General features: G+C 31.5%; 47 protein-coding genes (1 of these 47 only partly in view). 13 read left to right on the top strand and 34 right to left on the bottom strand.

Going from position 1 to position 57,671, the window contains the following annotated elements; genetic code table 11:
• Window positions 1-120: 120 nt before the first annotated feature.
• From D1815_RS05290 to D1815_RS05275, 4 genes are all read right to left on the bottom strand, one after another.
• Window positions 121-2,277, bottom strand: coding sequence for a T9SS type A sorting domain-containing protein (locus D1815_RS05290; protein ID WP_118386218.1), 2,157 nt, complete (start codon window positions 2,275-2,277; stop codon window positions 121-123).
• Window positions 2,278-2,686: 409 nt separating this feature from the next.
• Complete coding sequence (locus D1815_RS05285; RefSeq protein ID WP_118386217.1) at window positions 2,687-3,256, bottom strand: DUF427 domain-containing protein; 570 nt, start codon at window positions 3,254-3,256, stop codon at window positions 2,687-2,689.
• A gap of 100 nt (window positions 3,257-3,356) precedes the next feature.
• Window positions 3,357-5,849 (bottom strand): ABC transporter permease, encoded by a 2,493-nt coding sequence (locus D1815_RS05280; protein ID WP_118389883.1) that lies wholly within the window; start codon window positions 5,847-5,849, stop codon window positions 3,357-3,359.
• Window positions 5,850-5,896: 47 nt separating this feature from the next.
• Window positions 5,897-6,586 carry an ABC transporter ATP-binding protein gene (locus D1815_RS05275; protein WP_118386216.1) on the bottom strand — a complete coding sequence of 230 codons (690 nt, stop codon included), beginning with the start codon at window positions 6,584-6,586 and terminating at the stop codon, window positions 5,897-5,899.
• 28 nt (window positions 6,587-6,614) lie between these two features.
• Between D1815_RS05275 and D1815_RS05270 the strand changes: the two genes are divergently transcribed.
• The gene (locus D1815_RS05270; protein ID WP_118386215.1) at window positions 6,615-7,358 is read left to right on the top strand and encodes an arylesterase; all 744 of its coding nucleotides are present in this window, start codon (window positions 6,615-6,617) and stop codon (window positions 7,356-7,358) included.
• A gap of 11 nt (window positions 7,359-7,369) precedes the next feature.
• On the opposite strand, the gene D1815_RS05265 is transcribed toward D1815_RS05270, so the two are convergent.
• Both D1815_RS05265 and D1815_RS05260 read right to left on the bottom strand, forming a co-directional pair.
• Window positions 7,370-8,479, bottom strand: a complete 1,110-nt coding sequence (locus D1815_RS05265) for a serine hydrolase (protein ID WP_118386214.1) — start codon at window positions 8,477-8,479, stop codon at window positions 7,370-7,372.
• A gap of 94 nt (window positions 8,480-8,573) precedes the next feature.
• Window positions 8,574-10,439, bottom strand: a complete 1,866-nt coding sequence (locus D1815_RS05260) for a S41 family peptidase (RefSeq protein WP_158594520.1) — start codon at window positions 10,437-10,439, stop codon at window positions 8,574-8,576.
• 164 nt (window positions 10,440-10,603) lie between these two features.
• On the opposite strand from D1815_RS05260, the gene D1815_RS05255 reads away from it, so the two are divergent.
• Both D1815_RS05255 and D1815_RS05250 read left to right on the top strand, forming a co-directional pair.
• Window positions 10,604-11,611, top strand: coding sequence for a sensor histidine kinase (locus tag D1815_RS05255; RefSeq protein ID WP_118386212.1), 1,008 nt, complete (start codon window positions 10,604-10,606; stop codon window positions 11,609-11,611).
• Entirely contained in the window at window positions 11,611-12,318 is a 708-nt protein-coding gene (locus D1815_RS05250; RefSeq protein WP_118386211.1) for a LytTR family DNA-binding domain-containing protein, read from the top strand. Before D1815_RS05255 ends, D1815_RS05250 begins: the two co-directional genes overlap by 1 nt.
• Window positions 12,319-12,385: 67 nt before the next feature.
• Here the strand turns inward: D1815_RS05250 and D1815_RS05245 are convergent, their stop codons facing one another.
• Window positions 12,386-13,240, bottom strand: a complete 855-nt coding sequence (locus tag D1815_RS05245) for a LamG-like jellyroll fold domain-containing protein (protein WP_118386210.1) — start codon at window positions 13,238-13,240, stop codon at window positions 12,386-12,388.
• A gap of 77 nt (window positions 13,241-13,317) precedes the next feature.
• On the bottom strand, window positions 13,318-14,013 hold the full coding sequence (locus tag D1815_RS05240; protein ID WP_118386209.1) for an aspartate/glutamate racemase family protein: 696 nt from the start codon (window positions 14,011-14,013) through the stop codon (window positions 13,318-13,320).
• Between the two features lie 145 nt (window positions 14,014-14,158).
• On the opposite strand from D1815_RS05240, the gene D1815_RS05235 reads away from it, so the two are divergent.
• Window positions 14,159-15,049 (top strand): LysR family transcriptional regulator, encoded by an 891-nt coding sequence (locus D1815_RS05235; protein WP_118386208.1) that lies wholly within the window; start codon window positions 14,159-14,161, stop codon window positions 15,047-15,049.
• Between the two features lie 57 nt (window positions 15,050-15,106).
• Here D1815_RS05235 and dsrP read toward each other — a convergent pair whose 3' ends face one another.
• The 9 genes from dsrP to D1815_RS05190 all read right to left on the bottom strand — a co-directional run bounded on the left by dsrP (window position 15,107) and on the right by D1815_RS05190 (window position 24,008).
• Window positions 15,107-16,324, bottom strand: coding sequence for a sulfate reduction electron transfer complex DsrMKJOP subunit DsrP (gene dsrP, locus D1815_RS05230; RefSeq protein ID WP_118386207.1), 1,218 nt, complete (start codon window positions 16,322-16,324; stop codon window positions 15,107-15,109).
• 78 nt (window positions 16,325-16,402) lie between these two features.
• Window positions 16,403-17,521 (bottom strand): 4Fe-4S dicluster domain-containing protein, encoded by a 1,119-nt coding sequence (locus D1815_RS05225; RefSeq protein WP_118386206.1) that lies wholly within the window; start codon window positions 17,519-17,521, stop codon window positions 16,403-16,405.
• A 43-nt stretch (window positions 17,522-17,564) separates the two neighbouring features.
• Window positions 17,565-18,185 carry a cytochrome c3 family protein gene (locus D1815_RS05220; protein ID WP_118386205.1) on the bottom strand — a complete coding sequence of 207 codons (621 nt, stop codon included), beginning with the start codon at window positions 18,183-18,185 and terminating at the stop codon, window positions 17,565-17,567.
• Window positions 18,178-18,879, bottom strand: coding sequence for a multiheme c-type cytochrome (locus tag D1815_RS05215; RefSeq protein WP_118386204.1), 702 nt, complete (start codon window positions 18,877-18,879; stop codon window positions 18,178-18,180). The genes D1815_RS05220 and D1815_RS05215 overlap by 8 nt, the downstream gene beginning before the upstream one ends.
• Before the next feature lie 3 nt (window positions 18,880-18,882).
• Window positions 18,883-21,213, bottom strand: coding sequence for a molybdopterin-dependent oxidoreductase (locus D1815_RS05210; protein ID WP_118386203.1), 2,331 nt, complete (start codon window positions 21,211-21,213; stop codon window positions 18,883-18,885).
• Between the two features lie 3 nt (window positions 21,214-21,216).
• Window positions 21,217-21,453, bottom strand: coding sequence for a hypothetical protein (locus D1815_RS05205; RefSeq protein WP_118386202.1), 237 nt, complete (start codon window positions 21,451-21,453; stop codon window positions 21,217-21,219).
• Window positions 21,454-21,855: 402 nt separating this feature from the next.
• Entirely contained in the window at window positions 21,856-22,617 is a 762-nt protein-coding gene (locus tag D1815_RS05200; RefSeq protein ID WP_118386201.1) for a LytTR family DNA-binding domain-containing protein, read from the bottom strand.
• Complete coding sequence (locus tag D1815_RS05195; RefSeq protein ID WP_118386200.1) at window positions 22,614-23,729, bottom strand: sensor histidine kinase; 1,116 nt, start codon at window positions 23,727-23,729, stop codon at window positions 22,614-22,616. Before D1815_RS05195 ends, D1815_RS05200 begins: the two co-directional genes overlap by 4 nt.
• Window positions 23,730-23,735: 6 nt before the next feature.
• Window positions 23,736-24,008: a hypothetical protein gene (locus D1815_RS05190; protein ID WP_118386199.1), complete on the bottom strand. Its 273-nt coding sequence runs from the start codon at window positions 24,006-24,008 to the stop codon at window positions 23,736-23,738.
• A 188-nt stretch (window positions 24,009-24,196) separates the two neighbouring features.
• On the opposite strand from D1815_RS05190, the gene D1815_RS05185 reads away from it, so the two are divergent.
• Window positions 24,197-25,192 (top strand): DUF6588 family protein, encoded by a 996-nt coding sequence (locus D1815_RS05185; protein ID WP_118386198.1) that lies wholly within the window; start codon window positions 24,197-24,199, stop codon window positions 25,190-25,192.
• A 61-nt stretch (window positions 25,193-25,253) separates the two neighbouring features.
• Here D1815_RS05185 and D1815_RS05180 read toward each other — a convergent pair whose 3' ends face one another.
• From D1815_RS05180 to D1815_RS05120, 13 genes are all read right to left on the bottom strand, one after another.
• A complete protein-coding gene (locus tag D1815_RS05180; RefSeq protein WP_120650654.1) occupies window positions 25,254-25,907 on the bottom strand; it encodes a hypothetical protein in 654 nt (217 codons plus the stop codon).
• Window positions 25,908-26,066: 159 nt separating this feature from the next.
• Window positions 26,067-26,255: a hypothetical protein gene (locus D1815_RS05175; protein ID WP_118386196.1), complete on the bottom strand. Its 189-nt coding sequence runs from the start codon at window positions 26,253-26,255 to the stop codon at window positions 26,067-26,069.
• Window positions 26,256-26,525: 270 nt separating this feature from the next.
• Window positions 26,526-27,266 carry a hypothetical protein gene (locus D1815_RS05170; protein WP_118386195.1) on the bottom strand — a complete coding sequence of 247 codons (741 nt, stop codon included), beginning with the start codon at window positions 27,264-27,266 and terminating at the stop codon, window positions 26,526-26,528.
• 14 nt (window positions 27,267-27,280) lie between these two features.
• Window positions 27,281-27,928: a DUF6515 family protein gene (locus tag D1815_RS05165; RefSeq protein ID WP_118386194.1), complete on the bottom strand. Its 648-nt coding sequence runs from the start codon at window positions 27,926-27,928 to the stop codon at window positions 27,281-27,283.
• A 151-nt stretch (window positions 27,929-28,079) separates the two neighbouring features.
• Complete coding sequence (locus tag D1815_RS05160) at window positions 28,080-29,141, bottom strand: S1C family serine protease (protein ID WP_118386193.1); 1,062 nt, start codon at window positions 29,139-29,141, stop codon at window positions 28,080-28,082.
• A 96-nt stretch (window positions 29,142-29,237) separates the two neighbouring features.
• Window positions 29,238-29,915: an ion channel gene (locus D1815_RS05155; RefSeq protein ID WP_118386192.1), complete on the bottom strand. Its 678-nt coding sequence runs from the start codon at window positions 29,913-29,915 to the stop codon at window positions 29,238-29,240.
• A 2-nt stretch (window positions 29,916-29,917) separates the two neighbouring features.
• Complete coding sequence (locus D1815_RS05150; RefSeq protein ID WP_118386191.1) at window positions 29,918-31,147, bottom strand: DUF2235 domain-containing protein; 1,230 nt, start codon at window positions 31,145-31,147, stop codon at window positions 29,918-29,920.
• Window positions 31,147-31,794 (bottom strand): hypothetical protein, encoded by a 648-nt coding sequence (locus D1815_RS05145; protein ID WP_120650583.1) that lies wholly within the window; start codon window positions 31,792-31,794, stop codon window positions 31,147-31,149. The genes D1815_RS05150 and D1815_RS05145 overlap by 1 nt, the downstream gene beginning before the upstream one ends.
• 21 nt (window positions 31,795-31,815) lie before the next feature.
• Complete coding sequence (locus tag D1815_RS05140) at window positions 31,816-34,926, bottom strand: efflux RND transporter permease subunit (RefSeq protein ID WP_118386189.1); 3,111 nt, start codon at window positions 34,924-34,926, stop codon at window positions 31,816-31,818.
• Window positions 34,927-34,947: 21 nt separating this feature from the next.
• Window positions 34,948-36,039, bottom strand: coding sequence for an efflux RND transporter periplasmic adaptor subunit (locus D1815_RS05135; RefSeq protein WP_233557634.1), 1,092 nt, complete (start codon window positions 36,037-36,039; stop codon window positions 34,948-34,950).
• A gap of 9 nt (window positions 36,040-36,048) precedes the next feature.
• Entirely contained in the window at window positions 36,049-38,391 is a 2,343-nt protein-coding gene (locus D1815_RS05130; protein WP_118386187.1) for a TolC family protein, read from the bottom strand.
• Between the two features lie 30 nt (window positions 38,392-38,421).
• Entirely contained in the window at window positions 38,422-38,835 is a 414-nt protein-coding gene (locus tag D1815_RS05125) for a hypothetical protein (protein WP_147404314.1), read from the bottom strand.
• A 4-nt stretch (window positions 38,836-38,839) separates the two neighbouring features.
• On the bottom strand, window positions 38,840-39,256 hold the full coding sequence (locus D1815_RS05120) for a hypothetical protein (RefSeq protein ID WP_118386185.1): 417 nt from the start codon (window positions 39,254-39,256) through the stop codon (window positions 38,840-38,842).
• A gap of 165 nt (window positions 39,257-39,421) precedes the next feature.
• Between D1815_RS05120 and D1815_RS05115 the strand changes: the two genes are divergently transcribed.
• The 3 genes from D1815_RS05115 to D1815_RS05105 all read left to right on the top strand — a co-directional run bounded on the left by D1815_RS05115 (window position 39,422) and on the right by D1815_RS05105 (window position 41,699).
• On the top strand, window positions 39,422-40,075 hold the full coding sequence (locus D1815_RS05115) for a DUF4386 family protein (RefSeq protein WP_118386184.1): 654 nt from the start codon (window positions 39,422-39,424) through the stop codon (window positions 40,073-40,075).
• Between the two features lie 126 nt (window positions 40,076-40,201).
• A complete protein-coding gene (locus D1815_RS05110; RefSeq protein ID WP_118386183.1) occupies window positions 40,202-40,714 on the top strand; it encodes a hypothetical protein in 513 nt (170 codons plus the stop codon).
• A 91-nt stretch (window positions 40,715-40,805) separates the two neighbouring features.
• A complete protein-coding gene (locus tag D1815_RS05105) occupies window positions 40,806-41,699 on the top strand; it encodes an alpha/beta hydrolase fold domain-containing protein (protein ID WP_118386182.1) in 894 nt (297 codons plus the stop codon).
• Between the two features lie 142 nt (window positions 41,700-41,841).
• Here D1815_RS05105 and D1815_RS05100 read toward each other — a convergent pair whose 3' ends face one another.
• The 3 genes from D1815_RS05100 to D1815_RS05090 are packed head-to-tail and all read right to left on the bottom strand — an operon-like array spanning window position 41,842 to window position 49,664.
• Window positions 41,842-44,583, bottom strand: a complete 2,742-nt coding sequence (locus D1815_RS05100) for a ThuA domain-containing protein (protein ID WP_118386181.1) — start codon at window positions 44,581-44,583, stop codon at window positions 41,842-41,844.
• A gap of 18 nt (window positions 44,584-44,601) precedes the next feature.
• A complete protein-coding gene (locus D1815_RS05095) occupies window positions 44,602-47,127 on the bottom strand; it encodes a T9SS type A sorting domain-containing protein (protein WP_118386180.1) in 2,526 nt (841 codons plus the stop codon).
• Window positions 47,128-47,156: 29 nt separating this feature from the next.
• Window positions 47,157-49,664, bottom strand: coding sequence for an RICIN domain-containing protein (locus tag D1815_RS05090; protein ID WP_158594470.1), 2,508 nt, complete (start codon window positions 49,662-49,664; stop codon window positions 47,157-47,159).
• Between the two features lie 796 nt (window positions 49,665-50,460).
• Here D1815_RS05090 and D1815_RS05085 point away from each other — a divergent pair.
• From D1815_RS05085 to D1815_RS05065, 5 genes are all read left to right on the top strand, one after another.
• Window positions 50,461-51,597 carry a cytochrome-c peroxidase gene (locus D1815_RS05085; protein WP_118386178.1) on the top strand — a complete coding sequence of 379 codons (1,137 nt, stop codon included), beginning with the start codon at window positions 50,461-50,463 and terminating at the stop codon, window positions 51,595-51,597.
• 94 nt (window positions 51,598-51,691) lie between these two features.
• Window positions 51,692-52,213 carry an RNA polymerase sigma factor gene (locus tag D1815_RS05080; protein WP_233557667.1) on the top strand — a complete coding sequence of 174 codons (522 nt, stop codon included), beginning with the start codon at window positions 51,692-51,694 and terminating at the stop codon, window positions 52,211-52,213.
• Between the two features lie 63 nt (window positions 52,214-52,276).
• Window positions 52,277-53,200, top strand: a complete 924-nt coding sequence (locus tag D1815_RS05075; protein WP_118386176.1) for a FecR family protein — start codon at window positions 52,277-52,279, stop codon at window positions 53,198-53,200.
• A 120-nt stretch (window positions 53,201-53,320) separates the two neighbouring features.
• On the top strand, window positions 53,321-55,666 hold the full coding sequence (locus D1815_RS05070) for a TonB-dependent siderophore receptor (RefSeq protein WP_162897344.1): 2,346 nt from the start codon (window positions 53,321-53,323) through the stop codon (window positions 55,664-55,666).
• 191 nt (window positions 55,667-55,857) lie between these two features.
• Complete coding sequence (locus D1815_RS05065; RefSeq protein ID WP_118386174.1) at window positions 55,858-57,255, top strand: vanadium-dependent haloperoxidase; 1,398 nt, start codon at window positions 55,858-55,860, stop codon at window positions 57,253-57,255.
• Window positions 57,256-57,331: 76 nt separating this feature from the next.
• On the opposite strand, the gene D1815_RS05060 is transcribed toward D1815_RS05065, so the two are convergent.
• Window positions 57,332-57,671: the final stretch of a LytTR family DNA-binding domain-containing protein gene (locus tag D1815_RS05060; protein ID WP_027391516.1), read on the bottom strand. Its footprint extends 350 nt past the window's final position; the window shows 340 of its 690 coding nt (coding positions 351-690); its start codon lies off the right edge, out of view; it ends in the stop codon at window positions 57,332-57,334.

Here is a 57,671-nt window from a genome sequence, read left to right as displayed (position 1 = left end):
TCCATTCTGTATGATCATTGGTATGTTTGCTTATAGAAATTATTCTGTAATAAATGATTTTATTTGCTATATAAATTAAAGGGGACAATTGTGCCCCCTTTATTATGATTTAATGATATGTTATTCAATTATTATTTGATGGGTTTCGTCTTTGCCATTTCCTGTTATCTTTAAAAAATAGTTACCTCCTTTTAAATTGCTGACATCTAATTGAATTTTATTAGCTTTATAGTCCATTTTTATATGTTTAACAGTTGCTCCTGTAAAATCATGTAATGTAATAATTGTAGATTCTACGACTATATTATTTTCAAAACTGAAATTTTTAGTGGTACTCATCCGTTCAATTGTTAATTGATCAGATGTTGGATTTGGATATGCTCTCATTGAATAAATTCCGATTCCAGAACAGCCTGGAATAGATTGAGAACCATAAGCAGAATCTCCACAGGAATTTGTAGCCTGTACTTGAAGATAACCTCCGCCACAGCCTACATAATAATTCAGATAAGAACTAGAGGTGGTTACTTGAGTCGAACCATTAATACCGTAAATTATCCAGTTATAAGGAGCAGAGCCACCAAAAGCTTGTGCATTAACCCAACCATTATTATTTCCATATATAGAAAGCGACATGTTCGTACTTGCACCATTAGCAGTTGCTGTTCTTTGCATAGTATAGGTATTACCACAACCATTAGGAGGTGTCACAACAGCTCTTACCCAAGCGCTTCCTGTTCCATTGGCTTTGAAGGTACTCGGATTTGTTCCTTGTGTAGATGTTCTAGTTAAATTACTACTGCTACTCCAATTAATTGTTGAACCTGCCGGTAAATTGTAAACGGTAACTTTTCTTTCTGTACATCCGATAGTTCCTGGATTACTTGTATAAGCTCCATTAAGTGTATTGGTAGTTTGCGCTCCTGTTCCACAAGGATCCAGCCAGTTGCTTAATCGAGTACTATTTGTACCTCCGCCATTCCATGATAAATTAAATCTTCCGTATTCTCCTCTATTCTGATTACAATACGTATTGAAGGGGTTATAGTTTTGATTCCCATGTAGTTGTCCTACTACTCTTTGATTCTGATTAAAAATTGGACTACCTGAAGAACCATGTTGAACTACGCCATCATCAAAATTGACAAGCCAACGATTATTGGTTCCATTCCAACTTGATACTTGGAAATTATTGTTTTCAATAGAAATTTTCCTTAAATCACCTGCGGGATGATGTATAGATGCACCACTGGTTGGAGTATTTGTTCTTCTATCCCAGCCTGCATAGGTATGGGTACCATTATATTTCAAGCTCTCAATTTCTAAGAGAAGAAAATCGGTATTAAACCACCCAGCTCTAAATATGGCTCCGTTAGAATTAACAAAATTAAAATGACTACTTGTTGTGCTACATGAGACTCTTCTAAAACCAAACTTGAACAACCAATCTTCAGCATTATTTCTTTCACTTGTACTTAACGTTCCATTATTATTGGAATCGGCACAATGAAAAGCAGAAAGAAAATAAGGTCTTAAACTGTTATCAGTGCTATTTAAAAGACAACCGCTACAATGTTCTGCTCCACTAGATAATAAAACTAAAGCTACAGAATTACCAGTTTGCACCCAAGCATTAAAGCAAGCTAGATCATTATTACAGGCTTCAGATGCACCAGGTGTTCCCCAAGTTCTCTCGCTGTTAAGTCCACGATACGCATGTACTACACGTTTTATAGTAAAACTACTTCTATTCTCTGAATTTTTTGGTTCTTTCACATACATAATAACACGATCACCAAATATTAAATCTGTCAAAAAAACACCCTTTTTTTTATTGCTTTCACTTGTTACGGGCCCATAAATCATAGTTCCACTATCGTTATATAAGTAAAGCTCTGCACCATCTGCAAGTTTTAGGTTTTTAAGAACAAAATTAATAGAAAGAGCACCTTTGGAATAAAATTCTGATGACCAGACTCTACCATCCTCAGTATCTGTACCGTCCTTTCCAACGTCTACCCTAATATTGGTATCAAAACTTTTTCCAAATCGATAAGGTCTTGCTTTTTCTGACTTTTCTGTTCTTTTATCTTCTTCAATCAATGTGTTTACATTGAAATCAGGCATTGTGATTAATCTTTGGGTTTTTTGATTAATGTTTAATTCTGTAATCTTTTCTAAAGCATTACCTTCTGGATAATAGTTCGATTCAACCTGTGAAAAAGTGACCTGAATAGTAAGAAAAAACAGCGCATAAATAAAGTGTTTCGTTTGCATAATTGATTATTTATTGGTTAATATTTAATTTTATCTCATATAACTAACATTAATAATCTCACTACTGTTTTTAATGATAAAAACTTCTATTAAAAGCATCTATTCTTTTGATAGCAAAGTTTACTACAATAACGATAAATTATGAATGAACACGACCTGATGTCATGTGATTTAGGGATAGTTTTTAAATTTACAAAAAAAACAATATAAAATATTGACTGTTAAGCACTAAGTATTAAATTTTTAGGGAATTTAACATATGTTTTTTTATTAAATCAATTGAAGATTTTAGAATAAGTTCAGATAGCGTTTAACACCTATTTAATCAAAAAAAAAATAGTATTTGTTATCTGGTGTTATACTAGCGAAAACTTCCCGGGTATAGCTCTCCTGATATTAAAAAATATCATTACCAATGTCCTGTTCCAGGTTCTCCCTTAAAAGGTCCAACCAAATCAGAAGTAATCCATCCTGCATAAAATTGACTAGATTGTGCTCTTACTTGTTCTCCATCAACATAACAATCAAGATGTTGCGGATAAAAAGCGATATGATCTTTTAATGCTTCAAACTCTAAAAATGGATTAGGATATGACCACGCCACAGGAATATTACTCATTTCCTTTAATGTCCAATACACTGCATTTCCTTTCCATTCGCACATTGAACTCTTATTAGGCATCGTAACAAGCGTATTCATATCAATATCATTTTTAGGGATATAATATGTTGGTGGGCTTGCAGTCTCTAATACTGCAAGTGCATTACGAGAATCTACAATCCTAATATCCTTATGATTCACAATTACTGGCTTACTAACTTTTTCAATGATCGGGGGACGAGGAAAATCCCAAACTGATCGCTGATTCTCTTTAGGTTCAATTGCAAATGGAGGTCTTTCTACACCCTTATAATTCCAGTGTTCTCGAGCTTTTCGTAACCAGTCTATCTTTGTCTTAGCTTTCTTATTAGATCCCATAATTGTAGTTTATACAGTATATTTAATTATCACAGCTAAAATAGCAGAAGATCAAATTCATTACGTAAACCCATCCTGATATATAAAATTAATCCTACGACTACCCCACTTTCCTCAAAATATTTAAAGGCGGACTTTGTAACACACTTTTAATATTACTTAATCCAATGAGCAATACTAAAATTACTATACTAGGCAGAAACAGTAAGAATGGAATGCCAGAAGGCACAAAAGGTTCTTCGAATAATAGTGTTGCTAATAATTGACTACTGATTAAAGATAATAGGATTCCAGCCAAACTGCCAAGTATTCCTAAAAATAAATACTCTAGCGCCGTAATACTAAGAATTTGTTTGCTTTTTGCACCCAATGTACGTAATAACACACTCTCTTTAATACGTTGGTATTTACTATTTCGAACCGAACCTATTAATACAATAACACCTGTAAGAATACTAAAGAATGCCATAAAATTAATCACCCAGGAGATTTTTCCTAGAATGTCTTCAATAACAGTATAGATCTGTCTAAGATCAAAGACAGTAACATTTGGAAATTTACTTACTAGTTCTCGTTGCAGTGCAGCAGATTGATTATTATCAGGTACATATGTAGTAAGTACATGAAATTGTGGCGCTTGTTCTAATACGCCTTTTGGAAATACTACCATAAAATTTAACTGTAAGCGTGTCCAATCTACTTTTCTGATGCTTCCAACAATGGTTTCCATCAATACACCTTGTATATTAAAAATAACAGGATCCCCAACTCCTAACTTTGCATTTTCTGCAAGACTTTCTGATATTGAGATGGGAACTTTTTCTCCAGATTTAACTTCTTTTACCCAGCTACCATCAATTATAGATTCTGAAGCAATAAGCGAATCCCTAAAAGTCGTCCTAAATTCATGATTAAGTACCCAATCATTCACTGCAGTAGTTGTATCTTTTCTAATCTCATTACTTAATTTCCCATTAATACTATGCATCCGCATAGTAACAATGGATAGATTATCGATAACTTCTAATCCAGACGGGGTCATGCTCGCAATTACGGCATCACGCTGCTCTGGTTGCACATCTACTAAAATAATATTCGCATTGTCTGAACCGTTATCCAATGCTGTTTTTGTTAATAGTATGTCTTTGGTAAAATATAAAGTACTAATCAAAAAAGTACCAAGACCTATAGCAAATATAAGTACCGTAGTCTGGTTATTAGGTCTAAAGAGATTCAACAAACTCGTTCTAGCTGTAAATCCCCAAGCGGTTGGAAAATATTTTTTAATTACCTTAATAAATAAGGTAGAGATCCCTGCTAAAATAGCAAAGGTGGCAAAAATACCTGCTACAAAAGCAAAAGCAAATAGTATATCTCTAAAGATCCATAGGGAGAATAAAAGAATAAAAAGCAAAATTGCGCCAAAGGTAAATACTCGAATCTTTTTAGATCCTCTAGCTTGTTTTTCTGACACCCGTAACACTTCTAATGGTGATACATACCAAGTAGAAAGTAAAGGTTGTAATGCAAATAATACCGACATCAAAACACCTAATAGTAATCCCATAAAAATTGGCTGTAGACTTATAGAAACTTCTACATCAAATGGTAAAAATCCATCCAAAAGAAATGGAAGTAATTGTTGAAGTCCTATACCCGCTACTGTCCCTAAAATTCCACCAATAAGTCCCATCACAGCAATTTGTATTAGGTAAATCAAAAAAGCCTGTTTTCTACTCGCTCCTAAACATTTTAAAACCGCAACATCTGTTAATTTCTCTTTGATATAGATATGTACTGAACTAGCTATGCCAATGCAGCCTAGTAGTAAGGCTATAAACGCCGCCAAGTTCAGAAATTTACCTAGATTTCCATAACCACGTCCTATTCGTTGACTAGTACTGGTATGCGTATCGAGGTCAGCATTTTCTGCATCCAAGATAGGATCTAAAGTCTTATCTAATTTAATTAGATCTACTTCTGGTGATTCAAAAAAATATTGATATCTCTTTCTGCTGCCCAATTGCAACAATTCGGTCTGTTCTATAAATCGATATGGGATTAGTACTGTGGGAGCTACTGTTGATGAGATTCCAGAACTACCCGGCATTGAATTAATAGCTCCTAGAATAGGAAAGGTAACCAATCCTAACTTGATAGAGTCACCTGGTTTTATATCATATTGCAACATGAGCGTTGCATCCACTAAGGCTCCTCCCCTTTTTTGATACTCCGTAGCTGCAGTAATAGGTTCCGTTTCCAAAGTTCCATAAAAAGGAAAATTGCCTTCCATACCTCGTACTTGTACTAATTTAGCAGCTCCATTTCTTGGAAACGCCGCCATGGATGGGAAATTAACTTCGTAAGCGTCTGCTCCCAATGAATCGATGATAGTCTGAACTTTTTCATTAGGAAGTTGTCTACTATCTATTATAAAATCAGCCCCCATCAATACTTTGGATTGATCCTGTATATTTTGTTTTACATTTTCACTGAATAATTGTATCGAAACTACAGCGGCAATACCAAGAATGATAGATGCCATAAATAATAGTAATCTGGAAATGCTAGATCGTCCATCACGCCACGCCATCTTTAGTAACCAAGCAATATCTATTTTTGAATATGAATCCATTTTCATTATTGTACTAATGTTTTCTCATTGCTTATAATTTTCCCTCCTTTTAATCTAAGTATCTGTTGGGTTCGATTTGCCAAATCAAGATCGTGAGAGATAATAACCAAAGTCGTTCCAGCTTCTTTATTTAATTCAAAGAGGAGCTGTATGACCTTTTCTCCAGTCTCTTCATCTAAATTCCCTGTTGGTTCATCGGCAAATAAAATTGTTGGCTTGTTTGAAAAGGCACGGGCTAATGCGACACGTTGTTGCTCTCCTCCTGATAATTGTGAGGGATAGTGATGAAAACGATGTGATAATCCAACCTTTTCTAGTAACTCCTTGCCTTTTGTAACGGCATTTTTAACTCCTTGTAATTCCAAAGGTACAATCACATTCTCTAATGCTGTTAAAGTGGGAAGCAATTGAAAATTCTGAAATATAAATCCTACTTCTTTATTTCTTAATTGTGCACGTTCATCTTCATTCAATTCCTGAATATTTTGGCCACATAACTCTACAATACCTGAGTCCTGGTTGTCTAATCCAGCACATAGTCCAAGTAAAGTGGTTTTACCACTTCCAGAAGGTCCTACAATAGAAAAGGTAGCTCCTTTTTCGACTTCAAACGAGATATTGTCTAAGACCTTAAGTTTTTTTGAACCACTGCTATAAGTCTTCTCCAGTTCATGAATCTTTAATATCTTTGGCATATTGATTTTCAATTAATTCAATTAGATAATGCAAAAGAGGAAAAATAAGCAAATGGTTTCGTATTTATATACTCGTTATAAGTTGATTTCCTTAAAGTTTTGTTATTTTTTATTCATTAGTTTGCTATTATCCTGTGGAGAAAACACTGCTAAAAAAGAAGAAACTAATATAGACAGTTCTATTGAAAATAGCAGTGACTCAGCTAAAAGCACTCTTACTAAAACCATTCTTTGTTTTGGAGATAGCTTAACTGCTGGCTATGGATTAGATGATATTAATGATGCGTATCCTGCTGTACTTCAGAACAGACTGGATTCTTTAGGTTTAGGGTATACTGTTATCAACTCGGGATTAAGCGGAGAGACGACAGCTGGCGGAAATAGCCGTATCTCTTGGGTACTTAATCAGAAAGTTGATGTCTTTATTCTAGAACTAGGTGCTAATGATGGATTGCGGGGAGTTCCTTTAACAGAAACCCGAAATAATCTTCAATCCATTATCGATGCTGTACGAAAAAAAAACTCAGAAACTACAATCATATTAGCTGGTATGCAGTTACCACCAAATATGGGGCCCGAGTATATTACGGAGTTTAGAAATATTTTTCCTGATCTTGCGCAGAAAAATGAGCTAGCACTGATCCCTTTTCTTTTAAAAGATGTTGGAGGTATTCCAGAACTAAATCAAGCGGATGGTATACACCCGACTATAGAAGGACAAAAAATTCTAGCGAATAATGTTTGGGAGGTGCTAAAAACAGTTTTAAAGTAGCGTTATAATCCTTATTTAACAAAACTCAACAGTTGACTAATAAATTTATAAGAGTTAAAGTTTGGCGTCGCTTGACTAATACTATATGAAAGTGTTGATTTTGTTTTAGGACAATATCCTACGAAAGTATCATAAAACCCAAAATGCCCATAATAAACATCGTCATTTATAATAAATTCATATATACCTAAACCATATCTACTTTCATTTTTTTTAGTGAACGCAACATTAATCATTTTATTCAATGATTTTTTATTGATCAGATTATAACTAAATAATGCTTTTATGAATAGTGCTAAATCAGCATTTGTAGATACAAGTCCTCCTCCGGCCCAATCGAATGATGTGTTTATATCAGAAAAATTTATGTTACCTATATACTGGCTTATTTGACTAGTGTTTTTATTGAACTCTTCATAATATTCAAAATATGTATACTCCATTCCTAATGGTTCCAATATTCGATTTCTAATGGATTGAGATAGCGTAGTTTGATCTAACTGTTCTATAAGTAACCCAAGTAATACGTAATTGATATCCGAATAATACCATCCTTCATTAGGAATAAAGTGAGGCTCATTGTTAAGGTTTTGTTGATAATATAATTCTATAATTGATTTTGGATTATATTGTTTGCTAGGGTTCTGAGCTACCATTCCAAAAAATGTATCTTCTCTATCCTTAAAAATATCAGCAAATCCTGATCGATGTGATAATAGTTGTTTGATAGTGATACGTTCCGAATATTTTATAGTATCCAAAATATGTAAATTTTCAAAATCGAGGTATTCTATATCTTTCAAATACCTGAATACCTTATTATTTATATCTAGTTTACCTTCTTCTTCAAGCTGAAGTATAATCGTTGATATAAAAAGTTTAGTGCTGCTTGCAATTTTAAATGAACTATTTTTTGTTACTGGATTTCCATTTTCTGTAGTTAATCCAAACCCCTCATTATAGTGAAATTTTTGACTTTCATTTTCTAAATACACTAAGATACTATGTACAGGGTTTTCTGAACTATGATTAATTTGATTATTAATTCTAGTACTAATTGAGTCTATTTGTGCAAGTACAAAGTTTGACAAAAAGAATAAAACATATAATTGTGGTTTCATGTTTTTTTAGTCTTTAGTTTCCTCTATTTTACTCCAATTATATATTCAGATTGATTTGATAAAATATAATCAATATTCATGAATTTTCTAAATATTAATTCTCATCATTAATAATGGTAACTAATTTTTCTAATTGCGTATCCTTTCCTTTAAATATTTGTTCTTTATCTACTGATATATTGATATCAGGAACTGTTCCATTGCCATCTAAGGTTTTTCCATTGCGTTGAAACGATAACATTGTTGATACCTTTACTCTAATATTAGAATTGGTTAAATACATTTCTTTTGAGTTTCCACTAGATCCATCAGTAGTTACTCCTACTATTTTTACATTAGGTAAACCCTTATAAGCAGCTGTAAAAACAGTAGCTGCACTAAAACTACTTTCATTTACTAATATATAAACTGGCTGTTTGTAAAAGGTTTTTTTATGCTTCAATACCATATAAAAAGGGGCACTAAACTTAGAATGATCAAATTCTTGCTTAATTTTGTATGTTTTATTGAATTCATCGATTGCGAACCTATCTGAATTTGAGAATTCATCGGAATTATAAGAATACAAATAACGACTGCTCATTGAATGTTCATCAGTATCTATTATTTTATTTGTTCGTAAATATCCAACATTGGCTACCCACGGTGACTGTCCTTGTGGTATCATATAATTTGCAAAAGTTTGTAATATATCTCTGGTTCCTCCTGGGTTATTTCTGATATCTATTATTAAGGCTTTGGTGTTAGAAAGTTCTTTCATCGTAGTTTCTACGAAATGTTCTAAACTATCAACCTTTTTATAATTAAACATCATCGGAATTTTTATATAACCGATATTATCAGTTAATAACCTTTTTAAGCTATCAAACTGTCCAGTATTAGTTGTGTTTTTTATAGCATTGTAATTGGCAATACGAAGTGTAGAAACATATCCTTTGCTATCTAGCGTTAGTTTATGTATATCTTTTTTCTCATTCTTTCCATCTGTAAACACCACTTCTACCCTTTTTAAATTTCTTTTGTTGTTATTAAATAAGAGTGATCCATATTGCTCAATTGCGTTGGCTCCTCTTGTAATTTTTGCTTCTTTTGGTGCTTTTTTATCTCTATAATTATAATTGGTAATTAATGTGTCGATGTGTATTCCGTTAATACTTTTAATATACGGATAGTTCTTATAGTAGTATTGGTACGAATTATTTCCGAATCTTCTTTTGACTGCTATAACTTGTTTATCTAGAACGGTAATCCCAAAAGGTAGTTTTTGCTCATATGATTCATGACTTTTTTTATCAAATGATTCATTTTTTATTGATGCATGTCTATCACCAATCTCTGCCATAACTTTACTCATTTCATATACAAGTTCATCTACCTGAATACTATCTTCTCTTTTTAATATTAAAGCTATAATTTCATCAATCGCTGTATGATAATCAAAATTAGAGAGTTGTGAATAGGATGATCTGTTATTTAGAATTTTTTTGAATTGTTTTATATCTTCAATGGCTTCTGTTTTACCGATACTCTTCTTAGTTTTTTCTTTACTAATAGTGTTCTTTTTACTAGGTTTGGATACGTTATTGTAGTGTAGGCAACGTTGTCTATTTTCAAAAGTGAATGTACCAGTATATGTCTTAGCAACTCCATTTCTAGACAAAACCAAATAAACATCTTTATTTGGTATATAATTTAAACTTCTAAGCACTTCTACAAGGTCTTCTGAAAAACGTTTTTTCCATTTTGTATTATATTCTTTTTTACAAAAACGTATTAGTTCATCTTTATCAAAATAATCTAGCTTTTCGAAATGATACCATTCATTATTGAATTCGACTACTGGCTGATCATTATCCCATGTCACCGCTGTGAAAGGAGATGCTTTTTCTAGCTCAAGTTTTTGTCCAAAACCAATAGTTGTCAATAAACTAATTATTAAAGTGATGATAGTAGTTTTCATTTTTATATGTTTTAAAAGTGAATTCTTTTCAAACATATTTTTATTTATCTACTCATAAAAAAGAAATAGAGTAACCTAGTTTACTAATCGACAAACGTGGTATTATTATCGATTTATCCGAATTATGTTTTAATATATTTACAACAGTCTATCACAATACACATATGTTTCAATTATCAGATAAACAAATACAAGTACTAAACACCCTATTTAATGTGGTTTTTATAACGATTATAGTCTTCCAAGTCATAAGAAAGGCTCTATATACGCTTCCTGATAAATGGCTTTTCTTTTTAACTAGTGATGCTGTAGAGTATTTTATCTTTTCTGTGATTGCCTATTTATTATATTATTATGTATTAAGGCGTAATCAATTGTGGTATAAGATTGGTTTTATACTTCTGTTTATTGTGCTTATCGTATTAGTAGCTTTACTAAAGTCATATAGAATACATAACGAAGTATTATTAGATAGATCATTTGATTTTTCTACAGAATTTATTGGAAAAACTTTCCTGTTTTATTTTCTTATTTACTTTATAAATAGATTAGATTTTTTTAATAGATATAAAAATTTAGAAAACGAATTAAACCAAGCAAAAGGACAGCTGTTAAGAAATCAATTACACCCACATTTCTTATTTAATGCTTTTAATTCACTTTATAGTATGTCTCTAAAAAACAGCCCAGATACACCAAACACTATATTGAAACTCTCTGGGATGATGCGTTATTTAACGGATGATTCTACCAACAAACGGGTAAAACTAACACAAGAATTAAAATTTATTGAAGAGTATATTGCTATAGAAAAAATAAGATTTGGAGATCAAGCAACTATTAAGTTAAGTATTAATGGAATTGCCGAAGGTAAAAATATTGAACCCTTGTTATTAATTACTTTGGTAGAGAATGCTTTTAAACATGGGTTTTACATCAATCATCAAGATGCATTTGTTAGCATTAATATAACATGTAAGAATCATATTATTTTGTTTAAGGTAGAAAACAGTATACTAGACAAGCAGCATTTTAATATAACTAATCGAAAAGGAAAAGGTATAGAGAGTCTAAAAAAGAGATTAGCACTTTCTTATCCTAAGAAACATAATTTAGTTCTACAGCATAACAACAATATATATTCTGCTAATTTAGAAATCAATCTAGGGTAATGAAAAAGCAAACTACCATAATTATTGATGATGAACCATTAGCAATCGATGTTCTGGTTAACTATATAAATAGATTTCCAGAATTTGAAATTTTAAAAACTTTTACAAGTTCTATAGCTGCTTTTAAGTATCTTAATGATAATCCAGTAGATCTGGTTTTTACAGATATTGCTATGCCACAAATTTCTGGTACAGAATTGGTAAAGCTAGCTAAAACTAAGACACAATTTGTAATGGTGACCTCCTATACAGATTATGCAATAGAAAGTTTTGAATTAAATGTCATCGATTACCTTCTAAAACCAGTATCCTTTGAGCGTTTTATAACCACCATAGAGCGTTTTAAACAAAATATTCTAATTCCTGATTCTAAGAAAGATTTGACCTTAAATCCATCTTTTTATATTAAAGAAGGAGATGAATTTATAAAAGTTTTGGTAGATGACATTGACTATATTGAAGGTATGAGAGATTATGCTAAAATTGTATGTGGTAAAAATTATTATCTAGCACTTAAAACATTGAAATCGATAGAAGAGAAATTAAACAGTTTTAATTTTATCAGAATACACAAGTCATATATAATTCCGTTAAAAAAAGTTTCTCAATATAATAATGGCTGCGTGTTAATTAATTCCTTTGAGATTCCTGTAGGCAGTAGTTATAGAAACAATTTAAAAAAGTATCTGGAAGACAATAAACTATAAACAACCCATTCGTACTACTGCTCTGTGTTTTCTGAAATAACATTTTTTAGATGCTTTTATAAAACCACTATTTTAATAATGTTTTTATACCTTCTTTAAGCTCAAAAATAGATTTTACTTCATTAACTTCTAATGTTTTATTAAAAATAACAAGTTCATCCATCAACCCAATATATCCTAATCCTAACATAATTTTTCCGTCTTTAGGTTCCCAAGTAAAAGGATCATTTATATCTTTTATGACTCCTTGAAATGTTCCATTTACATATAGCTTAAATGTAGGGTTTGCTGTATTTACTTTGGAAAAAGTCATAACCACATGGGTCCACTTTCCTTTCTTAAAAGGAGGTCTGCTAATAGTTACTGTTCGTTTTTCCCACTTTGTCACATCATTTTTATTTTCTGGGTTCCAAATATTTAGATCACCCATAGCTCCTAATCTAAATTTTCTTGGATTATGATCAGTAAAATCAACCCATAAGGCAGCATCATTATATCTAGTATCTGTAATGCATATAGGATCACAATACCCTGGCGCTAAGTCTTTATTGGGATCTAATTGTAACCAAAACGATACAGAACCACTCCATGATTTGTTATTATAACCAACATTTTTATAAGCTTTATAAAAAATAACAGTAGTGTTTTTGTCAATGAAATGAAGTGCATCACCAATCATCCCTTTATTTTTAGCTAGGACAACATTAGGGTTATGTAATCCAGGTTTAGCATTATTTAATTTTTTATAGCTTTCTGCAGTATATATCATTCCGTCTCCCTTGGATACATCAGCAGATAATTTTTCATCAAATGAACTGTAAAATAATATATGATTTCTTAATTTATTCTTTTGTGAAAACAGAGTACTCGTAATAAGAAAAATGAATACTCTAAATAAAGATAAAGATGTGATTTTTTTCATTGTATATTATTAAAGTTTTAATTTATATAATTTCATCTATTTTACATTATATCATATTAATAGGTGTAAAATTTTTGTTAGTTTTTTATACTCCACTCTATTGCCGCATGTGAGTGGATTTTTCCTGTGTCAAATATTGGAATTTCTATATCTGATTCTGAGATTAGTATAGGTAATTCGGTGCAACCCAAAATAACACCTTGCGCTCCTTGACTTTGTAGTTCTTCTATAATCTCAATAATTATTTGTTTTGAAGTGTTTGTAAATTGTCCTTTTACTAATTCATTATAGATAATATCATGAACAATTTGTCTATTACTTTTCTTCGGAGTTAAAATTTCTAATCCAAAATCATTTGTTAATGTCTTGGTATAAAAATCTTTTTCCATTGTAAATTTTGTACCTAGTAAGGCTATTTTTTCTAGTCCCAATTTTTTAATAGATTCTCCTGTAGTTGTAGCTATATGAAGGAAAGGAATAGTTATATGTTCAGAAATATAATCACTAACTAAGTGTATGGTATTGGTGCATAGTAATATTATATCCGCTCCTGCCCTTTCTAATTGTTGTGCTGCTTGTTTCATAAGTTCTCCTATAGCATTCCAATCATCGTTAAAAGTTAATCGTTCAATCTCAGCAAAATCTACTGAAATCAAGATACATTTTGCAGAATGAGAGCCACCCAAAAAATCTTTCGTCTTGATATTTAAAAATTCATAATATAATTTTGATGATTCCCAACTCATTCCTCCTATCAATCCAATGGTTTTCATATAAAAGCTCTAATTAATTGATGTTATTTATCCCAAAACTACAAGGAAGATTAAAGTTTATATAATTTTGAAATTGAGATAAATAAAACTATAACTGAAATAATTTCAGCTATGACATATAGGTAAGCAACTTATCTTTGTGTTTATGGAACTCAAATATTTCAGGTTAATTAAAACTATAGCAGAAGAAGGTAGTATTGCTAATTCTACAGAACTACTCTTTTTAACGCAATCGGCCTTAAGTCATCAATTACGTGAGTTAGAAGAACGACTAGGATTTAAAGTCTTTTATAGAACTAGAAATAAATGGGAGTTAACCCAAGAAGGTTCTGAACTATATAAGTTGGCCAATAAGTTATTTAGCTCTATTGATGAAGGTTTTACTGCCATAAGACACATAAAGGAAGGGGCTAAAGGTACTATTAAACTAAGTGCAGAATGTCAATCATTTTTTCATTCTATCCCGGCATTCATTCAAAAAATGGGGATCTTATATCCAGAAATAGATATTGATATAAGTCTTGGAGCAACACATCAAACCATATCACAAGTATTATCCGATGATATAGATATTGCCATTGTGACTACAAGACCAAATTCTGATGAACTTTCTAGTATTCCTGTATTTAGAGATGAGATTTTTGCTATTATGCATCAAGAACATCCATTGAATAATTTAACGTACCTAGATGCTAGTCATTTCGCAAATGTACATTTGTTAATCAATTCATTTCCTATAGAAGGTGTAGCTGTTTATGAACATTTTTTAAGGCCTAATAAAATAAATCCAATTAAAATCTCTGCCATTCCGTTTACAGAAATTACGCTATCAATGATACAAGCTAATATGGGAATTATGTGTGCCCCAAAATGGCAATTAAACTCTTTTAAATTGTCAAAAGATCTAGTATTTAAGGGTATTGGGAAAAATGGTTTAAAAAGAAAACATTATCTAGTAGTAAAAAAGAAACATCGTAATAGAAAATATATACACGATTTTATCTCTAATTTTGAAGAAGATTTTTTAGAAGCGTAATTCATTCATAACACTTGTTATCATTTCATTTTTTTATTACTTATATAATGAATTGTATTAGTTTTTAAATCTTAATTTTCCTGTTTCTATACCTATAGCAGTTTTAGCAAGAATTGTAAAAACAAAAGCTCCCAACGCCCATATACCCAGCGTTACTCCTATTTCAATACCGGAAGGTGTATACTCGGCTATTTTACCATAAGGACCAGGAATAAAGCCTGGTACAATTAAACCAAAACCTTTTTCAATCCAAATAGCAAGAAATAAAATAAAACAACAGAAATAAAGTACTTTAAAGTTATTACGTAATTTCCCAAAAGTTAAGAGTACTGTTGCGAGAACATTTAGAGGAATAGCTGTCCAGATCCAAGGTAATAAAGCTGTTTTACCTTCTAAACCAAAGAATAGATAAACCGCACTTTCACTATGATGTGTAGGAGAATAAAATTCTTTAAACAATTCAGAAACCAACATGATTAAGTTAATCTGAGCTGCAACAGTAACAATTTTTGCTATTTTTTTTATTGTTTTATCTTCTATTTTAAATTCTGTGAAATTTCTAATCATTGCAAGTACCAGAATGATTAAAGCTGGACCTGCAGCAAAAGCTGAAGCCAAAAATCGAGGCCCTAATAGTGCGTTATTCCAAAAAGGACGTGCTTGCAACCCCTGATATAAAAAAGCTGTTATTAAATGGATTCCTACTGCCCAAAATACAGATAAAATGGCACCAGGTACATATACTTTAGGATTCGCATCTTTTCCTTGATAATGTTTAAATAAAATATAAAAAGGAATAGTGATATTTATAAACAAATATCCATTAAGAACAATCACATCCCAAGTAAGCATCGAAGCTGGGAAATTGAAAACTCCAATACCAGGGATCATATGCCATAAAACCGAAGGGCCACCCATATCCGCCACTACAAAAGCTAGACACATAATCAACGCTGCTACAGCTAGACCCTCTCCTATTAAAACCGCTTGTTTAAAATCGATATCATGTAATACATAAGTAGGCATAACGAGCATCACAGCAGCAGCAGCCACACCAACCAAAAAAGTGAAATTAGATATATATAACCCCCAACTTACTCGATCATTCATTCCGGTAACTACAAGTCCTTCTTCTAATTGAATAGAATAACAATACATCCCTACTAACATAACGAATGTTAGAAATCCCATCCAAATAAGGTATTTAATAGAGCCTCTGGTAATAATATCCAAGCTATCCTTAATTAAACTTCCTAAAACTTTTAGTGTACCCATATCAATATTAATGAGGATTTTAATCCATTCATTTTATAATATTTTATATCTGAAATTTGTCAAACTTTATTACCAGTATTAATCCATAAAATACCAAAACTTAGGTTCCGTCCCTAAATCTTCTTTAAGCCTGAACACTTTTTTATTTTCTAAAACCCACCGTATTGTACTATTAGGGTCTAGTAAATTTCCAAAAATCCTAGCACCAGTGGGACAAGCTTCTACACAAGCTGGATCTTTTCCTGATCTGGAACGTTGTACACAAAAAGTGCATTTTTCCATTACACCTTTTTTCCTCATTCTATTCCCTAAATAATGTTGATTTTTATTAATTTCTTCCTCGGGAACTTCAGGTGAACTCCAATTAAATCGACGACCATCATATGGACAAGCTGCCATACAATATCTGCAACCTACACACCAATCATAATCAATTACAACCAAACCATCATCTTCTCTCCAAGTGGCTTGTACGGGGCAGACATCTACACAAGGTGGATTATCACAATGAAAACATTGAGTTCCCATATAAAAATGCCCCTCAGCGGGTACTTCATGATAATAATTATCATCAGCTTCATTAAACTTAAATCCTTCTCCGTCTTTCATTTCATGGATTCGGATATATTGCATTTCAGAATTACGATCCTGATTGTTTTCTTTCACACAGGCATTTACACAATCCATATATCCCTGACATTTAGATATATTGAATGCATACCCAAAAAGCACATCCTTAGAAGCATTCGTAGAGGTCATTTTTATATTTTCCCCTTTTCGTAGTTGATACGAACGCACTAAACGATCCACGGTACCTTTCTTCTCATCATCCGTCATTAGTTTATAGTTTCCTTTAAACTGTTCTTCCCAATCGATTTGCGCTTTTTCTTTACTATCATCTCCAGTAGTTACACTACAAGAGGTACTAGCAGCTCCCGCTCCAATCAATAAACTCGCGGTTAATTTCCTGAATGCAGTACGACGATCCATTTTAACTTCAAAAACTTGATCAAAACCATCTTTTCTCCTTTCGTCACCAATAGCTGCATCCACTGCTGTATCAAAATCTTCATCACTCATTTGATTACTATTATGAGACCCACAATTTCCTGATGAACTACCGCAACCACAAGATCCAGAAGTTTGTTTAGTAGTACTATTCATATTTAGTTTGAAATATTTCTCAATTCCATTCATAGCTTTATATTTTTTTGAAAAATCATACTAAAATGTTATTATATTACTCTCGTTCTTTAACTTTTTGTGTATTAAACCTAGAAGGCCATCTGGATAATATTTTAGGCTTGTGAGGATTGTGACAATTCACACATGTCATTGCTGCTCTGGGCTTAGCCCATCCTCCAATATTTTTACCATGAGCTCCACCTTTCCAATCTTCAAATTGACTACTATGACACTGAGCACATAATTGATAACTTCTATTAAAATCAATAGTTTTACCAGTAAGGCTTTGTAAATTATCCATATCATTACCATTATGGCAAGTATTACAATTCATTATTTCTTGATTAGCATGTTCCAAAACAACATCCCAATGTGCTTTTTTTAACGCTACTCCTTTTAATTCTTCTACTGGTTTAGAATGACATTCGGTACAGGCATATGATGTAATCTGACTTTTGCGATCAGGGATTAAAAATATATGATCACCTTCTGTAATTTCGATAGTTTTAAGATTTCCAATATAGGATTCTGAGGAGATTGATACTCCTTGATATTTTTCACTTTTTGCTTTTATTTTATCTGTTAAGCTATGATATTCATTTTCCTGGTGTTTGCAAGAAATAAGTGCTATCAAAAAAACACAAGTAAAAAAATATTTGTACATTTTTCTATTCATCTTTAGTGTTTTTAATTCTAGTAAAAATATTGGAATCAACTACTTTTCTTGTATCTGGCAGGTGACATTGTCTACAATTAATCCTATCGGGATGTGTTACTCTTATTTCTTTTGGTGCTGCTTGTCCAGCATGACAAGACAAACAATTTTCTCTCATTTGTATTTCGTGTGGAATCATTGGAGGACTTCCAGGTAAAGCACTATTGTTCCCTACTTGTGCAAAAAGCACTTTTTTAAAAGTAGTTTCCTTAAAAAATGATGATTCATTCTGTGCTACGTGACATTGTCTACAATTAATCATTTCTGGGTGAGGCGTTACAGGAGCATATGCATTAAACTTATCAGTAAAGCCTCCATTTTGATGACATTGTAAACATGCTTTTCCTCCCATTCCCCTTTCTCCTTTAATCAATGGATGCGGAATACTCGGTGGAGCTCCAGGATATGCTCTATTATTATAATATGAGTCTAATGTTCTTTGATGAGCTTCATCTATTGGCATATTGAGATAATCTAAAGCAAATTCAGAGCGTTCAAAAACTTTTTTTTCCGAAAAAATAATCGGTAGTGATTGTTCTTTAGCAATAGGAATATAGGCTTCTTCCAGTCCCTTTTTATAACTATATCCCCAATTAATAATGAAACCAATAAAAAGTAAAGTAAATAATAATATGATCCCAAGCCGTTTTTTCATTGTTTACGCTTTTTCTACTTTAACAGCACATTTTTTATAATCAGGTTCCTTGGAAATAGGACAAAAAGAATCTAAAGTGATATTATTAATCAACATATTTTCATCAAAAAATGGAACAAAAACTTGCATGGGAGCTGGTACTCCTCTTTGATCCACAGAAGCTGGTAAAATAATCTCTCCTCTTCTTGTAGTCAATTTTACATTATCTCCTGTTTTTATTTGTAAACGCTTGGCATCATCTGGATGGAGTTCTACATATCCATGGGGCATTGCTTGATGCAATACTTTAACTCTTCTAGTCATAGATCCTGTATGCCAGTGTTCTACGACACGACCTGTTCCTAGCCAATATGGATATTCTTGATCTGGCTCTTCTGCAGCAGGTTCATAAGGGCGCTGCCATATAACAGCTTTACCATCTGGTTTTCCATAAAAATGGAAGTCTTTTCCATTAGAACACGCAGGATCATATTTAGAATTAAAACGCCATTTAGTGGATTTTCCGTCTACATAAGGCCACATAGCACCAGGTTCAGACTTTAGTACTTCTAGCGGAGCCATATTGTGTTTTTTTCCTTCATGATGCCTTCGGTACTCAGTGTAAATTTCTTCTATATGCGTTTCTTCTTTATAATAGAATTGTTTTTGGAATCCCATTCGTTTAGCAACTTCAATTAATTGCAAAGTATCACTCATAGCCTCACCCGGTGGCTCCAACATTTGTTCAAAGTATTGGGTACGCCTTTCAGAATTACCATACATACCTTCGCGTTCTATCCACATCGCAGAAGGTAAAATTACATCGGCAATATCAGTTGTTGGCGTTGGATAAATATCAGACACTACTATAAATCTTCCTTCTTTTTTAGCTCCGTCCCTATAGCGTTTTAGCTTAGGCATTGTAACCATAGGATTTGTTACTTGAATCCACATAAACCTAATATCTCCTCTATCAAGTGCACGAAACATTTCTACAGTATGATATGTTGGTTTTGGATCTATGTTTTCTACAGGAACATCCCATATTTTAGCAGCAAATTCTCGATGTTCTTTATTAGCAACTACTCCGTGAGGAAGTTTATGCGTTAAGGTCCCTACTTCTCTTACCGTACCACAGGCACTTGGTTGTCCTGTTAATGAAAATGGGCTGTTTCCAGGTTCAGATATTTTACCTGTTAGTAAGTGTATATTATAGACCAAATTATTTACCCAAGTACCTCGAGAATGTTGGTTTAATCCCATGCACCAAAACGACATAACCTTTTTATTTGGATCTCCAAATTGTGAAGCTAAGTACTTAATATCTTTGACCGAGACCCCAGAAATTATTGATGCCTTTTCTGGAGTATAATCATCTAGAAAAGTTTTATAATCTTCGAAACTAATTTTTTCAGGTTTGTCTACAAACGTATAATTATCTTCTAGACCATATCCCATATTGGTTAGGCCTTTGCTAAAATTACAATGTTCTTCTACAAAAGTTGTGTTTATCCAACCGTTATGAATAATCTCATAACAAATTGCATTAGCTACTGCTAAATCTGTTTGCGGCTTAAAAAGTATTGATTTATCCGCAGCCATACTTGTACGTGTAGTTCTAGTGGCAAAGTCAATAATTTTTACTCCTTTTTTTAATCGTTGATCTAATAATCTAGAAAATAAAACGGGATGCATTTCTGCCATATTATTACCCCATAGTACGAATGTATCTGCATGATCAATATCTTCATAACATCCCATAGGTTCATCTAGTCCGAAAGAAGTTAGAAATCCAGTAACGGCTGTAGCCATGCATAACCTAGCATTAGCTTCTACATTATTAGTTCCTATGCATCCTTTAAAAAGCTTTGAAGCTACATACCCATCCGGAATAGTCCATTGTCCAGAGCCATATATAGAAACAGCATCTTTACCATGATCTTTTATGGTTTCCTTCATTTTAGAAGCTACTAAATCAAGTGCTTCTTTCATAGAAACTTCTACATAGGTTCCATTTTTTTTAATTAGCGGTTTGGTCAATCGATCTTTCCCGTACAAAGCCAAAATAGAATGATATCCCTTTACACAACACAACCCTTTATTTACAGGTGATTTAGGGTCTCCTTTTACTGCAATTGCTTTTCCATTTTCTGTACCTATTAAGACTCCACAACCAACTCCACAAAATCTACAAGGAGCTTTTTTCCAATCTAAATTTACTCCAGGTGGTATACCTTCCTCCTGCTCATCGGCAAACATAATACCTGGAAACATGGACGCAGCAGCTGTCATAGCAGATAAAATCGCCATTTTTTTTATAAAATTCCTTCTATTGGTAAGTATTGATGTATACATATATTATTGATTTGGAGTATTAAACCCAGAAACCATTGCTAAAAGTTTTAAGCTAGAAATTGTTTTCAACCTTTCTCTTAAAGAATCTTCTTCCGAACCACTATTAGTATCCGTAATAACAATAAGAAGGTTTTGATTTTTAGCAGGAATCACTTGGCAATTTTTAAATGAAGATATTTCGTTTATCAAATGCTCTTTTTTTCCTTGATATGGGTGAGCTAAATAGCTAGTGATAGGCATAAAATATAAAGTTTATTATTAATGTTAAAGATGTACTAATCATTTTGAACATAAAATGACATTCATCATAGTTCATAAGCTAATCGATACTATTTTAAAGCTTTTATATATGCTCACTACAGTACTTGACATTTATAGTATCTATAGTGTTTATATTCTAAACAATCTTTAGTGCTCTTTTCAAAATGAAAAGATTTATACTCCGTTTGTAATGTTGATTTTTATCTGGGTTTACTCTAAAAAAATAAGTATGAAGATATTATATAAGCCCATATGCAAACCTTTTTTAAATTAGATTAAATGTGTGAATATTTAACCTACTTAAATTTAATGTTTTTTTATAAAACTACATCCTGCAGATTAATTAAATTACTAAAAATCAGAATGATTCTAAATAACACCCTATTCTGACAACCAATTTTTAAAGCTTGTAGCTTTAGCTTTACTTACAACAATTCTTTCTTTTGAAACAGGATTAATATTTATAATTAATTTCCCATTGAAATAGTATTTTATATTGACTATGGCTTTCTTTTGAATAATAAATTGTCGATTCGCTCTAAAGAACTTTTCAGGATCTAGCTCTTCTTCAATATCTTCTAATTTTTTATCAATTATATACCCTTTATTTTCAGTAGTTATAGCTTTAACCATTCCTATATCTATAAAAAAATAAGAAATATCATCTGCTGGTAGTGGCAATAATTCATCTTTATGATGTACTAGATACATGTTCTTATATGATTTTGAAGAATTTTGTAAAAACTGAACTACATCATTTATTTGATTAGATACTGTATTCGAGGTTTGTTTTTGGTTTTTAAACTTTGTAATCGCTGTAGCTAATTCTTCTTGATCGATTGGTTTTAATAAATAATCAACACTATTAACCTTAAAGGCTTTTATAGCATATTTATCATAGGCTGTAGTAAAAATTATTGGGACATCGATTGATACTTTATCAAAAATTTCAAAAGAAATGCCATCTGCAAGATGAATATCCATAAAGATTAGCGCGGCATCAACGGTTTCCGAAAAGTACGTTATTGAACTTTTTACAGAATCTAAAACTTTTACTACTTCTATAGACGCATCTATTCTATTAAGAAGGTATGTTAAGTTATCACTAGCTGTAATTTCATCTTCTATAATTATAACTCTCATGTGTCTGTTTTTAAAGGAAGTATTACCTTAAATAAACTATTACTATTATCAATAACTATATGCTCTTTTTTTAATAAGTAATAGCGTTTATCAAGATTAATCAAACCATTTCTTGTGCCTTGTACTAAAGAAGTTCTGGCTTTTATAACATTTTCTACAAATATGCCTTTGTCAGAACTATATACTTTTACTTTTAAGGGGTTTTCCTGAGATATTTCGTTGTGTTTTACGGCATTTTCAACTAGTAATTGAAGTCCCAATGGCGGAATTTCTTCTGACAATAGTACTTGATCTATGTTTATATCTATTTCAAAGCGACTCTGATATCTTGTTTTTATCAACTCTATATAACTCTGTAAAAATTTAAGTTCTTCTTTTACCGTTACCAAATCTCGTTCACCACTCTGTAAAATATATCGGTATAAAAAGGATAAATTATTAACAAACTTAGTTGCTTTGGTATTGTCTCTAATCAAAGAATTTAATGAGTTGAGAGAGTTAAACAAAAAATGGGGGTTTATTTGATTTTTTAATGCGGTTAACTCTTTTTGTAAATTTTGTTGTTTTAAATTTTCGTTCTCTAATAATTGTTTTTGTTGACTAATTTGATACCTAAGAATACTAGCAACAAAAATGCAAATCAATAGAATTACAAAATAAACAAAGTATTGAAGACCTACCTCAGACTCAGATAACGGTTTCCCTATAAAAAACGCATAACCTTTTATAAATAAATAGACAAACCCTAAATATAATATAGTGTTTAAAACTACAGTAATTATAGTCTTACTATAAAAGTTAAGAAATGCATATTTTTCTTTCCAATTTGTATTAATATAAAGAGCTAACAGAGAAAAAATAAAAAAAGAAATAACTCTTAACGAAATATCACCTAAGGATACTTCGCTAAAAGAATCTACTAGCTTGTCAGTGATATGAAAAAGAGAAAGTGCCCTAGGTAGATTAATTAATATAGTGATAAGCAATGCAATCTTAAAAACAATAATATGCTTGACCTTTTTGCTACCTATCATTATAAATTGTCGTTTAATATACCCTATAAATGTAATTAAATTTATCTTGATATAATTCTGAGATTTTTGAATATCCATATTGAATTAATAGATTATATCTTCTTCTGATACATCTAAAATATCTTTTGGACTTATCTGATATTCGTTATAGGTTCCAAACACAGATTCGAATGACAAATCATTATACAATTGTTCTGAAGCCAAATTGTTTAATTCTAATTCTGGATTCCATTTACAAGGTTCTGGGATATTATGGTCTATATTGTTATTACTTTCTATTTTAAACAATCCTACTGTGGTAAACAATAAGATGCTACCTAAAATTGAAGTGGTAAGAGTTACATTTGAAATTTTCATTGTTCTATTTTTTATGACTTTATTTTACAAATGTATGTTCAAGAATAAACTTGGATTTCGCTTTTATGAATGAAACAACCTAAATCGTATATGAATTATCTCAGATGTAAAATGAGGCATATTTTATAGTATTGATTTACAATGATTTGATTTAATTATGGTACATTTAACTATCATATATATTCATAATGAAAAAATTGATCCTTGTATTTTTTTTTAACTTATTTTATTCAGGGTTTTCACAAGAAAACCTAAGAAGTTTTTTATTGATTGGGATTGAATTTACAGAACGAGTAGCTGCCAGATATACAGAACCAATGACTGAAGGTGTTATGTATGGATTAACAGGAGGTTGGTATAATTCTGCCAAAACAATGGATGTATGGGATATGAAATTTTCTATTGTTTCTAATGGTTCTTTTATCCCTAGTGAGAAAGAAACTTTTCAAATAGATGTTAGAGACATTCCAAATTTATCTATAGGTCAAAATGATAGCGGAATGGCTCAAATTCCTACTATTTTGGGAGGTGATTCTGATTTACAATTTATTGCTACAGTTGATGGAGAACAATTCGAATTTACCGCTCCAGAAGGAATAGGACTGATAGATCTAAATTTACTCCCAAATGCTTTTTTGCAATTTAAAATAGGGTTGCCCAAATATACCGAACTTGGAATACGCTATTTTCCTAAACTAAATATTGAAGACATTGGTCTAGAGATTTGGGGAATAGGAATTCAACATCAATTTTCTAAATGGATAAAACCTATAAATGAGTCAAAAATTGCACTTTCTGGTTTAATTGCATATACTACTTTGATAGGGGATTTTGAGTTTGCTTCTGATGGTTTTGTAACGGGAACTAATCAAGAAATAGATGCTACGTTGAATTCTTGGTTATTTGAATTTATCGGATCTACTCAAAACCCAGTATTTAATGTATATGGAGGAATAGGTTATGTATTTGGTAATTCGTCTACGAAACTAAAAGGGACCTACATAATCGAAACTGAAACTGAAACAATATCATTTATCAATCCGCTAGATGTTAAAAACAATGTACGTGGATTAAGAGCGAATATAGGAGCTAGCGTTAATGTCAATTGGTTTGGAATCAACTTGGATTATACTTTACAAGGATTTAATAATCTTTCATTAGGACTAAATTTCAAAATAAAATAAAATCCGCCGGAGATACTTCAAAATCTCCGACGGAACAACCAACGAATCAATCATAAAAAACTTATGTTTTCAATTTTTTCACTATTTGCTTTGCATAATCCTTTGATGTACTTCCTAAACTATCGGGATTTTCTATACTAGAAGTAATAACACATATCAATTGTTTTTCTTCGGGTTTAGTTAAGTCATAAACTAATGTCTCCAAAATATACCTTGTGTTATGAGCAGTAACCTGTGTTATTTGATCTGAACTAATATAAGAGTTATCATAATATCGATAAAACCCTCTATAGTAACCTCTTCCGTAGTAAGGAAAAACATCTACGTGATAGGAAGTTCCTATGGTAACTGTTTCGGTATACTCCTGAGTATCTCTTAAATTTGTAACAACAATTACCTCTATTCCATTATCCTGAATTTCCTTTTTAATCAGATTCAACTCATCTTTATCAACATCACAATTGGTATTAGAGTCAGGAAATAATATAAAGCTTTCAATAGATTCATATCCCTTTTGGTTTAAATTATTAGCCAAATCCCTTTCAAATCTTGTACGGATTATTACATCATTTGTTCTACTTACCACCATGATATTTTTGTTTTTGATATTCGTAGTATTTATATCTTTCCACGAGTCAGTTACTTTTACCGAAGAGCAACTAATCAAGCTCATTATTATTGATATTGTTATTATTATTTTTATGTTAGTTTTCATAATTGTTTAATTTTAATTTCTTTAAATAAATAAAAAAGTATTTTCATCCTGATCATAGCTTCTTGAGCTATTATAAAAATGGTTATGCTGCTTTTTATTTTTAGTTCTATTCACAGTATTTCGAATTATTCTTATTAGCGTTTTCATATCTCTTTCTTTTTAATTACTAATTGCATATCCAGCTCCTCTTCCTAAACTTTTTAATTTTTTATAAAGGTTATCGAACCATTTTTTGATAAGTACAAATTCATTTTCTTGATTAGTACCTTTTTCGGTGTTTGAACTAATTTCTTCTGCTGTAAACATTGTCTTGCTATTATAAACTATTTTAAAACTTCCTGTTTTCATCTTATTTGATTTTATTGTTTAAATATTATTTCTTGTACAAATGTATCCTAAGAAAACAGGTAATATTCTGGTTTTTAAATCCAAACAGCTAAAATTGATGCTAAAACGCCTAAAGCATAAAGTGAAGTGTTTTAAGTAAATTCTATTCATAAGACGTCACATATACACCTAAAAAAAAGCCTTAGGTAATCCTAAGGCTTTTTAAAACAATTTGATTAAATTCTACTCTCAATCTTTTATTAATCCCATAATTATTACGGCATCATTTATTTACAATCTTCTACGTCGTTTTCTTGTTTCATACTCATTTTTCTCATTACGATCATCCTGTCGTTCTCTTCTATCTTCTATTCTTTCTCTATTATCTTCTGCGAGTTCTCTTTTAGTAGCCACAATATCTTGCTCTAATGTTTGGACAAATTCTGAAACTAATCTCTTTTTAGCGATCATTTTTTCTATTTCAGCCTGGTTAAATGAGAAATTGAAATCTTTAAGTTCTTTAAGGATTATTGTCTGACGTTCTGCTCTTTTAATCTGGATCTCAAAATCTTTAATATCATCTCGTCTATCTCTTTGATCATCTCGTTTATTAATTCTATCTCTCGCCATGTCTCTTTGATCATCTTTTCTATCATATCGACCTCGATCAGAGTCTTCACGATTATTTCGTATTTCCCTTCTTTCAGATCTTATTTCCGAAGAACTTTGAGCTATCTCAATTCTAGCCTGTTTTGCTTTTAGATTACTTTGTTCGACTTCTCGAATCATATCTGTTATAATACCTTTTTTTAACAGATTTACTCTTGTAACATCCTTTAAGTCAAAAGATTCTTCAAATAGTTTAATTTTGACTTTTAATGCTTTTAATTCTTTACTATCTCTTTCGAGGTTTTTCTTCCCTTCTATAATTTGCTTCGTATTTTGAATAGCTTCTTTTACATTTTGACCATTTACTGTTAGTCCTATTATTAGAAAAAGAATTACCAAGGGTTTATTATTTGAAATTATCATAATGTGTATTTTAATTAGTTGTTTTCTGATATATATACTACTTCATAAGCTGTATTTCCATCAAAAGTTGATATCTTCTTATATAACATGTTGTTATACTCATAAAACACTTTTCCATCTAGAATCACTTCTTCTGCATCTTTGTGTATATCTTTAACTTGGGTTCCTACAGGTGGTTGTGTGATTTCATATTTTCCCTCTATTTCCTCACTTGTTTCTATTTCTTTATAATACGTTCCTGAGTGGTAATAAACAACAGAGGGTCCAGTTATAATTCTTACATAACCTACTGGCAATACAGTCACTCTAAATCCAACAGGTGGCAATACGATTACATATCCATCACCGTAAACTGTATAATATGTTCCCGAATAGTAGTAGTATGGTAATCCTCTGTAAATTACTCTAACATGGTGTCTGGGCAAAGTAGTAATCACCCGGTGATGTCTAGGATATCTATATCGTGGATTACGATATATAGGTTGCGTACGGTAACCATCGCCTCTAAAACTTCTGGAACTTTGATTGTTGTTTTTTGGATACGTTCTTTCTGAAGTTGCTCTATTTCGACTAGTATTATTTCTTTGTGCAATTGTAGATTCTGTAGCGCTAAATATTAGTAATACTAGACATATTTTTAATATATTAATAACTGTTTTCATTTGATTTTATATTATACTTTTAAACAATTGATTTTCTTAATCTTTCGTCAAAAGTATATTTAGATCTGTTGAAAACAGAGGCTATATAAACTGAAACGTATAAATATGGACCTGAAACAAACTAATAATCCAATGAAACAATTTGGACTATTTATTGCTTCGGGAATTTTAGAGTACCTATTTTACCTTCTCTCAAAATAGTTATGGAAATAGAATCACCCTTTTTTAATGTTTTTATCTTTTCTTTTATTTGATATCCGCTATTATCATTTTCAAATTTTATATCCATAATATCCAAAATAACATCTCCTCCTAAAACTATTTGTTCACCATCTATAATAGCAGGGATCTGTCCTCCTCTTAAGCCCAGTTTTCCGGCTGTACCTTGGGTAGATGTATTAAGAATTAGCAAACCTGATCTTTGAGGTATATTAAGCACTTTAGCAAGATCCCCAGAAATTATTCTTGCATCCATTCCTGTCCAAGTATCTGGATCTTCCATTAATATTTTTTTGGCTACATTAGAAGACACTGCAAATCCAATACCGTCGAATCCCCCAGAAATGGTATATATTCTGCTAGCAATACCAATCACTTCTCCTTTCATGTTAAAAACCGGGCCACCAGAATTACCAGGGTTGATAGCAGCATCAGTTTGTAAAAATTCTACTTTAATAAAATTGTTACTTAAATTTTCTGGAATGTGCCTACCGCTTAAGATTCCTTTTGATAACGATTGTTTGAAACCATGAGGAGCACCTAAAACGAAGATATCCTCCCCTATCTGGACATTGTCAGAGTTTCCAATTTTAGCTACTGTTTTATTATTTACCAAAAACTCATCTTTAATTTTTAATAAAGCTACATCTGCGCTTGGATTAGAAGATATGACTTCTGCCTCATACCTATCACCATCTACAAATTCTACAGTAATTACTTCTGCTGCTTTGATTACGTGTTCTGCTGTCCAAATCAATCCTTCTTTAGAAATTAAAAAACCTGAACCTTGTGATGATTGTGTTGCCAATTTTCTATTAACACCTTCTCCTTGTGATCCAATACTAACGACATCAATAACTACAACCGATGAGTTAATTTTATTGTAGAGGTCAGCTAAATTTTGACTACACATACTTCCTGTTATAAAAAAGAAAATTGCTGAAACATTAAAAAGTAGTCGATTACTGTATACTGAGAAATTAGTTGCTTTCATCTGTTTATCTAGTTTGTAAAGAATACTATATTTTACTATTAATGGTATTTATCTAATCTTAGAAATTAATAATCATTTACTAATAATTCTTATATTTTATTCTGTATTATTTTTAGGAATCTGCCCTATATATTTCCCCACTACAATAGCAGTTAAAATTACTAAATAAAATTGCCCTATCATCCCGATCAAAATAGCTGCTTTCTGCGCTAAAGAGGTTACAGGTACAATTTCACCATATCCTATTGTCATTAAGGTTATATAACTATAATACATCAAACGTTCTGTAAATAATTGAGATTGCTCTACAGTTGCGTTAAGTCCTTCAAAAGAACCAGGATGTACTATTTCTATACTCAAACAAATAAAAAAACTAATTAATCCCAATGATATATAACCACTAATGAGCCCAAAAATTACATTTTTATTAACGATCTTAGCTTCCCATATTTGTTGTATAATTTCAAAAGTTACAATGGTGTAAAACAAAAAGTACACTCCCATATTAAGTAACTTTAAGGGTTGACTTCCCTTATCTTCTAAAAAACCCGCACCAAAAACAATTCCAGATATAATTAGTAAAGCTGTAAAAAACCACATTACCTTTTTTTTCTTGGAAATCAATATAATTCCTGCTATTAAATTGATAAGGAATAGTAAAGGCGATATAAATTTTTCAAAAAAATATTCTGGTAAAATCAGTGACCCAAAAAGAATACTTATCTGACTAAACAAGAACAGTTCGAAGCGATATTTAAATACTCTTTTTATCATATTTATTTTTCAATTATAAAGCATTCTGTATCCTCTATATAATCATAACCTCCTAAATCATTTTTCTCAAAACACTCACTAAATAGTTTAATTAAGTTAATTTCATAGGTCTGCAAAGAAACTTTTAATCGATCTAAAACAGATTGATGTATTTTTAATTTTTCTTTTTTATATCCATTTTTTGATACTAAAAATGACAATTTACGACTTCTTCTCGGGTAAAATAAGCGAACAAATCCTTTTGCCGGGTTGTTAGTTTTATCAAAACGATCTTGGTATACATTGACATTCTCAGGTAATAATTTATATTCGGTAAGCTGATCAATCATCCAGTTTAAGGAAACTCCACTAATATTAGTGTTTTTAGCACCTCCACCTACATCAGAATGAGCGCCAAAAAACCAAACTTCATTCACTACGTCTTCAGGTTTAACTTCTTTACAAGTAGCAACTAATCGTTCTTGAGTAAGCAAAACTGGAGTGAATATGGAACTTCGATTATCATTTAATGATAATGCATGAACTGCTTTTTTTACATTACATAATTGATCAAAATAGTTATTTTTCGGCGCATAATATTCTTCATCGTATTTAGGTATTCCTAGGGCAGCAACAGTATCCCATAGGCCCATAAATTCTATTTTATAATTATTTGGATCTAGGGTATTCTGCTTGGTTATTTTTTTAACATCCTCTCTCCTTTCTCGAAGGTTCTTTTTACTTTTATGAGCATCATAAATTTTTCTAACAAATTGTAATCTTTCTTCCTTTGGAATATGTTGTAAATCTGGAATCCCAGCAACATAAATAAGGCCAGCGAGAATTCTAGATGCATATGCTCCACGACTAAAGCCAAAAATATAAATTTGATCTCCGCGCAGATGATTATAATTTTCTGCAAGATATAGATACCCTTTACATACTTCTCTTTTAATACCAGATCCGGTAATCATTCCCAATAAATCAGCTCCATTCCCTACACCTCTTAAATAAACAGCTCTTATATCGGGATTGTTTTGTAGTGTAGTTAAATTATAAAGCTTAGATACATTTGTATAGCTACTTTCATTGTTGTGCGTTCCATCTAAAAATATTGCTATTTTCTTAGGAGCATTATTTAATTGAAAAGGTTGGTGTAGAATAGGTTCTTTTATTCCGCATCCATAAATTATAAACAACAACAAAAGAATTAATGATTTATTATAATACCACATTTTATGAGGAATGATCATTATTGTTTAAACTGATTAGAAACAATTTTAGAAAAATTGTCGAGTACCTTAGATGCAGACTTTGGATCAGTAATGTCTATTACAGAAACACTTACTAATTGTCTGTCTTTCTCTAAGGTAAGATCGTAGGTTACTGCCTCTAAAATATACGTTTTGGATGTAGGCAAAGTACCACCATTTTCTGGTGCAGAAAGTTTAGGTAAGGTGTTATTGATATCATCTTCATTATTAAAAGCTAGAAAACTTTTACCTTCATACTCTTCGAGTATATTAGCGCGCTGAGGAGTATCTGATTTTTTTGTCTCGATTGTGTTTTTTAAAGATGTAACCAGAACACCTCCGATTCCCTTATCCACAAATAGTTTTATTATTTGATCTGTTTCTTTTGGTGCTGTTCTCTCTTTTTCTTCGAAATCAGGAAATATTTTATGCATCATCACTGCATCAATATTATGATCTTTTAATTGATCGGCTATTGCTGTTTCATATGATTTTCTAATTTCTAGATTAGGGCTTTTTGCAGCGATTAATATTTTCTTAGCTTTTAAAAATTGAAAATCCTTGGATTTCCATGAGTCTATCAACTTAATAGAAGAACAGCCTAAAAAAAATGGCAATATTAGAACAAGTAATAATCTTTTTTTCATTGTATCTGATACTATGCAAGATTAATCTAATAATTCATCATTAAAAGTATATTCTTTATAATCTACTTTATACAATACACTATAGAATGATGGAATATATAACAGTGTAATTACAGTACCAAATAACAAACCAATCATAATAGTTACTGCCATAGGTTCCCACATTTCTCCACCTCCTAGATATAAGGGAATTAAACCCAATACTGTAGTAAATGTTGCCAATAAAATAGGTCTAAAACGCTGAATACAAGCCGCAATAATAGCATCTTGGGGTTTTCTTTTTAATTCATTTTCTTCGATTTCAATGCGATCAATTAATACAATTGCATTATTGATCACTATTCCTGCTAATGAAATTACACCTAGAAATGCCATAAATCCAAAAGGGACACCAAATAATAGTAATCCGATAACCATACCGATAACTCCTAACGGAATTGTAGTTACAATCATCGTCATTTTTCTAAAAGAGTTAAATTGTATGATTAATAGCATTACAATAATAAATGCCGAAAGTGGTAGATAATTAGCTACAGCACCCATATTCTCAGCACTATTTTCTGCATCTCCTCCTAATTTGTATGTATATTCTTTTCCCCATTTTGATTCTTGTTCTTTTAGCCAAGGTGTTATTATCGCAGTTATTTCAGAGGCATTTCCATCTTCCGTTAATTCGCTAGAAACATTAATGGTTCGTGTAAGGTCTAATCTTTTAATTTTAGAATATTGCCATTTCGGAATAATATTAGCTATCTGTAATAAGGGAACACTTTTTCCAGAGTTTTGACCATAGACATTAAGGGTTTCTAAAGAAGCTAGAGATTGTTGTTTTCCTTGATTACTAGTCATTATAATTGGAATAGATTTATCATCTTCTCTAAATTCCCCGGCCTGAAAACCATCTAATACCGTTAGTAATGATATTGCTACATCTTGATTAGTAATACCAGCTGTTTGCGCTTTGTTTTGATCAATGTCTATAACAAATTTCTTTCCTTTTGGTCCCCAATCATCCTTTATGTTTTTAGTTCCAGAAATACTAAAAAGTTTGGATTTTATTTCTTCGGCTATACTTGATAGTTTGTCAGGATTATCTCCAGACACTTTAATTTCTATAGGAGTTCCACTACCACCTGAACCTAATAATCCAACTTTAATATCCGCATCTGGAAATGTATCGAAACAAAAAGCATCTAGCTTTTTTACCATATCATTATTGACCAAAAAAGATGAAGTGTTTACCAGAATATGAGCATAATTTGAATTTGCTTCATCCGCACTATATCCCAAATCATAAGATGAAGGTCCTTTTCCTATATATGAAGACCAATCAACAATACCATCGGACCTCTTTTCTGTAACTTTTAAATTATTCGTTATAAATTTTTCAATACTTAATATAGTAGCTGTAGTACTTTCGATTTTGGTTCCTTCGGGTAAGTTAATATCAATTGTGATCATATTACGATCACTATCTGGGAAAAACACAAACGCTAGTTTTGTAAATCCATACAGTGATAAAAAGAATAGAACTACAATACTAATCAACACTGTCTTTTTCCAAGTTAATACTATTAAAATAAGGTCTTTGTACTTAGATTTTAAGAGGTTAATCATACGATCCAAAAAGCCAATTTTGCCATCTTCTCTTTTTTTGATTTTTAGAAAAAACACACAAAATAAAGTGATAATACTCAACGAAATTATCCACGATGATAGCAACGCAATGGTAATCACAACAAAAATAGGTCCCATAATATCTCCCATTACTGATTCTGCCATAAAGAATGCAAGAAATGCAGCAGAAGTGGTTAATGTAGAAATCAATAAAGGCATAAATAATTCAGCACAAGAGTCAATCGCAGCTTTTTTAACATCAATTCCATTTTCCATTTTTACCATTATGGACTCTGCAACAACAATAGCATTATCAACCATCATTCCTAAAGCCATTATCAATGCAGCGAGTGTAATCTGATTAAGCCCTACATCAATAAGTCCCATAACCATAATCGTTGTAATAGTAACGATAGGTATCAAACTGGCTATTACCATTCCAGTTCTGAAGCCTAAAAAAATAAGCATTACAGCCAGCACAATAGCAATGGCCTGCATTAGATTACCCAGAAAATCATTAATCTTAAGATCTATATATTGGTCTATTGAAGCTAATCGAGATACTTCTAACCCTATAGGGAGTTTCGCTTGCCATTGGGCTAATAAAATATCAATTTCTTCCCCTAATTTTATAATATTCCTTCCTTCTTTTAGTGAAATATGCAATGAAATAGCATCTTTACCGTTGATTCTTACTTTCTGATTAGGAGGGTCAATATATCCTTTTTCTATTTTAGTAATATCCCCTAAACTAACAACTTGTTCGCTTTGCCCAATAGGTATTAACATATTTTCTATATCTGTAATAGAATTAAAATTACCTGTTGGTTCAAGAATAATTCGTTCTTCTTCGATATTTACTTCACCACCAGAATTTAGAATATTAGTACTTGATATAATTCCTTGTAAGGTGCTAGAAGTTAACCCATAAGCTTTTAATTTAGTATTGTCAAACTTCACAAAAACACGTTCATCTTGTGATCCATTAATTTCTACTTTGGCTGCATCCTCTAATTTGATTAAATCATCCCTAAGATCATCTGCCTTTTCTTTCATAGTAGCATAAGAAAACCCGTCGCTAGTAATTCCGACAGCAATTCCAAACACTTCTCCAATACCATCGTCATTTAATTGTGGTTCTACATTATTAGGTAAATCATCAATTGTATTTAATTTACGACGAAGTCGATCCCATACAGATTGTAACTGCTCTGGAGTAACTTCCATTTTTAATTCCACCTGAACAACTGATAATCCAGTTCTAGAAGTACTTGTTACTTTTTTGAGTTCAGGAAGTTCTTGAGCAATTTTTTCTATTTTATCGGTCACCAACTCTTCTACTCTTTCTGGACTTGCTCCAGGAAATGAAGAAACCACTGAAGCTACACGAACTGTATATGGAGGCATACTATCACGAGAAAGTGACGCATAATATACCATACCCATTATCATAATTACTGCAAGGATACTTAAAGAAACACGATTTTTTTCAATGGAAAATTTAGCAAAATTCATAGTTGATTCTTTTGATACTAATTATTGTAATTTTACTTTTTGACCATCTAATAAGGTTTGTAAACCAGCGGTGGCAATTTTTTGTCCTTCAGAAAGCCCCTTTTTAATTTTAAACCCATTGGTTGTAAGTTCTCCAATTTCTATACGATGTTTTTTTACTACTGCAATAGATCCATCTTCTGCCGTAATTAAAAACACAAAATTACCTTCTCCATCTTCTCCAACCGCCTTAACTGGTATTATCAATGTAGCATCCGATTGATCCTGATCACTACTAAAATTGAACGTTACACTAGCCGTCATACCAGGTTTTATTTCTTTGGCAGGATCTGTTATATCGATCTTTACTGGATATGTTGCAGAACCTTCTCCAACAATAGGAGCTATTTCAATCACAGTACCATTAAATTTTTTATCTTCTAAGGAGGATAAAGAAATATCTGGAATCATCCCTAATTTCACTTTATTAATTACATTTTCTGGTAGCCCTACTTCTACATTGGTATGGTCTCCAGCATTTAATATTGCGATTACTTGTCCTGCACTAACATTTTCATTCAATTCACTATTTTTAGCAGCTATGATACCCGTTTTTGGTGCTTTGATATATCCATAACTAATCTGCGATTGCTGAATACCTTTGTTACGTTTAGCCGACTCATATTGATCTAATGCACTTTGGTAGCTGTTTTTTGCAGATTCATAATCACTTAAAGAATTACTTCCTTTTTCATATAAAGATTTTATTCTATCTAAACTTGATTTTGCTGTATTCATAGCAGACTTTGCGCTATTTAGCGCAGAAACTGATTGTTCATATGCAAGATTGGCTTGTACATTATCTAACTTAGCAATTAAATCACCTTTGTTTATTTTTTGACCTACTTTAATATCTAATGTGGTTATAATTCCAGTACTTCTAAAACTCAGTTCGATTTCGTCACCAGCTTTGGCTACACCACTAAAAGTTCTAATATTTTGAGCATCTGATGTTCCTACAACCTGGTATTGTACTGGTCTCAGTACTTCTTCTTTTATGATCTCTTTATCTTTACAGGCACTAAATATTAAAAAAGTTAATACCATCAGGAGTATACGTTTTACGAATTTCATAGTTGTTACTTAGTTATTATTTAGAATATATTGTCTTGCTCTTTGGATAAAATCTTGATTACTAGCTTCTGTATTCATTAAAAAAAAATATCCAATTGCTCTTTCTAATTGCATAGAAGTTAGTAAATAATCATAATTTGCTGTTGCTCTTGCGAGTTGCGCTTGTAAATAATTAGTTTGTGCATCGATTAATTGAATAAGGGGAACTGCACCTTGTGAATAAGCATTTTGTGTAAGATCTAAGCTTTCTCTGGCAGCTTCTTCAGATATTTTAGAAATTTCTATATTGGCAATTTGATTAATTAAATCTAGTAAAATATCATTTACATTTCTTTCTATGTTTAATTCTACATTTTCTTTTTGCACAGATAATTGATCCTCTTGAATCCTAGCGGTCTGTCTATTTATATTTCGTTGATTTTGCTGAAAAATAGGTACCGACAAGTTCAACGCAACATTATATGTGCCATCTGGGCTAGCTGCAAACCCGGAAGGAATAGTTGATCCTTTACCAGATTCCGAGAATGCTAAATCATATTGTCCTTGTAAAGCTACAGTAGGAACAAACCTACCAAGATTATTCAATCGATACGTACGTTGCGTAGCCTTTAAGTTAAAACCAATGTTTTTTAATTCTGGTGCATTTCTTTTTGCTTCTTCTACTAAAAATTTTATCAGCGATGGGCGTAATTTTGGATCATCTAGAATTTCTAAAAAATCTTGATATTTATAATTAATAAATATTCCTTCAGATATTCTGGCATCACTTATATCAAATTCTGTATTTATAGGGTTATTTAATAATTGATTAATTGCATTGAAAGCCTGTTGTTTCTGATTTTCTGCATTAATCAAGCTCTGTGTGTTTTGAGCTAATTGGCTTCTAAAACGTAGTACATCTGATTTACCAGATTCTCCAGCAATAAAATTTTGATCTGCTATATCTAAGTTCTTCTTTGTTACTTGAAGATTCTGATTTTGTATTTCTACATTTGTTTTAAGTATTAATGCATTAAAATAAGCTACTGATGCATCCAAAAGTGCATCTAACTCTGCAGCATTGTAAATTTCTTCTTGTGCTTTTTGCAAGTTTTCATTAATAGTAATACTAGCTCCAACACTTTCGGAATAAATCACTTGTTCTAACGTAACACTTCCTGAGGTAGAAAATTCCGGATTAGCTCCGTTAGAGATCTCCGCAACTTTTGGATCGATATATAGCCCAGTCGCACTAGCAGAAAGATCTGGTAAGTAACTACTTTTTGCGGTCTTAACATCTTGATTACTTAATTCAATATTTATTCTTTCGTTTTCAAGAGAAAGGTTTTTATCCACTACTCCGTTCATGATATCAATAATAGAATATGATGTTCCGGTATTGACATCATTGCTCCCACTTATAAAATCCACATTGGCTAACATACTATAACGTAGCGGAAAACCAATTTGTTTTGCTGTACTAGAATTAATCGAAAGTTCATTTTTGTAATCAAGGTATATTGGGAGTTCTGATAAGTTTACACCATTAATAATAGATTCTACATTAAGCGCAATCCTTCTAAAGAACTGATTTATATTAGTTTCAGGTTGATTAGAAGCTAAAATCCCCTTTTCTACATCTTCTTTACTAAATGCAGAGAATGAAGGAAGTTTTTTTAAATTGATATCAGTTACCAATGATTTAAATTGATTATCATTTAAATAAAATCCACCAGCAAGATAAATTGCATCTACACCATTTAAATCTAAACTAATGTTTCCATTTTTAGGTAGAGGTATAAGCTTATAAGAACCATCGTTTTTGGCAAAATAATCATCAAATAATTTATTTATAGGGAGAATTTCCGGGATAAAATCATCTACAATAATTCCTATATTTTTATAATTAAATAAAGTTTTAAAAACAGTTAGATCATCAGTGTAAGAAAAAGGTGTTATCAAATAAGTAATATTCCTTATTTCGGACGTTTTTTGACCTTCTGGAAAATCATAGAAATCACTATTTGCGCTACCAAAAAGAATAACAGGTTTAGGGTATTCTTCTTCTTTATCAATAATAATAGTATTAATAACCCCAAAAGCCAAAATGATATCAACATCAGAATTTACTAGTGTTTTGTAATTTGATTTTGCTTTTTCTACATCAAACTCATTTTCTAATGCCTCTCTAAAAACAATGGTTGCATCTTGGCCAACAACCCCTTTTATTTCGGCTTTTAGTTTAGTAAGCAAAGGAATTGTCTCCTCAAAAGACTTATCCGCAAGAATACCAATTGTAACAGTTTTTGATGACTGTGAATATCCTATTAAATGTAATATCGAAATTAAAAAAAAGAGTTTTATATTCTTCATATAAAAATGATATGTGTGTGAGATATTAATTTATAATTGATTTAACCGCTTATTTACTGACCATGAGAGTTTATCAAAAAAGTCATAGAAACTTTCATATTGTTCTGCTGGTAAAATTTGTTTTAACTCTTTATTTTGTTCATTTACCAGATTCTTAAAGCCTTGAGTAATTTCGATCTTTGTTAGTTTATGGTCCTCTCCTAGCTGTTTCATTTTTAAGCCGTAATAAGAAGTGATTACATTAAAACGATTTATAGTCTCCTCATTTAAATTAGAATCATCTACTATAGTTCTAAACCATTTTTTTATATAATCCGATTCTTCCTGATTAAAAATAGATGTCTCAGGTTCTTCTTGTTGCACATCAGTTTCTTGCCCTATAACCAAATGAGAATAACATAAAAAACCTAAAACTATATAGAGTTGATAGAATCCTTTAATCATAATTTCATTTCTTATCCCAACCATTACGATTATAAACACTCGTAACTATTTTATCAAAACTTTCTTTATGAATACTAAACTGATCTTCTGTTAATATCTCGGCGACATCTCCATCAAGATTAGTCAGCATTTTTTTAAATTTTATTTTTACTTCATTTTCTGTGAGTTGAGCATCTTTATCGTCCAAGCGAGCCATTTTATTTGTATGATATCCTAAAATCATATAATAATCGTCTCTTAAGTTTTCGGAAAGCTTCATTCTCTCCACTTGTGCTTCCACAAACGCCTGCAGATTATCCTTTTCTTGCGAAGAAAATATTTCTACTTTGTTTTTTTGACGTTCTTCTAATTTTTCTTGCTTGGTTTGACCAAAAGAAGAGATATAGGTAATTAGCAATAATGTAGTGATAATAAGTTTCATGATTTTGTGTGTTGATGTACGATTAAGCCTTGTTAAATTTAACACTTTTTTTACACATTTTTTTTAAAATATAATAAGAATACATCAATATATACCTATTTCGCTTATTTCGAATATCGTTAGTAACAATATTAAGAGTATAACGTCTTAATTAAAAAGGATAAAATGACACCAAAATACTTACAGAAGATAGGCGGATTATGTTCAATTTTTGAAGGGTTAATTTATATTACTGCTTTCATTATATACGGCGGTATTTTAGAATATCCTGACAAGAATGCAACTGCTAAGGAAGAATTAGCTTTTTTATCTGAAAATTATATAACCTTGTCCCTTCTAAATTTTACAAGCTATATTCTTTTTGGTGTATTATTATCAATAGTAGTACTAGCTATTCATAAACGCATAGAAAAGGACTTACCTGATGTCTCTAAATTAGCTTTTGTTTTTGGTGTAATTTGGGTTGGATTAGTAATCGCCTGTGGAATGATAACTAATATAGGGCTTAATTCGATACTTGAAATAGGAAATACATCCCCAGAAAAAGCAATGGAAACATGGTCAAGTGTAAGTATCGTTTCTGAAGGACTTGGTGGTGGAAATGAAATTGTAGGTGGGATTTGGGTATTACTCATTAGCCTCGTTGCTTTCAACAAAAAAACATTTCCTAGACCTTTAACTATCTTAGGAATACTTGTTGGAACTGCAGGTATATTAACAATATATCCATTAGACCTATTCACAGAAATCTTTGGTATAAGTCAAATAATTTGGTTTATATGGATAGGAATAACTATGATTCGTAAACCAGTCTTATAAAAAAAATAAAAAATGGTTTCATATAATCTTCGATAGGAAAACGTTGAATATTCATAAAATAGATTATATATTCATATCATATTTAGAAAATAAAACCCGGAGAAAAGACAACATAAAAATAGATGCATGAGGTATATATCATTAGTACTACAATTACTTATTCTTTCTAGTAGTTGTGCCAATAAGGACAAAAAAGTGGATATAACTATAAAAATAAAAAGTGAGTTTATTGAAGAAAATGTTAAGTGGTTCAATAATGAAGGGAGTTCTAGTATTAAAGGCATAGCAAAATTTAAGTCAAAAAATGGAGATATAGGTTTTGGAAAAGATTTTAGAATAGAACTAAATCCATATTCTGCCTATACTAAAGAACGATTAAATCATATTTATGAAAATGATGATTCTGCTTATGTATATATAGAAGATGGAATTCCAAAGTTTGTTCCTGATCCCGAAGGTTATCATAACACTAGAAAGGCAATGTGTAATGAAAAAGGAGAATTCGAATTTACAGGATTGCCAGCAGGAGAATATTATGTCATTGCTTTTATGTTATGGGATGAGACAGGTGGAGGTATCATGCAGCACATAAAACTTTCGGATAATGAAACAAGAGTTATTGAGATGATTAATTTTTAAAATAAATATGTCTCATAAAATATGGAATACATTTTTAAAGCGAGCAATACCTAGCAAATAGGTACCTTATATCAATTACTAAAGTCAATAAATGAAACAAAGTTTTACATACTATCTAGCCTTAATGGTTATTAAATTGAAGAAAGTAAAAAAGAGTTTTAGCAAAGACCCAATAGATTTTAAGAGATTAAGAAAAGAAGATGTATATAAACCAAAAGGTGGTTTTTTTAAAAAACATCTAACTAGAAATTTTAAAATTTCTGATTCTTCAATAACAGAAATACAACAAAATAAAGAACAGAATAAATTATTGATATTTATTCATGGAGGCGCTTTTATTTCTGGTCCTGCTAAACATCATTGGGATACAATCAAAGCTATTTCTAAACAAACTGATTTTACAATTTGGTTGTGTAATTATCCGAAGGCACCGGAACATAAAATAACTGAAATATCTGACAATATAGATTCAATGTACCGTCTTGCCTTAGAAACTTATACATCGGATCAAATTTGTTTAATAGGCGATTCTGCGGGAGGAACATTAATTACCACACTAACGCAAAGAATAATATCTAATAATCTACAAATACCGAAAAAAATAATTCTTATTTCGCCAGTAATGGATGCATCTATGTCCAATACTGATATAAATGACGTTGATTTGGTTGATCCAATGCTATCAAAATTAGGTATTTTAAGTGCAAAAAAAATGTGTGTGGGAAACTTAGATCTAAAAAACCCAATGATTTCACCTTTATATGGAAGTTTTGAACAGTTTCCAGAAACTATTTTATATATAGCGGAACGTGATATCGCATATCCAGATCAAAAATTAGCAGTGGAGAAATTTAAGGCTGCAAATGTTAATCTCAAATTAGTTGAAGGTACGAACATGCCTCACATCTGGCCATTATTGCCTGTTATGAAAGAAGCTAAAATATCATTACAGGAAATTATATCACAATTAAATAAGGATAAATAAACTAGTTAACAAACAAAACACTTCTCTCCTACTCCTATTTACAAAATTTCGATAGATTTATTATGAATTAGGAGCTGGATAAAACTTTTGGAAATAAAATCACTAGGTCTTTTATTCCCAAAAGTTTTAAGACTACTATTATTTATTGTTTTACAATTTTAATTGTAGATACACTTCTCGACCCATTTATTTTAGCATAATACATACCAGATGAAAGTTTACCTAGATTTATAGTTTCATCATTGCTTGAAATATTTTTTGTTACTACTACTTTTCCGTTCATATTATATACTCGAATAATAGAATTTTCTGCACCTTGAATAGTTACATTATTTATTATTGGATTAGGATATAAAACTACAGAGCCGTCATTAGAAACTTCGGGTGCTTTGGTATCTTCGATAGGTGTAATAACCCATTGCAAATTCTCACTAGTATTCGAAGAATCATACAGGTTTACATTTTGGCCATTACCACCATTGTTACCACCATTAATTGCAAAACCTGGCGCATTACGTTTAATTAATTTAAATGCTCCATTTCCAACGGCCACTTTTTGCCAATGTTGATTCTGATTATTATCCATACAGGTCCATAAATATACATTTTGGCCATTAGCACCATCTTTATCTCCATCAATACAAAAATTAGTTCCTTGTTTCTGATAAGAGTAATATCCATTTCCACGATCAATCTCAATCCATTGTTGATTTACGTTAGCTTCATTTTCTGACCATAAGTAAACATTTTGAGCATTAGCTCCGTCATGATCTCCATCGATAGCAAAACCTGGCGCATTTAGTTTAGTAATATGTACTAGAGTATTTTCTGACACATTATTTATTATCTCATAATCAAAAGTTTCCCAAGTCCCATCTGCGTCTCCTAATGGAAAAAGAGTACTATTGTCTACATTCCAATTGGCTTGTATCCATCCATTATTAAATAAGCTTTTTAAAGCAACTTGATTAGATCCTTTTTGTTCCCAACCAAAATTTTCCCAAGTTCCTGGAGCATTCCCGGTTGCACGGATCGCTGCATTCCTATTTGTTCCAACTACCTGAATATATTTATCAGTACTCACAGATTTAAGAGCAATACAGCCATTAGTATGTTCCTCTACATAAAATAATGCTCTATCAGCTTCTTCTCCGTTAGCAATCAAATTAGAATTACCTTCTGCAATAGTAATCCATTTTTGATCTCCACCAGATTTTCTTAATGCAATCATTTCTCCTATAGGAGCATTAGCAGTACAAATTGGTGTAGTAGGATCATCACCCCACCCAAGTGTTGCAACATCTTCTGATGGGAATTCAGTTTCTGATTTTATTCTAATATTACGGTAATATAATTCTGCTCCTTCGGATTGTATTTGTATTTGACCACTAGTCACAGAATTTCCGTTCCAAGTAGCATCTTGCAAAGCATTAACCATAACACCATTTACATAATGAATAGCTCTATCGCCAATTACAATAATCTCTAATAGGTTCCATTCGCCATTTGGTAATTCTGGATTTGACCCTGCTCTGATTAATGTTCCTGTATTCAGTGGCGCCATTGGCGTAAACGTTAATCCCCCATTATTTTCTGAGGGAACCAAACCTTGTGTACCAGCTAAACCAATATAATCACCCAAATCTCCTTCTTGTACTTGAAATTCAAGAGAAGACTTCCAAACGTCCCAGAAAGTTCCATGATCACCGTTAGCATGATATAGAATACCACTATCTCTAAGTCTATCTAATCTAGGTTCCCATTTTAGTTCACCCCATTTAAATTCCATACTAAGATGGTAATTATCATATTCATTTAATGTAGTAAGACCTCCATATACTTCTCCAGTAATGTATAATTGCTTTTCGCCATTTTCCTCAATTATAGAAAAAACATTGGTAGGATCATTATTTAAACCTAAAGGAGTTCCTGAACCGTTAGTAACATTACTACTACTACCTGGCAAACCTGTTGTACTATGTGGTACTCCCATCCAAACTTCCCAACAATCTAAATCATTTTCTAAGAGATCAGTCCATTGACTTGTTAGGTTATTTCCACAATCATTTACAGGCTCATCTATATCAAGTCTATCAGATACCCATAGTACTGCTTTTTCAACCATTTCTCTAAAAGGTATATTATCGTTATAGGTACTTCCATTATGCCCTAACGCGGTATAAAATGATCTTCCGCCATCAAACTCTTTTAACCAGGTTATAGGTCGTGTCGCATCATAACTTTGGTTACCAGTAGATTGTACTTCTAAGAGGTTTTCATTGGTATCACTTAGCTGTCCGCCATTAAGTTCCCAGTAATACCATTCTTCTTCGTGTTCCCATGTATCACCAACGTTTCCAATATGATTAACAACTGGGTGATTCGCGAGGACATTCATGACACCTGGTAAGTTATTTGATGTATGATTTGGACTCGTCTGTACAATAGCACCTACCAATTCATTATACCAAGGCCAAGAAGATACAGCATTCGTATTTCTATAAGTATCTGTTGCAGAATGAAAACCAAGGAATCCACCTCCGTTTTGTATAAAAGCTTCCATCGCAGCTTGCTGATTATCATCTAAAAGGCCACCTCCTGTAGTATTTGAAAATATAACGACCTCATAATTCGCCAGATTCTCAGTAGTAAAAACAGAAGCATCCCTAGTATTATCAACAGACCAGGTATCGTGGTCAGTATTGGATCCTAATTCTTCTAACATAGAAATGCTAGCATTTATGGCCCCTGTGTGTCTGAATCCATTGGTTTCGTGAAAGACTAAAATATTAAAGTCTTGACCATATGTAAACTGAACTAATAAAGAAAAAAAACAAGTTATCCATATGAGGACTTTGTTTTTACTTGACGATTGAGTTTTCATGAGTATTTATTTTAAATATTATTTCTTACTGATCTTAATAGTAGATACATTAGTATCTCCATTTACTTTTATATAGTACAATCCTTGTGCTAGTGAACTTACATCCATGGTTTCTATATCATTAGAAATATGTTTTACAGATAATACTTTCCCATTGATATCATATATACGGATTATAGAATTTGCTGCTCCTTTAATAGTTACAGTATTTATTACTGGATTTGGATATAAGATTACCTTGCTATCATTAGAGACATCTGGAGCCTTAATATCATCAATAGGTGTAATTATCCATTGTAGATTTTGGCTAGTGTTTAATGCATCATAAAGCTGTATATTTTGTGCATTTGTACCGTTAGAACCTCCATCAAGAGCGTATCCAGGTGCATTTCGTTTAATGAGTTTATACGCTCCGCCTCCAACTGATACTTTTTTCCAATGTTGATTTTGGTTATCTTGAGCACAACTCCATAGGTATACGTTCTGTCGGTTAGCACCTTGACTATTACCATCGATACAATAATCCGTCCCTATTTTTTGATAAGAATAATAACCATTACCACGATCAATCTCAATCCATTGTTGGTTTACGTTGTTTTGATTGGCAGACCATAAATAAACATTTTGACCATCAGCTCCATCGCCCATACCATCTACAGCAAAGCCTGTCGCATTTCGTTTTGTAATATGCACTATAGTACTAGAACCGTTATTATTAGGAGTTATCTCGGTTATAGAAAATGATTCCCAAGTTCCATCTAAACTAGAACTCATAAAACGAACTAAGCCGCTATTGTCGATTTGTAAACGTTGCCGTCCTGAAGGACCATCAGGAAGCGTTATAAAATGTGTATTTGCACTAGTTCCTTGAGTAAAATTATAATAAGTATATGTTCCTGAATTAGTAGTCGCTTGCATATCTGCAAATTCTGAATTATCTGTTCGCAAACGTGGTTTAGTACCTCCAGCTGCTCTTTGTATATGCCAAGATCCATTTCCTTTAGCAACAAATTTCCAGGCTACATCATCTCCTGTAGTCTGCGTAGATGTAGTATATGCATCCTCACTAGATCCGTTAGAAGCTAGTCGAAGATTGTGATATGGATTATCTATATAATAAGTCTTATTGGGATCTGGAGTAAAGCTAGAACTTGGTGGTGGAACAGTATCACAATCATTTAATTGTGAGATACTATTATTAGAACCATTATTAATTACAAGTCCACAACTACTAACAGTATTGCCGGTAGCCCCAGATTCAAGAATAATAGTATATTCCGTTTCATTTACAATTGTTGAATTATCACCATACACTACTATTGCACGTTCTTCGTCTAAATCTAAAGGTCCTGGTATTCTATGAAAGATTATATTGTGGTCATTCCCTAAAATATCTGCTATATTATGAGGTCCAATAGCATTAGGAGAAGGAATAATTGTCATTTCAATATTTTGACGAGAACGACTTAAACGAAAATCACTTAGGGGAGCATAAGTAAAATTACCACTTGACCCAATTATTGTTCCTCCTGCCGGCATATTATAATTAGTTCCTCCAGAACCACAATCAATTGCTTGACTATTAGTTACTGTTGCACTAGAAGCTAAGTAGAGACGAATACCTCCTCTCATTTGTTTTACTGTACAATTCTCGACGGTTACACTTCCTGTATTATTATAAGAACGAATTCCATCTTCAGAAAGAGGATATACATGATTCAAAGGAATATCATACGATTCTTCAAAAGGCAATCTCCAAGAACCATCACCCGCTGGAAACTTGTAATCTGTTATATAAGGTAAATCATAGGTTTCCGTATCATTATATATATCGTTACTTAAACGAATTCTACCTTCTATATAACAATTTTTAATTGTTGTTTCTGAAGCTCCACTTTGCATAAAAATACCATGTCCAAAAGCATAATGATACATTGTGATTCCATCCAGGGTATTTCCAATTCCACCACCATCACTTCCTGTAATTAAAATTCCACAACGCTTGCTCAAACCAAAGGTGTTTTGGGAACCAATACCATATTGACTTCCGTAGCCATAAGGAAAAGATCCTTTTACAATCATTTCAAGACCTTCTACTAAATTCTGGTTTCCCGTAATTGACATAATAGGATCACCTCTTAACCCATATGCCAGATTATCTCGATCATTATTATAAGCACTAAAATCAGTCACTTCATCCAAACCATTCTTGTAGAAATCTTCAACAACACCATTTCGTAAAATATTGTTATCACCAGAAATAATAAAATATACCTCCCTAATAGACCCCACCAAGGTATTAATACGTGCTCCAGTCATATCTATAGTATTACCGGATCCTGTACAATTAATAACTCTAGAATTGCTAGGTAAATCCTCTAGATAGTAATCACCTGATTCTAAAATTATGTTTTGATTACTATTCTGTACCGCTTCACGAAATTCAACCAATGAACTAACAATAGTTTGGGCATTTACTAAAGCATAATTAAAAAACAATAGTATTACTACCATTATTTTACTTATCCTATTTTTAATAATCATCTTTTTTAATTTTTATATCATCTACTTGTTTACTTCTTCACAATTTTTATCGTAGAAAAGCTTCGCGAACCATTCACCTTAGCATAATACAAGCCAGAAGAAAGAAAACTTAGATCTATAGTTTCATTATTATTAGAAACATATTTTGACCATACTTCTTTTCCATTCATATCATATACTCTAATGAGTGAATTATCAGCACCTTCAATAGTTACAGTACTTACTACAGGATTTGGATACATGAATACTGCATTATCTTCGGAAATCTCTGGAGCCTTGATATTATCAATAGGTGTAATTATCCATTGTAGATTTTGGCTAGTGCTTGAAGCATCATAAAGCTGTATATTTTGGGCATTTGCTCCATTAGAACCACCATCAAGAGCATATCCAGATGCATTTCGTTTGATGAGCTTATAAGCACCTCCTCCAACTGATATTTTTTTCCAATGTTGGTTTTGATTATTCAGTGAACATTCCCACAAATACACATTTTGTCGATCAGCTCCACCGCCATTTCCATCTATACAATAGTTAGTTCCCATCTTTTGGTAGGAATAATAGCCATTACCACGATCAATCTCAATCCATTGTTGATTTACATTATTTTGATTGGCAGACCATAAATACACATTCTGTCCGTTGGTTCCATCACCCATACCGTCTATAGCAAAGCCTGTCGCATTACGTTTTGTAATATGCACTATAGTGCTAGATTCATTGTTATTGGTACTTACTTCAGTTATAGAAAATGATTCCCAAGTTCCATTTAAACTAGAACTCATGAAACGAACTAAACCTTCACTATTAATTTGTAAACGTTTTCTCCCTGAAGGTCCATCTGGTAATGTTAAAAAGTGAGTATCAGAACTCACTCCTTGGGTAAAGTTGTAATAAGTATATGTTCCGGAATAACTAGTTGCTTGCATATCTGCAAATTCTGAATTGTCTGTTCGTAAACGTGGTTTAGCACCACCAGCAGCTCTTTGTATGTGCCAAAATCCGTTACCTTTATCTACAAATTTCCATGTTACATCATCTCCTGTAGTCTGTGTAGATGTAGTATATGGATCCTCGCTAGATCCGTTTGACGCTAGTCGAAGATTGTGTGCTGGAGAATCTATGTAATATGTTTTGTTTGGGTCTGGAGTAAATGATGTTTGGGTTTCACAATCATTTGTATTAGTTATACTATTATTGGAACCATTATCTGTTACCGAACCACAAGTTTCTATAGAAGAACCTGTACTACCAGATGCAATTACTATTGGATGCTTAGTATTATTAATAACCTTATTATTCTTGCCATTATGGGTACTTTGATAATCTAAATTTCCATTTTTGAAGCGAACTCCGTCAAGTGTTCCACCAATTTGAATTCTATAATCCGAAGGAAGATTCGGGTCGCCACCGGTTAAGGTTAAATTTGAATTATCCATTCCGATAAAGGCAATACATTTTTGGCCATTATAATAAGGATCTACGGCTGGTATAATTTCAATATCAAGATCCCAGCTATCATTATCATATGTACTTTTAAAAGCGTGCCCATGAGAAATATCTGCTTTGCAATTAATTGCTGTACCACTCCCTAAACCAAAACCTTGCTCACAACCTATAGCTGTGCAATTTTCAGCAATCACAGTTCCAGAAGCATGTGCTAACACTACTCCGGTTCTCATATGTTTTATAGTACAATTACGAACGGTGGGATTAGAGGTTCCTCTTTCGATAATTTCTCCATTTATAAAAGTTGTACCCGCATTATATGCCCGAATACCTCCTTCTCCAGTGCTCATCATATATCCTGATGGGAGTCTATACCCCCAAACAGTCATAAAATCCACATTATCAGCTGGAGAGCCAGTACCTTCTTCTTTAAGCATATCATCAGTGGAGCGCATCTCCCCTTCTATGTAACAATCTTCAATAATTGGATTGCTGGCAGCTTGCATAAAAATTGCGTGCCCATAAGATCTATGGATTAACGTGCAATTTTTGACATGATTAGATTCTCCACGTACTAACAAAGCCGAATGTTTACGATGACCGATAACTGGACCGCCACCTTTACCAAAAGCATCCCCATAACCATAGGGATACGAACCTCGAACAGTCATATGAAATCCTTCTAATAAATTATCAGATCCATCCATAACTATTGTTTGCGCTCTCTTTCTTGGAGCATTATTCCCTACATTAACTAACTTCAGGTTTCTTAGCGTATTATTATTTCCCAAAATCTGGAGTAAATTCACATCTACATTTCCAAAACTGCTTAATACTTCAGTGTCAATATTTATAGTAACGTTGGTAAAATCATAGGCGCTGTTATTCCCTTCAAAAAGTAAAAGCGGATTACTAAAATCTCCAGCAGCAACATCTGCTGCTGTAATAGAATATGTTCCTGGGGCTAATTTTACGTTTGCATTACTGTCATTTAAATAAGGTAATAAGGCTTGTAAAGAATTGACAGTAGTTTGAGAAACTAAATTCCCAATAGTAAAGACTAAAAGAATGAATAGTATTTTTTTCATCATGATGGTTTATTAATAGGTTGTTTAAGAGTTTTAAGTATTGTTTTTGTTATTATGTTGTGGTACTAGGATAATGGTACTTTCCATACCGAACGGATTAATTTTTGAAATAAATTTATGGTTGACAGTCTTATATAAATTAAATCTAGTGTGTGTAGACTTCAGTGTAAAATAATTCTGCTTTTGTATAATTTTCCTAAGAATAGAATGTGTAATAAATAAAGGTCTGCTAGAAAATAACTGTATAGAGGTTACCTGAAATAGTAATACAGTTAACGGTAAAAGAATTGGTAAAAATTGGAGTAGCATAATAGTTACGTTAGTTTTTCAATCATATTATGCAACTTCTTCACCAATCTCCTATAATGCCCTATTACTAGTTGTATCTAGAAAACAAGATTAGAATGATCACATATCTATTACTTATATCATTGTTTTTCAATAAAATATAAACTGGTCAACCAATTTCTAGGGTACTCAAATTTACGCTATCATTAGTAGTTACATTCTCTAAATAATTTTTCGCCCTAATTAAATGAGAATTCGTAAGTAGATCTCTATAATTCGCTTCAGATAATACTATAGGTTTGGTTCTTCACAAACTATACATAACGAAGTACATTGCTTAATTTATCTAAAAATTCATTAATACATAACTCCTAAAAAAAGGATATACTATTTTTTTGAAATGTAGGGTTGGGTAAGTCTATTTCAAATACGTATTAAAAACAAAGTACTAATACTAATAGCTTTAGTTCTTATTAATTAACCTGTTTGATAATAAAAGTAGTTTTATATGAAAAAATATATTCCATCCCTTTGTTTAGTATTAATAATTTCAATTTCATGTAGTACGGACGACTATACAGATATTCCAAGTACTTCTACAGAGTTTATAACACTAAATTTACCAACATCACCTTTTAATTATGCTGATATTCCATTGCCTGATTTTTTCTTAAATAATGAATTACAAGTTGAGGATAATACTCCAAATAATAATGAGATTACTGATCATGGTGCAACCCTAGGTAGGGTTCTTTTTTATGACAATAAACTATCTTTAAATAATACTATTTCCTGTGCATCGTGTCATATTCAAGAGAATGGATTTTCTGATCCAAGACAGTTTAGTGTAGGTTTTGACGGTGGATTGACAGCTAGAAATTCCATGGGATTATCTAACGCAAAATTTTATAATAATGGAAGGTTTTTTTGGGACGAAAGAGCTCCAACACTTGAAATACAGACATTAATGCCAATTCAGGATCTAGTAGAAATGGGTATGACCTTACCAGAATTAGAAACAAAATTAGCCAATGAAGAATACTATACTGTTTTATTTAGAAATGCTTTTGGTGATGAAACCATTACCAGTGAGAGAATAGCATTAGCGTTATCTCAATTTATACGTTCTATAGTTTCATACCAATCAAAATTTGACAATGGATTAGCGCAAAGTCAAAATATAAATAATGATTTTCCTAATTTTACAGACTCCGAAAATAGAGGAAAAACTCTTTTCATGAGTAATCAAACAAGATGTTTTGATTGCCATGCTACTAATGTTTTTGTAGGAGATAATGCGAGAAATAATGGATTGGATGCTACAATTACGGATCTTGGTGTTGGTGGGATAACAGGAAATAATAACGATCTAGGAGAATTTAAAGTTCCATCTCTAAGAAACATTGCATTAACAGCACCTTACATGCACGATGGTCGGTTTGGAACACTTGAACAGGTTATTGAACATTACAATAGTGGTGTACAGAACAATCCGAATTTAGATAATAGATTAACCCAAGGAAACAATGTTCGTCGTTTAAATTTATCTGAAGACGATAAACAAGCTTTAATAGATTTTTTAAATACACTAACTGATGAAGAATTTATAAGGGATGAAAAATATGCTGATCCTTTTATAGACTAAAAATGAAATATGAAAGTATAGTATTTGATTGTTTTTATAAAATTAAATTCCTTTAACAATTTATTATATATTTACCTATAATTAATTGAAAACGATGGATAAATCTTTCTCAGTTTGCGAGGAACAGGTGTATAATACATTGTATAAAACTCACGCTGAAAGCCTTAGAAATCATCTCTATTTTAAGTTTGGAGATTTAGATCAGGCTGAGGATATTGTACAAGAATCATTTATTAAACTATGGGCTAAGTGTAAAACAATTATTTTTGAAAAGGCAGTTGGTTTTCTATATACAGTATCAAAAAATTTATACATCGATTCTTTAAGATCTAAAAAAGTCGTTTTAAAATTTGAAAAAAATAGTTCTCCAATAATGGACAATGAGGACCCTTATTTTCATTTAAGAACTAAAGAATTTAGACAAAAAATAGAAGCTACTATTTCTGCTCTACCAGAAAAGCAAAGAGAAGCTTTTTTATTAAATAGAATCGAAAAACTTACTTTTAAAGAAATTGCGCTAAAATTAGAAATTAGTCAAACAGCAGTAGAAAAAAGAATTGCTAAAGCGTTGGTTAAACTTAAAGAGATAACAGAATTACAAAAACATAATATATAATCAGGTTGGGTAATTTAGAAATCGAAACGTATATAAAATGATTGTAATCAAAAATATTTAAGCGTGGAAAACAAATTTACTAAAGACAATTTAATCACTAGATGGTTAGATAATCGTTTAAATAAAGACGAAAAAGAAGAGCTTGATACGTCTGGAGAATTAGATGAATTAAAAGTAGTTTTAGATGATATTGATACTTGGAAAGTAAAAAAATTTGATACCGAAGCAGGCCTTGAAGATCTTAAAAAGCGTAAAAAACTTGTCATCTCTCCTACTCCTGTGAAAGAGAATAAAACAAGTAAATGGCTTAGTATTGCCGCTAGTATAGCAATATTGATTACTGGAGGATATTTTTCTTGGAATTATCTATTTAATCAAACCAAAACCATAAATACATTAGTTGCAGAATCAAAGACAATAGATCTCCCTGGTGGTTCACAAATTACCTTGGATGCATTATCAACAGTATCCTATAATGAAAAAAAATGGACTGAGGATAGAGCTGTATATTTAACAGGACAAGCTTTTTTTGATGTTGTAAAAGGAAGCTCTTTTACGGTGATGACCAAAGTTGGAAGTATTAAAGTACTTGGAACCCAATTTAATGTAAATGCCACTAACAAAATATTTGAAGTTAAATGCTATGAAGGAAAAGTAAATGTTACCTATAATCAAGAACAAAAAATACTAATAAAAGGAGAATCTATATCCGCAAAAGAAAATAAATTATCTAGTAACTCTCATACTACAAAAAAACCTGAGTGGATCGATGGCTATAGCAAATATAATCAAGTCGTTTTATCGGAAATTGTCATTGATCTAGAAAAGTACTACCAAACAAAAATAGAATTACCTGAAAAATATGAGAACTTACAATTTACAGGTACAATAACTCACAAAGATTTAAAAACTGCTTTAGAAACTTTATTTAGTTCAATGGAGATTGAATATAGTATAGATGATAATAATATCGTGCTAATAAAATAATATATGAATTTGAGGCGGTTCTCATATTATCTTTTTTTATTTACTTTATGGTTTTGTCTAGTTACTAATTCTACTGCGCAAACAAATAATCTCATTAAGTTTTCGGATAAACTAGAACAGTTGGAACAAAAATTTGGAATAAGCTTTTCCTATAACCATACTTTTTTTGATGCGGTTTTTTTAGATCAAAATACTGATTGCAAAAATATTACAGATTGTATCTTAGTAATAGAAAAAATGGTCCCTGTAAAATTCACAAACAAAAACACTTCTAACTATGTAGTATTACCAATAAGAAAGAACATTACATTCGAAGTATTTGATAATGAAAATAATGAGCATATATCTACCTTAGAATATCAGATCAACGAAGAACCAATAGAATATCTTCTGGCTAAGGATAATATGTTTATCTTAAATAATATATTCCCTTTAGATTCTATCCATATTCTTAATTATTCGTATGAGAGTATACGCATAAAAGCCAGTGATTTAATAAGAATAAAAAAAGTAAATCTATTTAAAAAGCAATATCAACTTAATGAAATTATTTTAAGTGGTTACCTAACAAAAGGTATTGATGCTAACGTTAGTGATCATAGCTTACAAATTAACACAGAATCCTTAGGTTTATTAGCAGGAGAAACTGATGGTGATATTTTTAATGTTATAAATAATATTTCCGGAATACATTCTCCAAGTGGGAAATCTGGAAATCTTAATTTTAGAGGGAATACGTATGATCAAAATCTTGTTCAGATAGATGATATCCCTATATATCATTCAGGACATTTTTTAGGAGCAATTTCTCCTTATAATACAGCTGCTATCACTAATGTTGAAGTTCAAAGAAGTATGTTGCCCGTAAAATTTGGTGGTCGTGTCGGAGGACTTATTGATATGACAACAAGTAATAAAATTCCAAATACCACTAAATATGAAATTGCTATAAATACGTTATTTGCAGGAGCAACAGTTAAAACTAAGCTTATAGAAGATAAACTATCTTTTTCTGCTGCTTTTAGGACAAGTTATCCAAGTTTTCAATCTCCAAAATTAGAGGCTATTTCTAACTTAATTTTTCAAGGTAGTAGATTAGAGTCTATTGCAGATGAAGTTAATACTTCTTCTGACTTTAAAATTGATTTTTTAGACATGAATGCTAAGCTAAATTATAAGGTCAATGATAAGCATACAACTTCTTTAAGTTTTATAAATATTCAAAATAATTTATCTGCGGAAATAAAAAATACAGGGAATAATGATCAAGTTGATTTTAGAGATTTAGAACTAGACAATTGGGGTGTTACAGGAAAATGGAAAGCTCATTTTTCTGAAAAGTTTACAACTGAATTAAGAGTTAGTAAATCTAATATGAATCTTATTAGCCTTAGTGAAGGATTTGTATTAGAAGAAAGATCCAATAGAGAAAAATTCGATAATGTAATTTCTGATACTCGATTAATTACTGAAATTATTTATAATTACAATCAAAATACATCTTTAGAAGCAGGATATACCTTAACCGAGCATAAATTGATTAGTAACGAAATTGAAGAAGAAAATGGTGTCGATTCCGAAAGAAGACAAGATGCCATAGTTCACTCCACCTATGTGTCTCTCCAAAAAAATTGGAATGAAAAATTGAATGTTAACTTTGGATTTCATAATAATTACTATGCTCCTTTAAATAAGTTATACATAAATCCAAGGTTATTGGCGAGTTACTCTATAAATAAAAATTTATATCTAAAATCTTCTTTAGGGACATCAAATCAATTCATTCAAAAAAAATTAAATAATGATTTTGATGATTTTAATATAACCAATCAATTATGGTTTTTGCCTAATGATGATATAATGACGCAAAAAGGAATACAAACAATGTTAGGTGGTGTTCTTGATAAGTCTAAATGGTTAATAGATTTAGAGCTATATTATAAAAAAACTAAGGGTATCACTAATAAGTCTAATGATAATCTGGGAAATATTTCCAGTATTGGAGCAAATATATTTATAAAAAAAAAATGGCGTAGACTAGAAAGCTGGATAAGTTATGCATTGAGTAAAACTGAGACCGATTTTAATAATATGAAAACAGATGCTTTCTTTGATCAAAGACATATTATAAATCTAACTGGTATACTAAACCTCAAAAAATGGAAATTTGCAATTTCTTGGGGATATTTTTCTGGAATGCCAGTCATTTTTTCTGAAGAATCAGATTCTGGAAATAATCAAAACCCTATTTCTTCTGATCGATTTGATGCATTACATCAATTAGATTTTTCTTCTTCATATACATTCTATAATCCATCTAGAAACTTTAGAACTGTTATTGGTTTATCTATCCTCAATGTATATGATCAGGATAATACAGTAAATGTTTTTCAAAACACGACAGAAAACACATTCAGAAAGGCAAGTAACTTCTCTCCTAACCTTCAAATTAATTTATTTTTTTAATCCCTAAACAGCAAACAGTCAACTAACAAACAGCTGTTTAAATTCAAAAAAAAACTTACAAAGAAAATAAAATAATATTTTTTTCAAAAAAAGGGTTGGGTAAGAATATGACTCATACGTATTACACATAAACAAGCACATTATAGTTATTGATAGTGCTTTTATTGTGAAATTTATTAATACCAAAAATTATGAAAATAAAGAATTTAAAATTTTCAACACTTTTAATAGCAGGGATATTCATTTTTCAATCATGTAGTAAAGATGATGATTTTATAAATGATATAGATTCTCCTGACATCGATGTTGAATTAACGGATGAAACAACAGAACTTATAGCAGAATGGAGTAATCTGTGGGTATCAATAGATCAATATACAGAAAGTATGAGACCAAATACAGTAACCCGATCTTTGGCATATATTCATTTAACCGGTTACGAAACAGCAGTTCCTTTTATGGACAACTACTCATCCAATACAGACAGATTTAATAATTTCAATATTAACACAAATACTCTTGAAGATGATGTAGATCTAAAACTTGCTTTAAATACTGCTTATGCATTAGCCATAGATCATTTTATGATTAATTTAGAAACTGGTGTAAGACAAAGAATTTCTGATTTTCAAGAAGAAAAAGAAGCAGAATTAACCGAAGGACTTTCTGATACTGAAATAGAAAATTCAGAAACTTGGGGAAGACACGTTGCACAGAGAGTTATCGCTTATAGCGAAACTGATCAAGATGGTGAAGAACAAATACAAAATCCAACCCCTCAAGATTATATAGCTCCAGTTGGCGTAGGTTTATGGGCTGCTAATGAAAATGAAGATGCATGGTTTCCATATTGGAGAGAAGTTAGAACGTTTGCGATAACACCAGAAGAATCAAGTAGTGTAGCATTTTCTTCTGTATTACAACATAGTACGAATCCATCAAGTGATTATTACCAACAAATGAATGAGGTATATGAAACTACCACTACTGCTGCCACTGCTAATAATGAAGATTTATGGATCGCAGAATTTTGGGCAGATGATGTTGAAGGACTTATGATAAGTCCTCCGGGAAGACAATTTTCTATTGCAAATCAATTAATAGAGCAAAATGATTTGGCTTATGATAGAGCATTAGAACTTTTATTAAGACTTGGTTTTGCAATAAATGATGCAGCGGTTTCTGCCTGGGATGACAAATATACCTATAACATCGAGCGTCCAAGTAATTATATTTGGGAGTATATTGATGAAGATTTTACTTCTAACTTGTCTAAGTTTATCGAAGAAACGAATCCAGCTTTCCCAAGTTACCCATCTGGTCATGCTACTTTTGCTGGTGCTGGCGCAGGAGTATTTATAGCATTCTTTGGATCGGATAGTGTTAATTTTACAGATAGGACATATAATGACTTTACCGATATAGAATTTAACGGAACGCCAAGAAGTTTTACTTCATTCACTGAAATGGCTACTGAAAATGCTTATTCACGTGTTCCACTAGGTGTTCATATAGAACAAGATGCAATTGAAGGTTTGCGATTAGGTTATGAAATTTCTGATGCAGTAAATAGCATAAACCTGCAATAAGCAGTTAATTTTAATTGATTACCCCAAAGCAGATTGATGTTTTTTTTAGAGTTGATTTGGTCCTGTAGATGTATTTCTACAGGATTTTTTTTGTAAAATTACTTTTATAGGCCCTACCTAAAGGAATTGTCTTTTGATTACTTAAATATATCTGATTACCAGAAAACTTTTCGATTTTTGAAGTATTAATAATGTAAGATTTGTGTACTCTCATAAAGTTTTTAGAAGGTAAAAGCTCTTCCCAATAACGTAAAGTCTCGGAGGACACGAGTTTTTTATCCTGTAAATGAATTTCTGTATAATCTGTGTCGGATATAATATATGTAATGTCGTCAATAAGAATCCGTACATGATCGAAACCAATTTTTGCGTACACTTCTTTAATTTCTGTAGTATTAGCGTCTAAAGATAACTGT

Origin of the sequence: Aquimarina sp. AD1 (assembly GCF_003443695.1) — a bacterium.
GTDB lineage: Bacteria > Bacteroidota > Bacteroidia > Flavobacteriales > Flavobacteriaceae > Aquimarina > Aquimarina latercula.
The sequence above is the reverse complement of the archived record's forward strand: the minus strand, read 5'-3'. Positions and strand labels throughout refer to the sequence as shown.

Excerpts from the sequence above, each read along its gene's own strand:
- D1815_RS05150 (WP_118386191.1), bottom strand. The coding sequence starts at position 31,147 with ATGATCATTCCTCATAAAATGTGGTATTATAATAAATCATTAATTCTT.
- D1815_RS05185 (WP_118386198.1), top strand. The coding sequence starts at position 24,197 with ATGAAAAAATTGATCCTTGTATTTTTTTTTAACTTATTTTATTCAGGG.
- D1815_RS05085 (WP_118386178.1), top strand. The coding sequence starts at position 50,461 with ATGAAAAAATATATTCCATCCCTTTGTTTAGTATTAATAATTTCAATT.
- D1815_RS05090 (WP_158594470.1), bottom strand. The coding sequence starts at position 49,664 with ATGAAAAAAATACTATTCATTCTTTTAGTCTTTACTATTGGGAATTTA.
- D1815_RS05165 (WP_118386194.1), bottom strand. The coding sequence starts at position 27,928 with ATGAAAACAGTTATTAATATATTAAAAATATGTCTAGTATTACTAATA.
- D1815_RS05260 (WP_158594520.1), bottom strand. The coding sequence starts at position 10,439 with ATGAAAACTACTATCATCACTTTAATAATTAGTTTATTGACAACTATT.
- D1815_RS05200 (WP_118386201.1), bottom strand. The coding sequence starts at position 22,617 with ATGAGAGTTATAATTATAGAAGATGAAATTACAGCTAGTGATAACTTA.
- D1815_RS05145 (WP_120650583.1), bottom strand. The coding sequence starts at position 31,794 with ATGAAAAAAAGATTATTACTTGTTCTAATATTGCCATTTTTTTTAGGC.
- D1815_RS05130 (WP_118386187.1), bottom strand. The coding sequence starts at position 38,391 with ATGAAGAATATAAAACTCTTTTTTTTAATTTCGATATTACATTTAATA.
- D1815_RS05195 (WP_118386200.1), bottom strand. The coding sequence starts at position 23,729 with ATGGATATTCAAAAATCTCAGAATTATATCAAGATAAATTTAATTACA.
- D1815_RS05095 (WP_118386180.1), bottom strand. The coding sequence starts at position 47,127 with ATGATTATTAAAAATAGGATAAGTAAAATAATGGTAGTAATACTATTG.
- D1815_RS05265 (WP_118386214.1), bottom strand. The coding sequence starts at position 8,479 with ATGAAACCACAATTATATGTTTTATTCTTTTTGTCAAACTTTGTACTT.
- D1815_RS05105 (WP_118386182.1), top strand. The coding sequence starts at position 40,806 with ATGAAACAAAGTTTTACATACTATCTAGCCTTAATGGTTATTAAATTG.
- D1815_RS05065 (WP_118386174.1), top strand. The coding sequence starts at position 55,858 with ATGAAAATAAAGAATTTAAAATTTTCAACACTTTTAATAGCAGGGATA.
- D1815_RS05240 (WP_118386209.1), bottom strand. The coding sequence starts at position 14,013 with ATGAAAACCATTGGATTGATAGGAGGAATGAGTTGGGAATCATCAAAA.
- D1815_RS05210 (WP_118386203.1), bottom strand. The coding sequence starts at position 21,213 with ATGTATACATCAATACTTACCAATAGAAGGAATTTTATAAAAAAAATG.
- D1815_RS05110 (WP_118386183.1), top strand. The coding sequence starts at position 40,202 with ATGAGGTATATATCATTAGTACTACAATTACTTATTCTTTCTAGTAGT.
- D1815_RS05175 (WP_118386196.1), bottom strand. The coding sequence starts at position 26,255 with ATGAAAACAGGAAGTTTTAAAATAGTTTATAATAGCAAGACAATGTTT.
- D1815_RS05080 (WP_233557667.1), top strand. The coding sequence starts at position 51,692 with ATGGATAAATCTTTCTCAGTTTGCGAGGAACAGGTGTATAATACATTG.
- D1815_RS05120 (WP_118386185.1), bottom strand. The coding sequence starts at position 39,256 with ATGAAACTTATTATCACTACATTATTGCTAATTACCTATATCTCTTCT.
- D1815_RS05155 (WP_118386192.1), bottom strand. The coding sequence starts at position 29,915 with ATGATAAAAAGAGTATTTAAATATCGCTTCGAACTGTTCTTGTTTAGT.
- D1815_RS05250 (WP_118386211.1), top strand. The coding sequence starts at position 11,611 with ATGAAAAAGCAAACTACCATAATTATTGATGATGAACCATTAGCAATC.
- dsrP (WP_118386207.1), bottom strand. The coding sequence starts at position 16,324 with ATGGGTACACTAAAAGTTTTAGGAAGTTTAATTAAGGATAGCTTGGAT.
- D1815_RS05225 (WP_118386206.1), bottom strand. The coding sequence starts at position 17,521 with ATGAATGGAATTGAGAAATATTTCAAACTAAATATGAATAGTACTACT.
- D1815_RS05100 (WP_118386181.1), bottom strand. The coding sequence starts at position 44,583 with ATGAAAACTCAATCGTCAAGTAAAAACAAAGTCCTCATATGGATAACT.
- D1815_RS05140 (WP_118386189.1), bottom strand. The coding sequence starts at position 34,926 with ATGAATTTTGCTAAATTTTCCATTGAAAAAAATCGTGTTTCTTTAAGT.
- D1815_RS05190 (WP_118386199.1), bottom strand. The coding sequence starts at position 24,008 with ATGAAAATTTCAAATGTAACTCTTACCACTTCAATTTTAGGTAGCATC.
- D1815_RS05270 (WP_118386215.1), top strand. The coding sequence starts at position 6,615 with ATGCAAAAGAGGAAAAATAAGCAAATGGTTTCGTATTTATATACTCGT.
- D1815_RS05285 (WP_118386217.1), bottom strand. The coding sequence starts at position 3,256 with ATGGGATCTAATAAGAAAGCTAAGACAAAGATAGACTGGTTACGAAAA.
- D1815_RS05180 (WP_120650654.1), bottom strand. The coding sequence starts at position 25,907 with ATGAAAACTAACATAAAAATAATAATAACAATATCAATAATAATGAGC.
- D1815_RS05280 (WP_118389883.1), bottom strand. The coding sequence starts at position 5,849 with ATGGCGTGGCGTGATGGACGATCTAGCATTTCCAGATTACTATTATTT.
- D1815_RS05290 (WP_118386218.1), bottom strand. The coding sequence starts at position 2,277 with ATGCAAACGAAACACTTTATTTATGCGCTGTTTTTTCTTACTATTCAG.
- D1815_RS05245 (WP_118386210.1), bottom strand. The coding sequence starts at position 13,240 with ATGAAAAAAATCACATCTTTATCTTTATTTAGAGTATTCATTTTTCTT.
- D1815_RS05235 (WP_118386208.1), top strand. The coding sequence starts at position 14,159 with ATGGAACTCAAATATTTCAGGTTAATTAAAACTATAGCAGAAGAAGGT.
- D1815_RS05125 (WP_147404314.1), bottom strand. The coding sequence starts at position 38,835 with ATGATTAAAGGATTCTATCAACTCTATATAGTTTTAGGTTTTTTATGT.
- D1815_RS05215 (WP_118386204.1), bottom strand. The coding sequence starts at position 18,879 with ATGAAAAAACGGCTTGGGATCATATTATTATTTACTTTACTTTTTATT.
- D1815_RS05220 (WP_118386205.1), bottom strand. The coding sequence starts at position 18,185 with ATGAATAGAAAAATGTACAAATATTTTTTTACTTGTGTTTTTTTGATA.
- D1815_RS05160 (WP_118386193.1), bottom strand. The coding sequence starts at position 29,141 with ATGAAAGCAACTAATTTCTCAGTATACAGTAATCGACTACTTTTTAAT.
- D1815_RS05275 (WP_118386216.1), bottom strand. The coding sequence starts at position 6,586 with ATGCCAAAGATATTAAAGATTCATGAACTGGAGAAGACTTATAGCAGT.
- D1815_RS05135 (WP_233557634.1), bottom strand. The coding sequence starts at position 36,039 with ATGAAATTCGTAAAACGTATACTCCTGATGGTATTAACTTTTTTAATA.
- D1815_RS05115 (WP_118386184.1), top strand. The coding sequence starts at position 39,422 with ATGACACCAAAATACTTACAGAAGATAGGCGGATTATGTTCAATTTTT.
- D1815_RS05170 (WP_118386195.1), bottom strand. The coding sequence starts at position 27,266 with ATGATAATTTCAAATAATAAACCCTTGGTAATTCTTTTTCTAATAATA.
- D1815_RS05255 (WP_118386212.1), top strand. The coding sequence starts at position 10,604 with ATGTTTCAATTATCAGATAAACAAATACAAGTACTAAACACCCTATTT.
- D1815_RS05205 (WP_118386202.1), bottom strand. The coding sequence starts at position 21,453 with ATGCCTATCACTAGCTATTTAGCTCACCCATATCAAGGAAAAAAAGAG.